This is a genomic window from Clostridium sp. C2-6-12 (genome assembly GCF_009928485.1).
Lineage (GTDB): Bacteria > Bacillota > Clostridia > Clostridiales > Clostridiaceae > Clostridium.
In genome coordinates this window covers 1-43,705 of record NZ_JAABNP010000044.1, presented here as the reverse complement: position 1 = coordinate 43,705, position 43,705 = coordinate 1, and the positions used below count along the sequence as shown (strand labels likewise).

The following is a 43,705-nucleotide window of genomic DNA, read 5'->3' as shown; positions in this document are numbered from 1 at the left end:
CACTATTTATACAGTTTTTATTACTGCCTTTGCCTACTAAAATTATACTCTAACTTATTTCTACTCTAATTTAAGAAGTGATTCATTAAATATTTCTCTCGTTTCTGTTTTTTCATATTTAATATGATCTATCTCAGTTAGAGACATAGCCCTCATTAAACTATTGGTTAAAATCACTTCATCAGATTTTTTTAATTCTTCAAAAGTGATACTTTTTTGCTGAACCATAAAACTTTCAATAAGCTTTCTTCTTATTATTCCATCTAATAGTCCATCTTCAATTCTAGGTGTAAAAATCTCATTATTTTTAACTATAAATATATTAGCACAGCTTGTTTCCGTAACATATCCATTTTCATTTAAGAATATAACATCATCAAAGCCTTTTTTCTTCCCTTCTTCTTTTTCAATTAAATTTTCTATATAGCAGGTAGATTTAATATAACAAAGTCTTGAAGTGCTATTTCTCCTTACTTTTGAAACCGTTAATTTCATACCTTTATTATAATCTTCCTCTTTGTAAGGAAGATTTCTTTGAGTAATTATAATATTCAATGGTGTAACAGTTATTTTAACTGCTTTGTTATTTATGTTTAACTTATCTAAATATAATCTAAGTTCCACTTCTTCTAAAGGAAACATTCCTATTGCTTCTAAAGCTCCATTAAGTCTTTTTAAATGCTCATCTAAAAATATAGGTTTATCTTTCCATAAGATTGTTTCAAAAACGCCTTTTCCAAAAAACACCCCTTCATCAATAGTAACTTTATTTTCACCATAAATTATCTTCCTCATTATAATACCCCCATTAATGCTTTTCCCTTATCTATTGTCTCAAACCATTCTTCTTCTTCAATAGATTCCCAAGTTATTCCGCCTCCAACTCCAAAATATGCTTTATCCTCTTTCTTTACTATAGTCCTAATCACTATATTAAAGTCACTATTCCCTCTTAAATCAAAATATCCTATAGAACCTGTATAAATATTTCTTTTTAATTTTTCAAGTTCCTCTATTATTTCCATTGCCCTTATTTTAGGAGCACCTGTAATTGATCCTCCTGGAAAGCATTCCTTTATACATTTTACTGAAGATATTCCATCTCTTAAAACACCTTCTATTGTAGCTACAAGATGAAAGACTGTTTCATATTTTTCTAATTTAAATAATTCAGTAACCTTTACTGAATTTGGTTTACATACTTTACTTAAATCATTTCTTTCTAAATCCACAATCATTAAGAGTTCTGATTTATCCTTTTCTGAATTAATTAATTCATTTTTATTAGCTTTATCTTCTTCAAGGTTTTTTCCTCTTGGCCTAGTTCCTTTTATTGGTCTAGTTTGAACCAATCCATCTGTAATTGAAATAAATCTTTCTGGTGAAGAGCTTATAACTTGAAAATCTTTAAAGTTCATATATGCTGAAAATGGTGCTTTATTAATTGCTCTTAATTTTTCATATATTTTAAAAGGCTCTTCAGTGCTATTACAACATATTCTTCTGGTCATATTAGCTATATATACATCACCATTTTTAATGTAATCTCTAAGACTTGATATTGCTTCTTCATATTCTAACTTATTAAAATTTGAAAAGAAATTATTTTTTGAAGGCTCTACTTTTATTTCTGAATCCTCTTTATAATTTTCTAAATATTTTTCTATTTCTGCTATACTTCCGAGTGCTTCTTGAATTTGTCCCACAGCTGTTATATAAGTTTTCTTATTTTGTATATCAAAAATAATTAAATTGTCAAAGAAAATAAATATGCTGTCTGGAATACTAAAATCCTCCTCTGAAATATCTGGCAATATCTCTAATATCCTTCCTATATCATAGGAAAAATAGCCAATAGCACCACTTAAAAATGGCATATGACTTTTAAAATCAATTTTATATTCTTCAAGAAGTTCCTCCAATTTTTCAAAAGGATCAACGCCTTCATGTATTTCATTATCAATTACTACACTTCTTCCTTTTGAAATAAATTTTTTATAAGGTTTTAAGCCAATAAAGGAATATTTAGATAAAAGTTTATCTTCTTTTGAACTGTCTAAAAAAATAGTATCTAATTCATTTTTAAAAAGCTTATATGTATGAAATGGATCATAATATGTATTTAACTCTTTTATTTGAAAATTAATCATTTTTAAACCTCTTGCATTCTGCTATAAAATTTTCTAAAAGTTTCTGTCCTTCTTCCGTTAGCTCTGCTTCTGGATGAAATTGAACCCCATGTATAGGCATTACCTTATGCTTAATTCCCATAATCACCTTATCTGAGGTTTCTGCTGTAACCTCTAACTCTTCGGGTAAATTCTCTCTATCTACAACTAATGAATGATATCTAGTTACCTTTAATGGATTTTTCACATTATAGAATAGTTCATTGTTATTATGAATTATTTCACTTATTTTCCCATGCATTGGTTTTTCACCTTTTACAACTTTACCACCAAAATAATGTCCTATACATTGATGCCCTAAGCATATTCCTAGTATTGGAAGTCTTCCTTTAAATTTATCAATTATATCTAAGCATAAGCCTGCCTCAATAGGATTTTTAGGCCCTGGGGATATGATTATGCCCAAATAGTTTTTTTCATCTACCATATTTATATTTATTTTATCATTTCTGACTACTTCTACTTCTTCTCCTATTTCCTCAAAATATCTTACAAGGTTATATACAAACGAATCATAGTTATCTATCATTAATAACATTTAATCATCCCTTCTTATCTCGGATAAATATTCCCTCCAAATTATATATCATCAATTTACTTTTGTATAATAAAAAAACAACACAGTATTGTAATATTATTTTTATTCTGTTAAAATATTTTTAACGTTAAAATAATTTTAACGTTATTTTTTAAACAGGAGGTCCGTAATGAATTTTAATTTATTAAAAAACAAAAATTTTTCTTTATTGATGTTAAGCAAAGCTTTATCTCTCACAGGGACTCAAATGCAAGAATTTGCACTATCATTATATGTTTTAAAAATAAGTAATTCTGCAACTTTGTTTTCCACAGTATTAATTGTTGCAATAATTCCTCAATTGCTTTTCAGCCCTGTAGCTGGAGTTCTATCAGATTGGATGGACAGAAAAGGACTTACAATCTCATTGGACATTGTAAGTGGTATATTAGTACTTATTTTTGCCATAGCTTATAAGAGCTTTGGTGGACTTTCTATTTCAGGAATTTATATTTTAGTTATATTTCTATCATTAATCTCTTCTTTATATCAACCTGCTATTGGCACAATAATCCCTACTGTAGTTAAAAAAGATGATTTAGTAGATGCTAATGGTCTAAGCTCCTTAATCCTTACTATAGGAAATTTAATTGCTCCTTTTATAGCTGGTATTTTGTTTGGATCTTATGGACTTGTTATTATTTTATTAATTAATTCTTCAAGCTTTTTCTTTTCCTCTTTCGCTATATTCTTTATTAAAATGAAAAAATCAAATCATATGCCGAAGGAAATAAACCTTAAAGCTTTTAATTCAGATTTTAAAGAAGGTCTTAAGTTCATTAAAGAAAATTCCATAATATTAAATATTATTATTTTAGCTTCTTCTTTAAACTTTGTCTTCAGTCCTTTATTTTCTACTGGTATAACCTTTATCAGTAAAAAACTATTTGAAATATCAGATTTCCAATATGGTTTTATGCAAATGATCTTATTCTCTTCTATGCTTATATCACCATTTATAACTGGTAAATTAACTCAAAAATTTTCCTTAGGTAGTTTATTATTTTATAATTTCTTTATTTGCTCAATTCTTATTGGAATTATGTCAATTATTCCTTCACCTATATTTTTAAGCTTATTCAATAGCAACTTAATTCCATATATAAGCATTACAGTAATGTGCTTTTTTATAATTCTTCTTATAACTATTGCTAATATTGCAATAAGTTCTATGGTTCAAAATTTAGTTCCTTTAGCTATGCTGGGAAGAGTATCTACTGTTATGAATACCTGCTGTACCTCAATTATGCCTTTAGGACTTATTTTATTTGGGATTCTATTTGACTCAATAAGCGCTTGGATTTGTGTCCTAATTTGTTTTTTTATCTTACTTTCAACTATATTGATATTAAAGAAATCACTTTTAAAGCCTAATAATTCTAATTCTATTAAAATTTCTGAAGAATTTAATACAATTTAAATACAACTTTTAATCACCTCAATAGCAAAATAATTTATAATACGCTATAATAAACTTGGAGGTGATAAAATGAAAGATAGTATTACGCTTACTAGTGTAGAAGAAATTAAAGCCTTCTCTGATCCATATAGATATAAAATCTTAATGTGTTTTTATAATATGAAAAGACCTTGTACTGTAAAAGAAATAGCTGTTGCTTTAGATGAAGTTCCAGCAAATGTACATTATCATGTTAAAAAATTAGAAAAAGTTAATATATTGAAACTTGTTCATACTAAAGAAATCAATGGCATTATAGCGAAATATTATGAGCCTACAGCAAAAAGTTTTAACATAAATTCTCTTGATCAAATGGTTGAACCGGTAAAAAAACTTATTTTATCGGAAAGCAAGCAAGCTATTTCTCAGATCTATGATGACAGTAAAAATATTTTTCTTAATCATATGGAAAATTCACCAGACTCTAAACACACAAAAAATAGTACCTTGAGCATGGAGAATTTATACTTAACTGAAAATCAAGCAAAAGAATTCGCTGAATATATAAAGAATTTTATGGAGAATCACTGCAATGATTCAAATAATGATGAAGAATTAAAACATTATCATTGTTTTTTCACCATTGTTGGCTTAAATAATTAATAAAATCCCAATACAGGTCTTAGCTTGTATTGGGATTTTATATTCTACTTAAAGTCTTTATCATTATATATTTATTGCAACATATATATAGTTTTATTGATATAATTATGAATAAGCCTTTTTACTATATACTTCTAATTTTTCTTTATATTTTCCTGATAAATAATATCCCATACTACAAAGCATAGAAAATATGCAGGTAGCTAAAATTGCATACCATATTCCTTTAATTCCAAGGTTTGTTTGAGACATGAAATCAGATAATGGTATTCTTAAGCCTAATAGAGATACTGCTGATATTATCATGGTTACCATTGTTTTTCCTGAACCATTAATTATTCCATTACTCACAAAGCTTATACTAAACATTAAATAACCAATTGCATTAATCCTTAAATATGAGGAACCTATATCTAAAATTCCTGTATCCCTTGCAAATACCATAAGAATTTCTTTGGGGAAAATTTCAATTAATAAAGCTACAACTGCAATTGTACTAAAAAGTATCATTACTCCCCATTTAAATACTTCTTCTACTCTTTCTAATTTATTAGCACCAATATTTTGTCCTGTTATAACAGCAGCTGCAGTTCCAATAGCCATTGAAGGCATTAAAGCTAAATAATCAACTTTACTTGCAGCACCATAAGCAGCAATAGAGTCACCTCCAAATCTGCTTACAAAAGAAGTTATAAATATAAGACTTATTGGCATTAAACATTGTTGAATAGTTGAAGGCATTCCTATTTTTAAAATATCTAATATTATATTCTTATCTAAGGCAAATCTTTTAGGAATAAGATTTATATCAAACTTTTTCCTCTTCAAATATATAACTGCACAAATTATTGCACATGTTCCAGAGATAAATGATGCAAAGGCTGCACCATCTAATTGAAATTTCATTATAAGAAATGGATCTAATATAGCATTTATAATTGTTGATAAAACTAAGAACACTACTGAAGTTTTAGTATCCCCCATTCCAGATAAAATTGAATTAATTACATAATATATATAATTTACAAAGGTAGATAAAAGTAAAATACTTAAATAACTCGATGCCATATTAAATATATTTTCCGGTGCTCCCATTAAAGTTAAAAGTTCATTTCTAAAAAAAAGTACTAAAGCTACAAGTACAGCTGCTACCATTGAAAATAGTGAAAAGGAAGTTTCTATTATCTTATTTATCATTCCAAAATTTTTAGCACCATAATTTCGAGATATTAATATGGATACTGCCGAAGTTGAGCCTGCTGCTATTGCAATTAATATAAAGGTAATTGGAAAACTTACAGAGGATGCTGCCATTGCATCCTTCCCCAATAAATTCCCAATCCAGATAGTATTAATTATTGTATAACCCATAGTCAAAAAAAGCCCTATAACCATTGGTATTGCAAATTTTAATATATGCTTTTTAATACTCCCTGTAGTAAAATCATTTCCTGTTGTTTTTTTCATTTTTCATATCCTCCTAAAATAAAACTAGATATTTTATATAATTTCTGAAATCTAATTAGGTTTTCTAGTGACTTTCTCTGTTCAAAAAATTTAAATATCTGTTATAGATACATTTTACTAATTTAAGAGGATATTTTAATCACCCATATTAAATTGATTAAACTGGGTGATTTTTCAACCACCCAGTTTAATCAATTTAATATGTTATTATTACTTTCAAATAATTATTTCTTACTCAATAAATACAATATATATTCTAATTAAATTCCAAGTTCATTAGCTTTTGCTAATGCTTCTGTTCTGCTATGAACTTCAAGCTTCGTATATATATTTAAAAGATGGGTTTTTACAGTATTAACTGATACAAATAGAGAATTAGCAATTTCTGTATTGTTTAACCCTTCTTTTAGATACTTCAAAACTTCCATTTCTCTTATGCTTAAAATTTCATTTGTATCCGCATCTTTTTCTTCTTTATTACCAAAAGCTCTAATTATATTATTTAGAAATATAGCTTGGTCTTTATCTAAACTTGTTATAAGCTTTTCTTTTTCTCTGAGTATTATATTAATTAAATACTCACCTTCATCTAAAAATATTCTAAGATAATTTTCCTTATAAGAAATATTCACAGCTTTAATGATATCTTCTAGCATCTCTTCAATATTGCTTTTTTTCTCACTAATAATGCTTTTTAAAATCAATACTTCCGCAAGTACCCTATAAATTTTCATACTTTCAAAACTTACATAAAGCTTATTGGCTAATTCCTCAGCTTCTTCCATATGATTGCTTAAGATAAAATATCTCAATTTAGTAATGCAATAATGAGCATAACCTATATTGCTTACATCTATCTTGTAAAGCTCATCATTTTTTATCCATTTTTCAGCTTCATAAATCTTTCCACTTCTTAACAAAATATTTTCACTTATTACAAGAAGCTCCGTTCCTAAATCAAATAATTTAGTATTAGTGATAATCTTCTTAGCAGATTTTATTAAATCAATAGCTTCTGTAACCTTTGAATTTGCGAAATTTATTTTAGCTAAAAGCATGTAACTTCTACAAAGCACCCAGATTACTTCACCTTTTTTAGCAAATTCGAGAGCCTTAATTGCGTTTTCCTTTGCCTTAGGTAAGTCATTCCATTCATAATATACCTCAGCTAAATCATTATATACCTCACCTGCTATAGGTATATTTTCAGCATGCCGTATTTGAAAATATTTCAATATGTTTATGCATTGCTTTTCAGCCTCACAAAGATTGCCTCTTAGTATTTTTGATATGATTATGCTTCTATTTGACATAACCGTTAAATAATAATTATTTATGTTTTGGCTGATTTTAAGACTTTCCTCATAAAATTCCAAAGCCTTAAGTACCTCTCCATCATAAATACAAGCAGCTCCGCTTAAAAGTGCTGTTGCTGCATGAAGGATATTTTGATTATGTTCATTACTATAATTCCTAGCTTTTTCCAAATACTTATTGATTTTACTGCTGTCCTTCTCCAAGGTTGCAAGCATTGCTCTAATAATCATTACTTCTGTATCATAATATTTATTTTCTTCATTATCTTTATGTCTTTTTAAATAATCTTCTATATGATTTAAATGTTTTTCAGTTTCTTCATAATTACCATTAGTACATGTAAACCATGCAGCATTCATACATAATCTAATACTTTCATAAAATTTTTCTTTTGGAATCGCCATATACCAATCATAAACTTTTTTCATTTCACCACTAAACATTAAATTTTCATCTATTTTTTCTATTATTAATATTGCTTCCTCATAATTTTCTGCCTTTAAATAAAAGTTTACGCTTTGAGATATAAAACCATTATTTCTATACCATTCTGCTGCTGCACTATATAGCTCAGAAGATATATCTTCCATTCTAATGTCTCTTCTATTTTTTAAGAACTCTCTAAATAAATGATGATATCTATACCATTCTTTATTTTCATCTAAGGGTATCATAAACAAATTTTCATTATCCAATTTTTCTAAAAACTCTTGGCTATTGTCTATTTGAGCAACCTTATTACATAACTCAAAATTCATTTCATCTAATATGGAAGTTTTCATAAGAAACTCTTGTGTTTTTTCATCAAGCATAATAAATACTTCTTCCATTAAATAATCTAAAATATATCTGTGATCTCCATTAAAGCTTTTTACTACATTTTCTTCACTATTATTTCTCTTTAAAAAAAGTGCTGCCATTTGAAGTCCAGCTGCCCAGCCTTCAGTTCGCTTTTCTAAAACTCTCAAGCTGTTAATAGATATATGGACCTTCATTACTTCTCTAAAAAAGAATTCCATTTCTTCTTTTGTAAAACTTAAATCCTCCTGAGATAATTGAAGTAAACTATCAGTTCCTCTAAGCTTAGGTATTCCAATATCAGGTATCACCCTAGTTAATATTATAAAATGCACATTTGATGGCATATTTCTTATAAAAAATTTTAATTGTTCATATATATTATTATTACTAATTAAATATAAATCATCTAAAATAATAAATATATCTTTTTCTAAATTATATAATTCATTAATAAGTACAGCTAAAATTTCTGTTTCAAAGCCATCTTGAAGTTCTACAGACTTTAATGAATCAAAAGATTCTTTTACGATTCCATCTTGTATTTTATCAATAGAGTACATAATATACTTCCAAAAAATTAATGGTTCACTATCTCTTTCATCTAAAGATATCCATGCTGTATAATATCTATCCCTTATATTAGTAAGCCATGAAGATACCAAAGTGCTCTTTCCAAATCCTGCTGGAGCTGTTATTAATGCAACCTTATAATTAATAGCCTCATTTAATTTATTAAATAAATCTGCTCTATTTACTAATTTTTCTTTTACTTTAGGTATATTTATTTTACTTTTAATAAACCCCTTTTCCATTGCTTTTATCATCCTTTAAATTCATAGTTACTAACATTTTACTACTATATCGATATTTTCACCATAAAAATAAATGAGATAGCCAAGAACTTGCTTTAAGCAATTTTCCTGACTATCTCATCATATCTTATTCAGTTTTATTATTTAAAATTCTTCTACTAATTAATCTATCTTATCTAACTTATTCAATTAAAATTTTATTACTTTCAGTAATAGTTGGTGTTAATTTAGGTAAAACTATATGCAATTCTCCATTTTCAAATTTTGCAGAAACTTTTTCTTTATCAACATTTTCTACATGAAAACTTCTTGCAATTTGCCCATAAGTTCTTTCTCTTCTAATGTAATTATCTTTTTCTTCATTGATTTCTTCATGTCTAGTTGCTGAAATTATTAATGTATTGTCTTTATATTCTAGATTGATGTCTTCCTTTTTCACTCCTGGCAATTCTGCTGATACTAAGTATTCATTTTCAGTTTCTTTTATATCAGCATTGAATTTTTGGTTGTTTCCAAAAACATTAGTCATTGGTGAAAAGAAATCATCATTGAAAAATCCATTGAAGAAATCGTCAATTTTGCCTCCCTTCCTATCTACTCCATTAGTTCTAAAAGGTATCAATCCAAACATAACAAGACCTCCTTCTTTAATTATTATTTTTTTCTTTGTTTTAGTATTTTTATTTCCTTTTACAATTAAATTATATCCCGAAGGTCAGGGAAGGTCAAAATCAATAAAATTATTTTTATTTGCTTTTTCTTACTTAAATATTGATTATATAAAATTATCTTTATATTTCTAATTATTTCTTTAAATTTCTTAAATTTTTAACGCAATATAAATATAGCCTTCAATCTCATTTTGATTGAAGGCTAATACTTTAATAAACTCTCACAAATACAACCTTTAAGTAGTTCCCTTCTGGAAATTTTTCTGTCACTGCAAAATCTTCCGGAAGGCTATGTTCTTCTAAAATATCATAATTTTTATGCAATTCTTTAAAAGCATCATCTATAAATTTTTTAAATTTAACCATATTAAAGGTAGCGCAATTAGTTGAAGCTACAATTACGCCCTCATCTTCTGTTATCTCAATTGCTGATTTCATCAAGTCTTTATAATCCTTTGCTGCACTAAATCTATTATCCTTAGAGGTTGCAAAGCTTGGTGGGTCAAGAATAACCACATCAAATTTTAATTCTTCTTTCTTAGCACGTTTAAAATAACGAAAAACATCTTCAACAATTATCTCATGATTTGCAGCGTTAATATTATTTATAGTGAAATTTTCAGTTGTTTTTTCTAAACTTCTACTTGCTAAGTCAACACTTGTAGTAATAGCTCCACCTTTTGCTGCCGCCATTGAAAAAGCACCTGTATAAGAAAAAGTATTTAACACCCTTTTTCCTCTAGAATATTTATCTCTAATAGATTTTCTTACATCCTTTTGGTCTAAAAATACTCCAACCATTGCTCCATCATTTAAATAAATTGCAAAGTTGACCCCATTTTCTTTAACTATAAGAGGTTCTGGTGCTTTTCTTCCACATAAATAACTATCTTCATCAACCACCATTCCATTTTCTTCAAATCTCTTCTTTTCATATATTCCATCAAAAGAAACTAAAGCTTTTATAGCCTTTATTATATTATCCTTAAATACATACATTCCTTTGCTGTACCAAGTGATAAGATAATATTCGTCAAAATAATCAATAGTAAGGCCACCAATCCCATCGCCTTCACCATTAAAAACTCTAAAAGCAGTTGTATCCTTTGAATGATAAAATCTCATTCTTTTGGAAAATGCATTTCTAAGCTTATCATAGAAAAACTTATAATCAAGATTGCTGTTTTTGCTATTACTTAAAATCCAGCCACAGCCTTTGTTTTGCTTTCCATAATATCCCTTACCCAAAATAGCTTTCTTTTCATCTACAAGGGTTATTATTTGCCCTTCTTCTTTAAGAACCTTTGGATTTTCTAAAGCCTCTTCTAAAATTAATGGATATCCTTTTTTATATTTATTAATAAATTCCTTTTTTACTCCAATTATTGTTTCTTTCATATATATGTACCTTCCTAAACAGCTTAATGTATTAAATTCTAAATAATTATATCATATTTGAAAGCTGGTTAATTAATAATTTGTAGATTTTTATATGAACCGAAAAAATCGCATTATACTAAGTTGGATTATTTTCAACTTAGTATAATGCGACAATAGTGCAAAATATAAAATCTATTTAAATTACTGCTCTTAAATTATCTATTATATATTCTTTTTGCTCACTACTTAACTCAGGGAAAATTGGAATAGCAAATGTTCTATGTGACAAATACTCAGCTACAGGCATATCTCCTTCTTTATATTCAAGTTCTGTATATGCCTTTTGTAAATGAATAGGAACTGGATAATAAACTCCTGTGCTAATACCTTTGTCTTTAAGTTTATTAATTATTTCCTCTCTATTTTCAGCTTGAACTACATACATATTATATACTGACTTACTTTCTGGTATTGAAACAGGAAGTGTTAAGTCTGTATCTTTTAATTTTTCATCATATTCCTTTGCATTTTCTCTTCTTTTTTCATTCCATTCATCTATTTTAGGAAGTTTAACTCTTAAAATTGCTGCTTGAACTGCATCTAATCTAGTATTAAATCCAATTAAATAGTTATAATACTTTAATGGATTATAAACTGTATCATCATGGCCTTCTGAAGTTTTAATTTCTTCTGTTATATTATTCAATAAATTATATGCTTTTTGACCATTTTCTCCACTTCCATGAGTTCTAAGTGCTCTTAAAATTGTTGCTATATTATCATCTGAAGTTGTAATAATACCACCATCTCCAGCACATCCAAGGTTTTTAGTTGGGAAGAAAGAAAAACATCCTACATCTCCAATTGAACCAACTTTTTCTCCTTTATACTCAGAACCAACTGCCTGCGCAGCATCTTCTATGACTTTCAAATTATGCTTTTTAGCAATTGCCATTATTTGATCCATTTTAGCTGCTTGTCCAAAAATATGTACAGGCATAATTGCTTTTGTCTTTTCAGTAATTTTCTCTTCTATTTTTAATGGATCTATATTATAAGTTTCCTTTTCAACATCAACAAAAACAGGGATTGCGCCTACAGATGAAATGCTTTCTGCTGTAGAAAAGAAGGTAAATGGTGTAGTTATAACCTCATCGCCTTTCCCAACACCAGCTGCCATAAGTGCTAAAACTAATGCATCTGTTCCATTTCCAACAGATATAGCATGTTTAGCACCTATATATTCAGCAAATTCCTTTTCAAATTCTAATACTTCTTTCCCCATTATATAGTTAGCAGATGAAAGAACCTCCATAACAGCCTTTCCTGCTTTTTCTTCGACTAATTTATATTGTGCTTTTAAATCCACCAATGGTATATTCATTTATCTATATCTCCTTTTCTATATTTCATATAACTTTCTCTATACATTTAGAATTATATTTTTAAACACACATAATTATATATTTCACATTTTTTACATTGAACCTAAGGCTAAAAATATTCCTATCCCCAAAGTTAATAATATTCCTAAACTTATTGCTCACATAGCTAAAAATTTTTTATTTCTCTTAATACTGCCATTAACTAGTCCAATTATTGAAACTATCATAAATATAATTATGAGATTAAATGTCATTAAAAATCCTCCCAATTTGTTAGTCTTCAGAGTATTTTCTCTTTTGTCTCTTATTTCATTGCCTTAAACATGCATGTTTTTGTTGTTATTGATATGTAACCATTTTTTGAAATATACTCTTCTAAATACTTTTTGAATGCCTTTTTCTTTTCTCCAACAAGTATTGAACTGCCTTGTATTGTTGAAGCTTTATATGAAACTACTGGCTCTGGATCATCAACTATAATTTTTCCTTCTAATATTTCTACATCAACATTACTGAAATACTTTTTAATAATAGGTTCTCCATTTTCCAATTCAAATCTAGCGGAATATCCATTATTATCAATACCAAGACTAGAATCAAATTTTTCAGCAAGCTCATTTAATTCTGCCATAGCTTCACATGAATTAACTGTAATATAAGCTATACCGCCTGGAACTAGAACTCTTTTAATTTCAGCTAATGCTTTTTCTATATTAGGTGAAAAATAAATCATATGTTTTGCAATTACAATATCAAAACTTTCATCTTCATAAGGTATGTTTTCTACATTTATTTCTTCATATTTAAAATTATGCTTTAGCTCTTTTAATTTCTCTTTTGTACTCTTTAGCATCCCTTTTGAAAAATCAGATAATGTAATATCTAAATTTTCATTTATACTTTCTTTATTCTTGTACCACAACTTACCAGTTCCACAACCTACCTCTAATACCCTTGCATTTTGTGGAAAGTAAATTTGATTAAAGCACCACTTATCAAAATCTATTTTATTTGTATTATAGCTATGAAGATTATTTCTAATATTAAGATTTTTATCGCTTTTATATTGCTCCCTAACTACACTTTCAATATTAGTTATTTTTATAAGTTCAATAAGATTGTTAGCATCTAAGAAGCCATTTTTCTTTGCTGTATTTTTAGCTTTGTTAAAAACCTCTATAACAGCATCAATATGTTTTTTCTTTTCCTCTAGAGCCTTCTTTTGAATACTTATCATATTCTCAAGATTTTCTCCACTTTCATATAAAATATGACTTATTTCATTTAATGGTAATCCAATAAATTTTAAGGTTGTAATTTGTTGAAGCTTTAAAAAGTCCTCTTCACAGTAAATCCTATATCCTGCTTCAGTTTTCTCTGATGGCTTAAGAAGTCCGATTTTATCGTAGTGAAGTAATGTTTTTACAGTTACACCTGATCTTTTAGCAAATTCACCAATCTTCAATATTATCCCTCCCATTAAATCAATTGTAATCTCCTACCTGAGGTTAGAGTCAATATTTATTTATAAAATAACTACTAAAATAATTTAAATTCAAAATAATACCCACAGCTTATTACATTACCTTTTAATAAACTGTAGGTATTTTTTATTCTTATAGTAATTCTTTAATTACTTTTACTGTTTCTTCTGCTATATACGCTGCATCTTCTAATGATAATGTTGTATATACTGGAAGTGTTATTTCATTTTCATATTGTGCATAAGCATTTGGATAATCCTTTATATCATATCCAAGGTTCTTATAAAGAGTTAACATAGGAAGTGGTTTATAGTGAACATTAGTTGCTATTCCTATTTCAGCTAACTTTTGAATAGCAGCATTTCTCTTTTCTTCATTAAAGCCTTTTACTCTATAAAGATATAAATGGTATGATGTTTCAGTTCCATTATCATCTTTTGTAAATGGAATTATTGAGAAATCTTCTTTTGATAATATATCAGTATATGTTTTGAAAATTTGTCTTCTTTTTTCTAACATTCCTTCATATCTCTTAAGCTGAACATTTCCAATAGCTGCTCCTATATCTGTTAAGTTACATTTTAATCCATCATTTATAATATCATACTCCCAAGCTCCAGCCTTAAGCTTACTTAAAGCATCTTTTGATTGACCATGCATAGCAGTAAATCTCATATATTGAAGTAAGTCTTCCTGACCTCTGAAGTTATTATCATTAAAGGTAACTGCCCCACCTTCTCCTGTAGTTAAATTCTTAACTGCATGGAAAGAAAATGAATGAAAATCACATTGAGATCCAACAGGTTCTCCCTTATATTTTGCACCAAAAGAGTGCGCTGAATCACAGCTTATCATAATATCTTCTCTGTTTAAATCTTTTAATAATTTCTTTAATGCATCATAATCAAAAGGTACTCCTGCAATATCTACAGGCATAATTACTTTTGTTTTATCTGTAATCTTTTCAGCAATTTTATCTATATCCATTTCAAAAGTGTCTTTTTTAACATCAACATATACTGGCTTAGCACCTCTATGTATTCCTACACTTGAAGTTGCTGTATATGTGTAAGGTGTTGTTATTATTTCATCACCTTCTTTAATATCAAATACTTTTAGCACTAATTCCATTGCAGCAGTTGCGCTATTTAATGCTAATGCTTTATTAACTTTTAAATAATCTTGTATTCCTTCTTCAAATTTAGCAAGCTGTGGCCCTGAAGTAATCCATCCTGATCTTAACACCTCCGCTACTGCTTCTATCTCTTCTTCTGTTATATCAGGTGGTGAAAATGGTATCTTTTTCATATAATTCTTCCTCTCCTCCATAGGCATATGCCTAATATAAAATTAAAATTTATGTTTCCTTTAATCTTATTATAAACTCCCCCCTAAGGTTAGAGTCAAGAAAAATATTATACTTCAACAATTACTGGCAATATCATTGGTTTTTTCTTCATTTTATCATATATAAAATTATCTAATTCTCTTCTTATTCCATTTTTAATTTCTCCCCACTGAGTTATATCATTTTCTAAACATTTTTCTACAGCCTTCTCAGCAATACTTCTAACTTCATCTATTAGTTCTTCTGAATTTCTTACATATACAAAACCTCTTGAAACTATATCTGGTCCTGAGGTTATAATCTTATTTTTCCTGTCTATCGCCACTACTATTGTAATAATACCATTTTCGGCTAAATTCTTTCTATCCCTTAAAACCATGTTTCCTACATCGCCAACCCCCATTCCATCAACAAGAACTCTTCCAAATGGTGCTTTACCTGTTATTTCTCCTTTATTTTTTGATACTTCAAGTATATCTCCCAGTCCTAATATAAATATACTCTTTTCATCAATCCCCATACTTTGAGCAATTTTAGCATGGGTAAATAAATGTTTATACTCTCCGTGTATAGGTACAAAAAATTTAGGATTTAATAAACTAATAATAAGTCTAAGCTCTTGCTCACATGCATGCCCTGATACATGAATATCTTCTATTGCTTTATAAATTACATTTGCACCTTTAACTATTAAATCATTTATTACATTTGAAACTGCTTTTTCATTTCCTGGTATTGGAGTTGCAGATATAATAACAGTATCACCTTTTTCTATTTGTATATGCCGATGAGTTGCTGCTGCTATTCTTGTAAGCCCTGCCATAGATTCTCCCTGGCTTCCAGTTGTAACAATAGTAATTTTATCACTTGGATAATTTTTCATTTCATCTAAACTAATCATCATGTCCTCTGGGATAAACAAATATCCTAACTCTCTTGCTACTTCTGAGATATTTTCCATGCTTCTTCCACTAAAAGCTATTTTTCTATTATATTTTATGGAACAATCACTTATCTGCTGGAGCCTATGCACGTTGGATGCAAAGGTAGATACTATTATCCGACCTGTAGCTTTACTAAAAAGGCTATCTAATTTTTCACCCACTGATTTTTCTGACATAGTATAACCTTTATGAAGGGCATTAGTACTTTCAGATAATAATAATAAAACTCCCTTTTTTCCTAACTGAGCATATCTTTGCAAATCCATTACTTTTTCATCAATTGGTGTGAAATCCACCTTAAAATCACCAGTATGAACTATGACACCTATTGGTGTATGTATTGCTATTGAACAACTGTCTGGTATGCTGTGGTTATTTCTGATATACTCTATTTTTATTTGATTCAACTCTACTGTATCACCAGGCTGAACTATATTTAAAGTACAATCATTAACCATTTTATGTTCTTTTAATTTAATTTCTATCAATCCTAGTGCAAGCTTAGTAGCATATACAGGTACATTGATTTGCTTTAATATATAAGGCAAAGAACCTATATGATCCTCATGGCCATGTGTAATAAAGAATCCTTTAACCTTATCTTTGTTTTTAATTAAATATGTTACATCAGGAATTACAACATCGATTCCATAAAGATCTTCATCAGGAAATGCCAAACCACAATCTATTACTATTATTTCGTCCTTATATTCAAATGCAGTCATATTTTTCCCAATTTCCTCTATTCCGCCTAGTGGAATTATTTTTAATGGACTTGTTTTAGCCTTTGTTTTTTTATTTCCTTTAACTTTTTCAATTTCATTATTATCCATATTATCACCCCTTGTATTAATATAATTTAATTGTTTACAAATAACTTCAAATATATGAGTATTATTTGCAAATTTATTCAAAAAAACACTGTCACAAAATAGAAATTAACTTTTAATTTAATACTTGTTATTATTACATTTTGAAATTCCTTATATAATACAAATGAATAAAAAGGGATTTGAAAATAAATATAGAATTATAACAAATATTATTAATTTTATTATTTAAATACAATTTGGAGGTGCAATTTATGAACATTTTAGAATTTGCTATTAATATGGAACTTGAAGGTGAAAAATATTATAAAATGCAAGCAGAAAAAAGTAATGATAATAGCTTAAAGAATATTTTTTTAATACTGGCAAGAGATGAAAATGATCATGCTAAAATCTTGCAAAACAAGTCTAATAATCTACCATATGAATTAAATAATAATGAAACACTATCTGAAGCTAAAAATTTGTTTAAAGGAATCAAAGATTTTGAAAATGAAATCAAACAAACTCCTGATCAGTTAGATTTATATAGAGCAGCTCTTGAAAAAGAAACCGAAAGTATACAGCTTTATGAAAAATTGTTATCAGAAGCTAATGATGATGAATCTATAGATTTATTTAAATTCCTAATAAATCAAGAAAAAGATCATTATACAACACTTGATGAATTAGTTTCCCAATTAAATAAAAGTAACGATTGGGTTGAATCAGCTGAATTTGGTGTAAGACCAGAGGATTAAAATTTAATCAGGCTTAATACTCGTTTTGGGTTCAATATAAAGAATCTCTAAATAATTGATATTTATCAATCATTTAGAGATTCTTGTATTTTAGTATCTACCGATTATATTAAATTAATCAACCTTATTGAAAATACATTATTTTCAATTTTTCTGCTATTTCTTCTTCACAGCTTGATATCTGTTTTATGCCATATCCAAGAAGCAATGGTGAACTGCTGAATCTAGGCATTACCTTACAAATAATCCTTCCTTTTATATGATAAAAGAATATGTTAAAGCTGTCACACTTTACAAAATAATTGTTTAATAAATAATGAACAACTTTTCTTAAATTAAATGCAAGTTCATTTAATCCATATAAATCATCATCAATTATTATATTGAACTCAGTAAATCCATTAAAGGGTCTATGTGATAAATTAACTAGACAATGATCACTTTTATGAATTTCTATTCCTTCAAAATATTCATCTTTTATTTTTTCTTTATAATCAATGTCATCAATTCCCACAATCTGCATATGCGGGTGCTTTAAGCTTCCTCCAGAATGAGGTCCATGGTTTTTATAAAAGATAACAGATTTAAATTCTCCACTTTCCTCAATCTTCAACCAATGCTTAACACCAAATCTTACTAATTCCTGCATATGTTCTACTGAATAATCTCCCATATCAATATCACAATTATAAGTTTCTATAAGAACTAATTGATATGTATCTTTTATGGTTGGATACTTATTTTTAAGTAATATAAATGGGCCCTTTTCATCAATAATATCTGTTAATTTATCTCTATTGCAAAATGGGCATTCTTTCATATTCACTTTTTTAAACTCATTAGGTTTATCTTTATTAATATCATTTAAAAATATTAAATATTTTTCTTTTTCCATTTGTATCACCAAAAGCCTTCCTGTCTAAATCATTTTTTAATCAAAACATGTGCACTCTTTGAAGCGACAGTTATACTGTTGCCCGCTATAGGGTAAATTTCATCTACACCTGCTCTTTCCTTATTTACAAGAACACTCCAGCCGCATTCTTTTAAATCTATAAAAGCTTCTTCATCATTTGGATTAAATATTACAACTATAGTATTACATAAATTTTTTCCACTTTTATCTTCTATTTTATACACAACAACATTTTCTTTATAAAAACTCTCTCCACGCTCTAAAAAGGTTAAATTTTTCTTTATTTCTTCACTTGAATTCATTCTAAAAGCTTTATATTTCTTTCTTAATTTTATTAATCCCTTATAATATTCTACAACATCATTATAATCGTTCACTCTGCTCCAGTCTAAACTATTTACACTGTCTGGAGCATTATAGCTGTCATGATTAAAGCTGCCATCTTGATTTTTCTTAGTCCTTAAAAATTCTTCACCTGCTTGAAAAAATGGTATTCCTTGAGATGTTAATACTATAGCAGCTGCTAATTTATTCATATTCTTGCGCTTTTCTAATGATGAATCTTCGTTTGCCATAAATAATTTGTCCCACAATGTATAGTTATCATGCGCTGAAATATAATTTATGCACTGATAAGGTTCATTAGCCCATGCCCATCTTGAATAAATTACCCTGTCATAATTAATTCCTTCTTTTACAGTTGCACCAACTATACAGAATTTAATACTTTCCTCAAGACCTGTTCTTCCATTTACATATCCACGTTCATTAATATTAAATACGTGACCTTTAACTGCATCTCTTGTATCATCACTAAAAGCAGCAATCTGCATTTTCTCAAATTTTACAATATTATGTTTCGCTGCCGAATCATCCCCCTGAAGAGGAGTCCAGCCACCAGTCCAACCTTCTCCATATATTAGTATAGATGAGTCAATTTTATTAAGTTCTGTTCTAATTTGCTTCATGGTCTCCACATCATGAAGTCCCATTAAATCAAATCTGAACCCATCAATATGATATTCCTTCGCCCAATATACTACAGAATCAACAATAAGCTTTCTAACCATAAACCTTTCAGATGCCAATTCATTACCGCAACCTGATCCATTAGAAAAATTCCCATTAGAATCATGACGATAATAATATCCAGGTACCGCCAAGTTCAAATTAGAATCATGGCTTCTATAAGTATGGTTATAAACCATATCCATTACAACTCTTATGCCTGCTTTATGGAGACTTTTAACCATTTCTTTAAATTCAATTATCCTTCTTTCTCCACAAAAAGGATCTGTGGAATAGGAACCTTCTGGGGCAAAATAATTCTTTGGATCATATCCCCAATTATATTGAGCCGCATAAGGATTGCTTTCGTCAACAGTTTCATAATCAAATACAGGTAAAAGATGAACATGTGTTACACCTAAGTCTTTTAAGTAATCAATTCCTGTTTTAACATACTTCCCAGCTAAAGTAGTTCCTTGCTCACAAAAAGCAACAAATTTACCTTTTCTATCTGGTCTTATTCCTGAATTTTCATTTATTGAAAAATCCCTTACATGAACTTCATATAATACTGAACCAGTAGCACTGCTTACTTCTGGTCTTTCATCTTTGTCAAAATCTTTTGGATTGGTTGCTTTTAAATCAACAACCATTCCTCTATTACCATTAACGCCCAAAGCTTTAGCATAAGGATCTGTTACTTCTCTTTCATTTCCACTATTAGTGACCAAATAATTATAAAACTCACCCTTTAAATCTTCCTTAACTTCTATACTCCAAGTACCTTGTACTCCTCTATTCATATCTAAGATTCTTTCAGGGGCATTCGTATATACTTTACCATCCTTTCCAAACAAAGCCAATCTAACATTGTTTGCATTTGGTGCCCACAAAACAAACTTAGTACTTTCTTTTGAATATTCCATTCCTAGCTTGCCAGTATAATTATTATAATCATTATCTAATAAATTCATTATATTACTACCCCTTTGTTATTTTTTATTAAACATTCATACCTTATTCAATAAAATTCAAAATTCTACCATAAAAAATTTCAAAACTTTATAAACTATTTATGCTTTTTCAGCTTTTAATTGACTTACTATTTTTGCTGAAAATGCTGGTACTTCCAGATTTACCTTACCACCTTTAATTATAGCCCTATTTTCATCTAATAAATCAGTTCCCTTTTCAAAAGATATATTAAATTCTAAATTACTTGGCTTATCTGATAAATTTAAAATCACATAGACCTTGTCATTTTTACTTGTTCTTGAAAAAATAAGCTGCTCATTTTTCACAACAACCTGCTCATAATTTCCATATTTTAAAGCCTCACTACTAGAACGTATCTTTCCTAACTTTTTAATAAGTTCAAACAATTTTTTATTTTCCATATTAATTTTTCCTAATTCTAGTTCAGGTCTTAATGGTAGATCTGTGCCTTTTCCCTTAACCCCTTCAATACCATACTCACTTCCATAATAAATGCTAGGAATTCCAGGCATTGAATATAACAAAGTATAGGCATTATATATATATTCCGGATTTTTCAAATTGCTTGCTAATCTATTTACATCATGATTATCAACAAAATTATATAAGTATAAATCTTTATAAATTCCACCTGCTCCAAACAATCTGTTCAAAGAATATGCAATTTCAAAATAATTTTTATCATTATGACTTGAATAATTACCTTTATAACATTCATAGTTTGTTACAGAATCTAAGCTTTCAGGATTGGCCCATCTAGTATAATCTCCATGAATAACTTCTCCCATAAGCCAAAAATCTTTCTTTTTAGCTTCTGTGTATTTTTTTAATACTTTAAAAAATTCAAAATCGATACTATCAGCAGCATCTAGTCTTAATCCATCTATATCAAACTCATCTATCCATGCTCCGACTGCACATAATAGATGATCTAAAACTTCTTGATTTTTTAAGTTTAACTTAACTAAATCATAACAGCCATTCCAGCTTTGATAATTAAATTCATCTCCCATTGGACTTCTACTGTCAAAATTTAAATTTACAAACCAACTACAATACCTAGAATTTCTTCCATTCTCCTGAACATCTTTAAAAGCCCAAAACTCTCTTCCAACGTGATTAAATACTCCATCTAATACTACTTTCATATTATTTTCATGAAGCTTTTGACACAATTCTTTAAAGTCCTTATTGGTGCCAAGCCTTTTATCTATTTTATAATAATCTTTAGTATCATAACCATGATAACTTGATTCAAATACTGGTGCAAAATAAATTGCATTTACACTCATTTCCTTTAAATGAGGTATCCATTTCTCAAGCTTAACTAATCTATTTTTTTCTTCATAAATTCTACCTGGCTCTAGAACCCCGCAAAAACCAAGTGTATAAAATTGATAAAATATGCTCTCTCTAATCCATGAATTCATAATTTCATCCCCTTCTGACATATACATTATACCACTTCCATTGTAAATTTTACCATTCAATATAATTTTTATCCATACTAAATTATAGACACTTTCTCTAATTATATAAAAGTTTTTAATAATTAGAAATACATATTACCAATTTCCACTGTAAATTTAACCAAAAAAATAATACATTTCTTATTTTCATAATAATTCTGATATATAAATTAAAAAAATTAATATTTTTTCATTTTTGTTACATAATATCTAGTGAGATAATTTATAACTGGAGGCATCAAGATGAATAAAAAAGCTATAAAAATTATTATTAGTAGTTTTATTTTCATTAATCTACTATCAACGTTCCATCAAACAACGATTGCTGATGACAGTCAAAATTCTTCTGATAATAGTATAGAGACTTCAATTGAAAACATTGATAATCTTAAAGATGATAAAAAAGAAAACTTGAAGGGCTTTAGCTTGTTTGATGAAGAAAACTATAGATACCTTTCCTCAGAACAAAAGAAAGATTTATTAAATTTAAGAAAATGTAAAGAAAATGGTGAAAAGCTATCCACAGAACAAGAGCAAACTTTAAAATCAATAATAGATTGCATAATAAAAGGCAAACTTGGCAATACCGATTATAAAGAATACAAAACCTTAATTGAAAAGAAAAAAGCTAAAACTCAATTAACAGAAAAAGAAGAACTCCTATTAAAAGAATATAATGATATAATCAATGGTTACAAACTTTCTACAAAAGAAATTCTCAACCAATTTTTAAGGCAATAATTGCATCATTAATGAATAAAAATCATGTATTTTTAGCTACTCTTAAAATAACCTTAACATAAGGCACATTTTAAAGTATCTCTAATACATGATTTTTTTATAAAATTATTTTAAGTTAGTCTCATAAAATAAAAATATTTTGTTATAAACATTAAATGCGATTTCATCTTTTTCAAAATATGATTCATGTTTCGAACCCTTTATTTTAACTAACTGACAGTTTACAGCATATCTTGCAAATTTATTTTGTGCTTCTGGCTTTACATAGGTATCATACTCAGTTTGGAGTAATAGAACTGGTATTTTTACCTTTGAAGCATTTTCTTTTTTAACTAGATTTTTAGTTGCTTTTGAACTCTCTAAATACCACAAAACTGAAGACCCACCACTTTGATATGATTTATTATTTTTTATCTTTTCATATAAATATTCATATCTTCCCCTGCTGCTTGTTGCACTACTGCCAAAATCATTTTTCTCAACATAAGGTGTTTGTCCTGGAACATATCTTTTTTTCATTCCTAAATACTTCATTGATTGAGAAATCACACAAGCTAAGGTCTTTGAAATCTTTCCTGTATTTATTTCATGCATTGGAGAACTTAATACAGCTGCCTTAAAATATTCTGTATATTTTTCTAAAAATGCAGTCCCTATTCCACCTCCCATAGAATGAGCAAAAAGAAGTAATTCTTTATTATTTCCATTAGGAATAACAATTTCATCTATAAATTTTTTAAAATCCTCAACATAATAACTAAATTTTTCAACATTTATTTGTGATTCATCTATTCCAAGCCTTTGAGACTTGCCATGTCCCCTATGTTGAATAATAAAAACCGAATATCCTTCTAACATAAAATAATAAATTAGCTCATAATATTTTTCAGTACACTCTCCAAATCCGTGACAAATTACAATATTTGCTTTTGGATTTGGAGCAATAAATTTTTCATAATAAAGTTTTAAATTATTTTTTCCTAATAAATATCCATATTCTAATCTTTCTTGTAAATATGGCTCAACTTTTTGTCTCATTTCTTCTTTATAATTTTTTTCATAAATATATGATCTATTACGGCTTGAATCTGAAAATAACTCTACACCCATATTTCCTAAATCCATTAATCGGCTCCTCCAAAAACTATATTTTTAATTTTATCTTAAAATATTTTCTTTAATCAGTATAAACTTTTAATAAATCTTACTATATTTAAAATACTATTTTTAAAGTAATATGTCATCTTTTTCAACGAAAAAGAATTATCTTACAATAATTTTTCTAAGATAATTCTCCAAAATGGCTATATTAACTTAATACTAGTTCTTTTATAAATATCTCTTTATTCCTGCTTAAATCAATAAAGTTTCCATCTTTTAATATTAATGGCTTAGCTAAATCATTTGTGTTTATTTGCAATATTTTAGCTTTTTCTCCTGTATTCAATATAACATCTTCTCCCATATAATAATTTGAAATATGTTCTAAGAAGATTTTTGTATACTCATAATCTAACTTATTTAAGCTTTTCTCTTTTATTATTTCTAATATTCCAAATGGTCCTCTTTCATTTTTATATTGATCATTAGAATTTAACACATCTAATTCATCAGCAATAGCAATAATTTTAGCAAAACCATGTATTTTTTCACCTGTTATCCCAAGTGGATATCCTGACCCATCTTCCCTTTCATGATGCATAAGGACACCATAGCTTACGGACTTATCTAAATATGGAATCTCATCTACATACTTATAACCAATTTTAGCATGCTGCTTAACTATTTTATATCTATCTTCTAATAAAACATCTGATTTTTCTGGTACTTTTTGCTCTAATTTTGTCATTCCAAAATCATGCAATAAAGCTGAATATATAAGTAAATTTATTTTTGATTGCTCTAAACCAATCCATTTTCCTAAAAGAGCACTAAGTGCTGCAACATTAACTCCATGTCTATATATAGGATCTTCGCTACTTCCTTTAAATAAAACTGTACTAATTATAATTTCAGTTGAATTAAGTTCCTTTTGAATTTTTTCTGAAAAAACCCTAAGTTCATTAACTCTACTTTCTTTTGTCTTTCCAAGTTTTGAAAACATTTCTTTTAGTCCTGTACTTATTTCTTTAAATGTCTCTTCCACTTTTTGCAATTCGGCTTCCTTAGTATTTTTAGCAATTACTTCTGGTGAAATATTAACTTCAATTTTTTCTAAAAAGTATGCCTTATTCAATCTTGAAATTAATTCATCATTTACTATTGCACCTTCTCTTATTAAAAGATTACCATTCTTTATAATATCTTTAGTAATGACCATTCCTGGTTTTAATTCTTGAACACTTAAAAACTCATTATTCTCACTCATAATTTTTCTCCCTTTTATTAGCAAAAATATGCTCTATATTAATAATTCCTTAATATATAAATCCCTTTCTTTATTCAAGTCTACAAATTCACCATTCTTAATAACCAAAGGTCTTTCTAAATTATTTACATTCATTTGTATTATCTTACATCTCTCATTTGTATTTAATAAAACTTCTTCTCCCGTATAGTAATCCATTACATGTTCTATAAATATTTTTGCATATTCATAATTTAACTTTCCTAGGCTTTCATTTTTTACTATTTGAAGAGCTTCAAATGGTGGTTTCTTTTTCTTATATCCCCTATCTGAATTAATTGCATCAAAGACATCTGCTATTGCTATTATTTTAGCAAAAGGATGTATTGCTTCTGCTTTAAGACCTAGTGGATATCCTGATCCATCTTCTCTTTCATGATGCATCAAAACACCATAACTAACTGATTTATCTAGAAATTGAATTTGCTTAATGATTTGGTAACCTGCATTTGAATGAGTTTTTATATGACCAAATTCATTTTTAGATAATGGTACCTCTTTCTTTAATATCTCTCTATCAATTTTAGTTTTTCCAAAATCATGTAATATAGCTGAATAAACAAGCAAATTTAATTGTGATTTTTCCAATCCAGCCCAGCTTCCTAAAAGTCCACTTAATGCAGCAACATTAACTGCATGTCTATAAATTGAATCTGTTCCACTTCCATAAAGAACTATGTTTTTTAACACTACACTACTTGGTTTTAATTCATTTTGAATTTTTTTAGAAAATTCTCTAATTTCATTCATAGCTATACTATCTTCAGATACTATTTGCCTAAATGTTTTTTGTAGTTTGTACGATATTTCTTTAAATTCTTCTTCAATTTTTATGTATTCTTGCTCTTTTTTTATGTCTGCTTCTGTTTTCTTTTTTTCTGCCTTTTTGGTATATACTTCAACAACTCCTATAAAATACAGATTTTTTAATTTATCTATCATTTGGTTTGTTATAGGGTTGTCTTTTTTTAAGAGAATTTTTCCATTTTGCTCTACATTTTGGGCTACGATCATTCCTTCTTCTAATTGATTGAAGTTTAATCTTTTAGTTATTTTTTCCATATAATTCACACCACCACACCATAATTTCTATGTGCTAAAAATACATTATGCTAATAATTATATACTTTTAATTTTTCTCAATACTCTCAAAATAATCACATTTATAAACCAAATAGGAATAAATTAATATGATAAATAAACTGGATTTTAAAATTAAAGTTTACAAAGAAAAACAATATAAATTAATAATATATTTAATTTATTTATATTATTCTATATTTTTTATCTTTTGTCAAAACAAGTTTATATGCTACAGATTTTTTATTGCAAAAAACGTCTTTATATAATAAAAAGGGATTTTTTATGTAATACTTTTCCTAATGCGAGAAATTAGCTTAAGATGATTTATCTTAAAAGTAAAGAGGAGGACTCATTTTCCTCTTTACTTTCAAGTAATTTATTCAATTGGAGATGCTTTTGTCTTTCCTACTTTTGCCTTTCCTTGTATTTCTATAGGCACATTCTTAACATCATTTTTCTTATAATGTGTTTTATGATTGCTTTCTGTTCCATGAGGTTCACTTGGATCAGGTCTTCTCATTCCTGCTTTTGCCATTATACTCACCCTTTCCTATTAAAAATCCTTATTAAATATACTTATTTCTACATTATATATAGTTAAAATATATTCAACATTAGTATTCTGAAAAAATGAATATAGTATACATAGCTTCAACAAAACTCTCTATCCTTATTATTTGTCCTCTAGCCATTTATTCCAAACATCTATTTTATATCCAACAGTTGCTTCCTTACCATTTCTCACTACAGGCGTATTAATAACCTTTTGATTTTTTAACAAAAGTTCAGCTTTTATTTCTGCACTTCTAATATTATTAAAGTTCAATTTCGTATATTCTTTAGACTTACTATTTATGAGTTCATTAATCCCTACCGAATTTAATACGCTATTAAACTCTCCTTTACTCATAGACTTTTCATTTAAATCTATGAATTGGAATTGTATTTTTCTTTCTTTAAAATAGCGTTCTGCTTTTTTAGTATCAAAACATTTCTTTGTGCCAAATATTTGTATATTCATAAACTTATTCTTCTCCTAATTTTCTTCTTTGAATTTATAGCATAATATATTTTAAATATATAAATTCCTATTATATTTTAAGCATTTATTAATTCTTTATAAATGCCACCCAGTTCTTTTATGCCTTCTGCTACTAATCCAGCCATTACTACTGCACCTTCATATTTTAAATGTGTATTGTCTTCTAATCCTTCTATGTGAGACTGGAATTCTCCCTTTTTTAAATGCATATACCACTTCTTTGAATTTTTATCACCAGTCTTTTCCAATAACTCTTTGCTTTTTTGGCATAAGTCGATAACCGGAACATTTAATTTTTCTCCTAATTGTTTCATAGCATCTGGATATTCAAAGTGAACTTCTTCTTTAATATGTCCATCTTCTGAAAATAATCTTCTATATAATGATGTAATAAGAACTGGATGTGCTCCACAATTCTTTGCCACATCAATATAAATGTTTAAATTCTCCTGATATGTAGAAAAAGGTTTGGTGCTTCTTTCCTCATCTGGCTTTTGATCATTATGTCCAAACTGTATAAAAAGAAAGTCATCTTCTTTTAACTCTTCCTTTATTTTATCTAAAATTCCTTCATTTATAAAGCTTTTTGTACTTCTTCCATTCTTTGCAAAATTATAAATCACAACATCTTCTTTTAAATATAGAGACATAACCTGACCTATGCCTGTTTGTGGATATGAATTTATTGTGTTTTGAGCTACAGTTGAATCACCTGCCCAAAAAATTCTTTTTCTCATCGATTATCCCCCCGATTATTCAGTTAACAGTTTATTTTAATTTTTTCCATTTATATTATACTTAAATATATGGTGACAGTCACCTTATAAGCTAATTTATAGCCATTATGTTTATTTATCAGCATGCCCTACAGCTATTCCATCATAATTATTAAGAATTCCTTCAACATATTTTTTTGACGATATAGTTACAAATTCATTGTTGAAACCAATATTGACTCTTATGCTTCCTAATAATTCTCCTATTAAATTTATTTGAAAACATAATATATTTTCTGATTTCCAAGCAGCTGAAATAAGCATAGAGATTTTTAAAGTCTCCTGTTCAAATTTCTTTATCTTTCCTAATGTAAATGGAATCTTAAATTTTCCTTTAACATTTTTATACTCAATAAATCCTTCTTTATTTTCAAATGTAATTTTAAAATATTTTAATTCCATCAAATTACTTTCTAATATATACTTTTTTCCATTAATTTTGCTTATATATTGAGACTTTACTTCACCTTCTATTGGTTTAATATAAAGATTATCAATTTTTTCTTTCAATTTTATAAAGCTCTCTTCATTTTTATCTAGCATTTTATATTCTCTATTAATATAAGGAAATACTTGCTGCCAAAATGCATCGTATATATTTTGAAGACCAGTTGGATTTCCCTGAGTATCAGCTATTGTTGTAAATATCACTTTATATTGTGGCAGGCAAATAGATAACTGCCCACCCATTCCATATAATGTAAAACCACCATAACGTGATTTCCAAAATTGATATCCATATCCCTGTTGTTCATCAATGACTGATTGAATAAAAGTATCCACTTGCTTTTTTGTAGCTTCTTGAATATAAAATTTTGGTATCAGTTGCTTATCTTTATATACACCATTCTCCATGCATATATATGTTAACTTAGCTAAATCTCTCATGGTGCAAATCAAACCAGAACCACCTTGTGAAATTCCCATGGGATCTTTTAAAAACTTAGCCTCCTCAGAAAAATTTATATAATTCAATACCTTTTCTCTTAAATACTCCATAAGTGACTTTCCACTAAGTCTTTCTACAAGTGCAGACAACACATGAGTAGCTGAAGTATCATAAGAAAAAATAGTTCCCGGGTGATGCGATGGCTTTATCTTAAAAAAGGATTCCACCCAATCATTATTCTCTTCTACCTTGTACGTGGTCTTATTATGAGCAGTCCTCATTGTTAGCATATCTTCAATTGTAATTTTCTTTATATACTCATAAGCACCATCTTTAGGGAGCTTATCCTTAAAATAATCACATATATGATCAGTTATTTTTAATTTTCCTTCCTCCTGCAGTAACCCAATTGCAATTGAAGTAAAACTCTTACCTGCCGAATACATTCTATGTTGAAAATCTTTATTAAATGGCTTCCAATAACCTTCTGCAAACACTTTATCTTCTCGTATCATAAGAAAACCATGCATATTTACTTGATTATCTTCAAGCTGCTTTATAAAATTTAAAATTACTTGTGAAGGAATACCAACTTCTTCTGGTATAACTTCTTTAAATATATCATCCATACTTTACTCCTGTCTTATCCCCGCATATAGCTGAGGAATTTTAACTAACCTACCTATTTCAGATAAGCTTATAACGCTTTTCATCCTAAACTCTATACTTTTAATTAATTTAACTTTGTTGTTTTCTCAAATTATAAAATTCTTTTTTTAGTTCCATAAGTTCTTCATAACTTCCAATTTCAACACATTTTCCATCTTTTATAACTGCAATTCTATCTGCTTCTTTAATTGTTGATAATCTATGTGCAACTATAAAAGTAGTCCTTCCTTTCTTTAAATTATTAAGTGCACTTTGTATCTTTTTCTCAGAAATACTGTCAAGTGCTGAAGTTGCCTCATCTAAGACAATTACCTTTGGATTTCTTATAATAGCTCTTGCAATAGCTATTCTTTGACGTTGTCCTCCAGATAATTTCCCTCCATTTTCACCAATCCATGTATCTAAGCCTTCTGGAAGTTCCTTTATCAACTTAGAAAGATTCGCTGCTTCCACTATACTTTCTAACATTTCTTCTGAAATATCTGACATTCCATAAGTAATATTATCCCTTATTGTTCCTGAAAAAAGTATTGTATTTTGCGGTACTACTGCTAAATGCTTTCTATATGATCTTAAATCAATTTCAGTTATATCATTTCCATCTAAAAAAACTTTGCCTTTAGAGGGAAGTATAAATCCAATAATAATATTTAATATAGTAGATTTTCCTGCACCTGATTCACCAACAAAAGCTATTGTTTCTCCTTTAGCTACTTTAAGATTTAACCCATTTAATATATTTGCTTTACCATTTGGATACATATATTCAACATTTTCAAATATAAATTCTCCATCTACAGAACTTATTTTCTTCTTCTTAGAATTACGTTCAATATCATGGGCTAAAAGAATTTCTCCTACTGAATTTACAGATTCTAAGCCTTTAGATATAGTTGGTATAAGCATTATTATTGAGGATACTTGATTAACAACAGTTGTGAAATAAGTTTGATATAGCACAACATCTCCAACAGTAATTTTCCCATAATAAGCCAAGCTCCCTGTAAAGACCAAGCAGATAAGTTGAAATATTTGAAAAACTGCCCAGCTTGTTGCCCCAAATAAAGATTGTATAATATCTAAACTTAATCCTTTCTTTGATACTTTAGCCAACTGCTTATCCATTTTCCTTATTTCCTGATTTTCAAGCCCATGTGCTCTAGTTACAGGAAGCATTTCAACCATTTCCATAACCTTTGCTGAAGTTTCTTCCATTTCTATTCTAAAATCTCTATTTTTCTTTTTTATTTTCCCTCTGAAAATTACAGTTACAAAAACTGCAATAGGTACTGTCATTAAGAAAAACATAAATACAGTTTTGCTCTTATACAAAGTAACTCCTAAAGCTACTGCTAAGTTAATTATTATATTTAATGAACTTACAAATAACTGAGCAGATAAAGTTTCCACTGCCTCCACATCTCTCATGATTTTAGATTGAAGTCTGCCTGACTGCATTTCTTTATGATAAAGAATAGATAACTGTTGAAGTTTTTTTACTAAAGCACTTCTAAGCTCTGCTTCTACTTTGCGAATTGCAAGACTATGAAATTTTGTATGATAATAATTCGATAAAATATTCTGCAATACAAGCACAACCATAATGGCAACATTAATATAAATCTCATATATACTATGTTCAGCTGGGTTTGTAGCAATATTAATTATATTTGCTGTAACAATAGGTAATACCCATGCTGGAGTATGCTTGATTGCAAAACATACTGTGGATAGCATTAATTTGATATACGTTCCTTTATATAATGAAATGAGAATTTTAAAGGGACGCTTTTGATTTTCTTCATAACACTTAATTACATCCAATATTGTTCTCCTTAATTAATTAAATAATATTTTTAATATATATTCACGTGTTGTACTGGTAAAATTTAATAATATTAAAAAAATAAATAAATTCTTCGTTAGAAATAAGTTCCGTATTGTGGCATAGCCACTCCTTATATAGGTGTATATTCTCAATTGATTACTCTATTAATAACCGACAATTATTTCTTAATATTAAAGTATTCAAATTTTCCCCATAGCTCAGACTTGTTTCCTGCATAAGCATACATACCTATCATAGCTCCAGTAAATCTTTTTCCTTTTTTAAGCCCTTCATCACATAAATAGTAAACATTCGAAAGCTTTGCTACTTTAATCCATTCTTTATTTCCTGTTCTATAATAAAAAATTCTTTCCAAGTATTTTGTTTCTATTTTTAATTCTATTTCTTCTAAATTTGATATTGAAATTTTGTTTTGCTTATAATATTTATCATCAATCCACTCTTCAACATTTATTGAATATCCATTTTCTTCTCTGAAAACGCCAAATTTTAAGTAAGTATTTTCGTCATAATAACAAGTCATCCCCAAATTTTGTCCTTCAGACATATTGTTAAAATAGATTTTGCATTCTGCTGTAAAAGAAAAATCCTTTTGACGCCTTAAAACTATACTTCTACATTCTGTGTCATTCATATCTAAAACATCGCCCTTTAAATATAAGCAACTATCTTCAATATAATAAGAATTTTCTTTAGGGGCACGAGGAAACATCCAATCTAAACCTAATCTATCTTCATTAAAATCATCTATTGCTGTATTATCCCAAATATGTTCTTGAAGATTTGGTTTCTTTTGAAGAGGACTAGGTCCATTTAGATTATTTATTATTGGCCAATTATCTGCTGTCCAAGTAATTGGATCCATAGCAGTTTCTCTTCCTAGAATACTATACTTACCCTCTACCATTCTTCCACACAAATAAACAATATACCATTCTCCATTTTGTGTTTGTACAGGCTTACCATGACCAGCTCTTTGAATTGCTGCTTCTTCATCTAATTGACGTAAAATTGGATTATAAGGACAAGATTCATATGGTCCCATTAAAGTTTTAGAACGAGCTACTGAAATTCTATGTCCAATACCTGTTCCACCTTCTGCTACAAATAAATAATAATATCCATCTTTTTTTAATAAATGAGAACCTTCTGGTGCACGTTTATTATCTCCATACCACAACAACTGTGGCTTAGATATAATATTTTTAGCATCCTTATCAAGTTCAAAAATTCTAGCCCCACGATTTAAAATCATATATCGTCTTCCATCATCATCTGTAAATAAAGAGGGGTCTATTCCGTCCTCATCTAAAAATATTGGTTCACAGTATGGTCCCTCTGGTTTATCCGAGGATGTTATCATTTGTTTTCTATAAACAGTACCATTATCATTTAAACGATATGTGGCTGTAATATAAAATCTTCCTTCATAATATGAAATATCTGGAGCCCAATATCCTCTTCCCCCTTCCAACTCATCAAGGTGAGCATATTCTGGTTTTGTAATAGCATGTCCAACAATATGCCAATTAACTAAATCCTTAGAATGAGAAATAGGAATGCAAGGAAAGAAAATGAAAGAGGAATTTACCATATAATAATCCTCTCCAACTCTTAAAATAGATGGATCTGGATGTGTTCCTGTAATTATTGGGTTTTTATACATACCTGATAATTTTGCACCACAGACACTTTCAAAATATTTTTCCACATCTCCAGCTCCATATAAATTGGCTTCTTCATATGGGGTAATTCTATTTTTATCTCCATGTAATATAGACATTCCAACTCTTTCTACAAGATAACGCGCTAATTCTACGTTATTGCTACGCACTGCATAATGTAAAATTGTTCTATTCTCTTTGTCTACTACATTCATACTAGCTCGTGTATACTCAACAATATATTTTACTATTTCAAGATTTCCTGTTTGTGCTGCTATAAATGGTGCCCATACGCCTTCTTCATCTTTTTCCTCTATGGCATTAGGATTTTCCATATTAATCTTTTTAACTTCATCAATATTTCTAAGCTTAATTGCTTCAATAATGTTCATATATATTTCCTACTTTCATTTCAACAAATTAATTTATATTTTTCGTTATTTATCTATTTTACTAACCTTAAAATAAGAAAAATTAACATAACCATTTTTCTGTTCCATTCCATCTGCAACAGCAAAAATCCCTATTTTGGCTCCAACCCAAGTTCCCTTTTGGGGTAAAAAATCCTTCTCTGCCTTGTTCCAGTTATCTCCGTCTATACTATAATAGAATGTACATTTTCTATCACTATTAAATTCCATTCTAAAATAAATTTCACTGTTATTTACGCAAGGTATTCTCTCAATTATATTTTCAAATTGCTTTTTATCTTCTCCAACTGATTCAAGGCATATTATATTTATTTCTTGTTGTGTACGTTCTACACACATACTCGCATATTCTCCCCCAACAATCACCATTCCAGCCCTTGCGTCAACTGATAAATTGGAAAAATCCATTTTTGTTTCCGCAACAAATTCAGGGCATACCACCTTTTGAGTCAATACATTAGCACTATTCCAAATAACAGCTTTTTCCTCACCTGTAGTATTTAAATTATATAAACGTAAATTTCCTGGCTTATCATTTAATGAATAAAATTCATGTTGTGAATTTGCCATCCACTGCCATTGAAGCTTCAAAGATTCACTTGTAAAATCATCACTAGTGTCAGGTTCACATGGTTCAACTATAGAACATCCATCAGGCTTTTTGAAGATTGTAACAGGTTCGCCTATGCCATCTCCATTATTATCTATTCCAATGATAGGCCATCCACTTTCCCATTTTACTGGTTGCAAGTGACAAATTCTTCCGTATACACGTTTATCTTGAAAATGAATAAACCATTCTTCTCCAGACAACGTATCTACTAAACCACCTTGATGTGGTCCATTTATCTCCGTATCCCCTTGATGCATAACAATTTTTTCTTCATATGGCCCGTAAATATTTTTACTTCTTAATGCAGTCTGCCATCCTACAGCAACACCACCAGCTGGAGCAAGAATGTAGTACATTCCATTTCTCTTATAAATCTTAGGACCTTCTATAGTTGGCTGTGTTTCAGTTCCATCAAATATAAACTTATCTTTACTAATAGCTTTTTTTCCATCAGGACTCATTTCAAAAACTCCAAGCTTACTTTTAAAACCTATTCTGCTTTTAGCATATGCATGAACTATATATGCTCTTCCATCTTCATCCCATAAAGGACATGGATCTATAAATCCTTTGCCTTCCCATATGCAAGTTAATGGCGACCATTCTCCCAACGGATCTTCTGCATTTGTCATAAATATCCCTTCATCAGGCATTCCTACAAATATCCAAAATTTATTATCATGATATCTTATACTAGGTGCCCATATACCTCTTCCATGAGCTGGTCTTTTATAATCGTCATAAGGTATTTCTTTTACTGCATAATTTACAAGAGACCAATTTACTAAATCCTTTGAAGTTAAAATTGGCAGACCAGGAATATAATTAAAGCTTGATGCAGTCATATAAAAGGTATCATTAACTCTTATAACATCTGGATCAGAATAATCTGTATGTAATATTGGATTTTTATACATTCCATTTCCTAAATCAGCTTTCCATAAAATATCTTTATTCATATTTCCTCCTAAAATGTAACATCTAAAGATCTATGATGCTTTTTATTATTGTAATTATAGATTTGTTATTTTTCAGTGGAGCATTGAAAGTTAATAATTAAGAGCAAAAGTAAATTTTCATATCTTAACTATCAATTCTATGCAACTACAATAGGGAAATACGATAAGCACACATCTATACTTATCGCTTTCCCTTTTCTATGGATGCTTACTACTTGCTTCCATTCATTTCTTTAATTACTTCATCGATTCCTAAATTTTTTGCCTCACTTTCATAAGCTTTTAAGCCTTCGTCCACACTTGTTTTTCCCATAACAATTGAAGCTATACTCTTTGCTTTTAATTTTGTTAAATCTCCATTAATTTTTGCTAATTTCTTAGATACTGGTCTAGTTAATGATTGAACTCCATATTTTGCCAATATTTCATTGGCTGCAGTAACTCTTTTATCTACTATTATATTCTTAGTTTTCTCTTTTAAAGGAGTTATAGCTCCATATGGTGCATAAAATGATTTTTGAAGTACTTCCTTTGGATTTTCAGGATTTGCAAGCATAGTTACATGATCTCCATCTTGTTTCCAATGAACACCTTCTGCTCCATATTGGAATAACATTTGCCCTTCTCCTCCATCATGCATATATTGCACAAAGTATTTGAATACACCTTCAACATTCTTACATTCCTTTGAAATACAAGTAACTGCAGGAACTCTAAGTAAATAATTTTTTGATTCTTTTATTGGTGGAATTGCTACTATTTCCGCTGTTGGAACATTAGTTTTTACTCTATCATCAAGTTGAGGTGCCCAATTTGCTCCCCAATAATTAAATGCTCCAACACTACCTGAGAACCATTTATCACGGCAAGTAGACGTAGTGTTAGTTACAACTTCTTGATCAAGCAAACCTTCACTATATGCATCTTGTAATCTTTTTAATGCAGCTTTCATATTTGGTTGTGATAAACCATCTACCCATTTCCCATCTACCTTAGTGAATTCTGGAGTTGCATCTTGATAAAAGTCTTTTAAATATGTTACAGCCATATCTTCATATAACTTAGCTCCAGTTACAGGAATTTTACATTCTGGAAGTGTTTTAAATGCTTTTAGCATATTAATATATTCATCGTATGTTGTTGGAATTTTTAAGCCAAGCTTGTCTAACCAGTCTTTACGTACATACGTAACAGTACCTTGATTTAATTCAAATGGTACACCATATATCTTTCCATCTATAGTAACACTATCCCAAGCCGCTTTATTTTCATCAGTAATTAATCCTGAATTCTTTACTAAATCAGTTAAATCTGCTAGTGCTCCTTGCGATGCATAACGTGGAAGTTCATCTTCTCCAGCTAAATTAAATACATCTGGTGCCTTTTTACTTGCAAAAGCAAGTTCAAGATTCTGTTTATAATCATTATTATTCATTGGCGTAAAATCTAGTTCAATACCTGTTTTCTTAGTAAAATCAGCCTTCCACTCCTCATATTTCTGCTGAGCACTAAGACCAACATTAATATACCACATGATCTTGTCAGGTTTTTTTACCTCTTTGCTGCTTTGTGCTGCTGAACTTCCTGAACTCTTTGCTGCACATCCTGCAAGCGCTGACATTGACATTACTGTTGCTACTCCCAAAGCAACAAGGATTTTAACTCTTTTTTTCATAAATATCCTCCCTTTTGTGCTATTCACAATATATTATATTTATTTGATAGTTAATTACAAATTAAGTTTTAATTTGTATAATTAATTTTAACAATTATAATGCTAAATCTTTGCTAATACTAATTCATTTATCCTTGTTTTAATTTTATTTGCTTTGGTAACCTTAATAGTAAAAACTAAGCTTCGTATAAGATCACAAAACACGTGTATCGTTTTCATATTCTGTAAAAAAATATCCCTAAAATTTAATTTAAAAAATCATTTTGCTTTACAATAATTATATTTTACTAATAGCTAGTCCATTAGGTATATATTGTATAAACACCTAACAGACCAACTTATATAGATCTTAATATTTTAATTACACTTGATTATTGTTACTTAGCCTCATTCATTTCTTTTAGTACTTCATCAATACCTAAATTCTTAGATTCACTTGCGTAAGTCTTTAATCCTTCATCAATAGATGTTTTCCCCATAACAATTGCAGCTATAGTTTTTGCTTTTAATTTTGTTAAGTCACCATTAATTTTAGTTAATTTCTTAGATGTAGGTTGAGGAATTTGTTGCTCACCATATTTTTTTAATAACTCTAAACTCTTAGTTACTCTTTCATCATACACTACACTCTTAGTCTTATCTTTCATTGGTGTTAAACGAGCATATGCTGGATTAAATGCACCTGGAAGTGCTTCTTTTGGATTTTGTGGATTTGGAAGCATTGTTGCATGATCTCCATCTTGTTTCCAGTGAACACCTTCAACTCCATTTTCAAATAACACTTGTCCTTCTCCACCATCATGCATATATTGTATGAAGTATTTAAATACGCCCGGAATATTTTTACAATCCTTTGAAATACAAGTAACAGCTGGGACACGAATATTATATTTAAGTTCTTTTATAGCAGGAAGTGCTACTACTTGCGCAGTAGGAACATTAGCTTTTAATCTATCTTCTAGAGATTGATTCCATGTACCTGCCCAATAATTGAATACTCCAACTCCTCCTGCATACCATTTATCACGAGCAGCTGATGTAGTATTTGTGATAATTTCTTGATCAATTAATCCATCTGCATATGCATCCTTCATTCTTTGAAGTGCAGCTTTAGTATTATCTTGAGCTAGACCATCTACCCACTTGTCTCCTACCTTAGTGAATTCTGGAGTAGCATCTTGGTAAAAGTCTTTTAAATAAGTAACAGCTCCATCTTCAAATAATTTAGCTCCAGTGAAAGGCACTTTACATTCTGGAAGTGTTTTAAATGCTTTTAACATCTTAATATACTCATCATAATTAGTTGGTACCTTTAAACCAAGCTTATCCAACCAATCTTTACGTACATATGTTACAGTACCTGTATTGGCTTCCCATGGTACCCCATATATCTTTCCATTAATCGTTACTCCATCCCAAACCGCTTTATTTTCATCAGTAATTAATCCTGATGCTTTTACTAACTCTGTTAAATCAGCTAATGCACCTTGAGATGCATAACGTGGAAGATCATCTGCACCAGCTAAGTTAAGTACGTCTGGTGCTTTTTTACTTGCAAAGGCAAGTTCAAGATTTTGTTTATAATCATTATTATTCATTGGAGTATAATCCAATTCAATACCTGTTTTCTTTTTGTATTCATCTTTCCATTCTTCATATTTTTGTTCTGAGTTAAGACCTACATTAATATACCATGAAATCTTATCTGGTTTAGCAGCATCTTTTGCACTCACTGCAGTGGAACCACCTTTATTGCCACATCCAACTAATGTTGTCATTGTCATTACAGTAGCTAACCCCAAAGCCACTAATACTCCTGCTCTTTTTTTCATTAATATCCTCCTCTTGTGCATTGCACTATCTAGTCTTTTTGTAATATTTAAATTCAAATTTGTAATTATTTATGTTTTTATTTGAATTTATTCAGCAATTTAAAATTAAATTAATATTCTTTATTACAATATATCAATGAGTAAAATCAATATATTATTCTTTTACTCCTCCAAGTGTTACTCCCTTTTGGAAATACTTTTGAATGAATGGATATACTGCTAAAAATGGAGCCATTACAACAATAATAACAGCACTCTTAAGCATGTCACCTGAAACTAGAGATTGAGATGTTCCTACCGCTTGATCCATTAATACCAATTGTCTTACTTTTAATTGAAAGTTTTGCAACATAGGATCTTGAATATATAATTGGAAATGCATAAAATCATTCCACATTGCAACTGCAATAAATAATCCAATAGATGCTAAAGCTGGTTTTGATAAAGGAAGTACTATTCTCCAAAAGATTCCTATTGGCGTACATCCATCTAATTCTGCTGCTTCATAAAGTGCTTGAGGAATTGTTTGGAAGAAACTCTTCATTAAAATGATATTATATGCTGTTAATGTTACTGGTATAATTACCGCTATAAAGTTATTCATTAATCCTAAATAAGATACTGTTAAATATGTTGGAATTAATCCTCCATTAAATAACATTGTAAATAATATCATATTTACAAAGAATCTATTTCCAGGCATATTTTTTTGAATAATAACATATGCTGCTAAGGTTGTTAATAATAAACCTACTGCTGTCCCTATAATTGTTGTAACTAATGATATAATAAATGGTTTAAAAAGATCTTGTCTGCTTAATATTTGTTCATATGCACCAAAATCGAATTGTTTAGGCCATATACGCATTTGAGCTGACGCAGATGGATCAACAGAATCTACAAATACTTTTAATACAGGAATGATCATAGCAAGCATAAAAATCACTAAGAATGTATATGCAAAAATTAAAAATATTGCTCTTGATCTATGACCCTTTTTAAAAGAAAACTTTTCATTCATTATATAATTCCCTCCCCTGTTACCTTCTTGCTTACTTTATTAGTAATTAAAACTAATACTACTGAAATAACAGACTTAAATAAACCTGCTGCTGTAGATAATCCATAGTCTGAATTTTCAACACCTATACGATATACATATGTTTGTATTACATCAGCTTTATCTAAAACCATTGCATTTTGTAATACCCAAACTGATTCAAATAAATTAAGTACTTTTGCTAATTCTAATATAAATACAACTAATATTGTATTTCTGATTGCTGGTAAGGTAATATGCAATACTCTTTGAAATCTAGTAGCACCATCGATAGTTGCTGCTTCATGCATAGATGGGTCCACACCTGATAATGCTGCAATAAAGATTATTGTTCCCCATCCAGTACCTTTCCAACGTTCAATAAATAAGAATACTGGTGTCCACCAGTGCTCGTCTGCTAAAAAGTAAATTGAATCAACACCAAATAAACCAAGAAATGCATTAACAATACCATCTTGTGGTGATAAAATTAATGAAAATACTGATGCTATTACTACCCATGAAAGAAAGTGTGGAATATAAATTATAGTTTGTGTTAATTTTTTAAAATGCTTTCCTCTCACTTCATCAATAAGTAAAGCTAGTCCTACAGAACATATCATACCTAACACTAAGTTTAATAAACTAATGTATAACGTATTTCCAAATGCCCTTATAAATGCTGTACTTTGAAATAATGTTTTAAAATTATCAAATCCGACAAACTCATTAACTCCAAATAATCCCCAATCAAAGAAAGCTATTAAAATACCAACCATTGGAATATAATTAAATACTAAGAATGCTATAAATACCGGAAGAAACATAAGATAAAAATACCTATACTGGTATATTCTTGTTTTCAATGAAGTTTTATTTCTTTCTATACTTTTCGCTGCCATTTCATTTTTTGTAGCTTGAACCATTATTTTACCTCCTACTTATACTAATATTTATTTTATTTTCCTTCATGTCTTATGTAGTTTAATTAAATCTAATCATCCTCTCTAAGTTATAATATCTTAATTTTAATAAAGAACTTATGTATATTTTTGTTAACGTGAACAGAACCAATTGAAACGCTTTTCACATGCTTATATTAACATTCCAAATTTTAAAATAAAAGATACAATCCTTTACATTTGAAATTTTGTTCCTTTTGGTGTTTTTAATTTATATATCTCCCATTAAATCCAACTCTTGATATATATTGCACATAACAAGGTACAATTTATAATCTAGGATTAATATTACAACCTATACATTAAAATAGAGCCATATATAAGTTTATCTTATATATAGCTCTATTTTTAATTTATTCTTATACTACTTATTAATATTTCTTAATTCTTTTGGACTAATTCCTTTGACTTTCTTAAATGCTCTCCTGAAAGATTGTACACTATTGTACCCAACTTTTTCAGATATAGCATTTATTGTATCATTTGAATTTTCTAAAAGCTTACACGCACTGTCTATTCTTACCTTCTCTACATAGTCAGCAAAATTAATCCCCATACTTCCTTTAAAAATTGTTGATACATATCCCTCTGAAATATTAAATTTCGAAGCAATCAAAGCAAGTCCTAGATTTGAATTCATATATTGTTCATCTATATAACTAACGATTTTTTGAATCAGCTTATTTTGGGTAACTGTCTTTTTTTTCTGCATTTCCTTACATAAATGATGGAATATGAACTTCAATTGTGTAAAATATGTATCTTTTTTAATATTTTGTTCCTTAATTATTTCATTTATTTTATTAATCTCATCTTCTAGTACATCTGGCAAAATAAAATTAGAAGAAATTGTTGACATGATTCGGTTATGAAGCTCTAACATCATATTACCACTAATATTTCTCCTACTAAAATTCTCATTTTCAAGTATATCTATTAAAGAATCAATATTATTCATATCAGCTGCTCGTACACTATTAATAATTTTTTCTTGAAATAATTCTGGATAATAAATTTCATCTTTTTCATCTAATTCTTTGCTATATTTTGTAACTCTTTGCTTTTCATAATTTAAACTTGCCACCTTAGCTTCTTCACATGCACGCCATATATCTAAAATATTTTTACATATACAGCTTATTCCCCATGCTGAATCCACAGAATATTCCTTTAGCATTAATTCATGTATTTCCTCCACTAACCTTTTAACATTATCTGCTTGAGTATCTTCATTAATATGGAATATTGCTAAAGTAGTTAAATAATCCCGTTCATAGAACCATACTGTGTCTTTTGCTCTTTCCATAATATGCTTTTGTATCAAATGGAATAACACTTGCACTTCTGATAATGTTTGAGAATCTACATCATAAAGGTCATTGTTTAAAAATAAACGAAATGATACCACTCTAAATTTTGTACAATTGATTTCAATTCCAACTTTTTTTGCTAGAATATTTACTTCCTTATCATTTACAAAATCACCTTTTACTAGTTTAGTCAAAAATTCATGTTTTAACATTGGTTTGTCAAGTTCAATTTCTTCTAAAAGTTCTCTATTATTCTGAACAATTTTAGATACTATCCCTCCAAGATTTTTAAAATTTCTAGGGATATTATCTTCCAAATATATGTTAAACATTTCATTAATTGGCTTTCCCTTTATAATAGACATATATAAAGCTAATCCAATACCTAGCGCTAATGCAAAAAATATTATTACACCTACTAAAAGTGTTAATTTATTTAATTTTTCCATAGCAATTTTTTCTGGAATTACTACTATAAATGACAAGTCAGTTACATTTGATTTAGATGTAATTATATATAATCCATTATCGTTAATAAGTCCTTCTTTAGGCAAATCAAAAGTATCTATTTCCCCTTTATATTTACCAAAATCTTCTGACCAAATCAATTCTTTGTTATTATTATAAATAAAAACTGAACGTTCATTGGATTTGCCATGAAAATTAAGGACCTTTTTCAGTTCAGCTTCATTTATATTAAATACAATTGCACCTACTATATCTCCATTTATTTCAGTTGAAAAAGGCTTAATATATTGAAGATTTCCATTAATATTAGTATAGTATGGTATATGTACCTTATTATTAGTACAAATCTCCTTCAAATCATTTAAAGAAATATTATTTCTATTTTTTATGCTATTTTCAAAATCATCTGATTTATACAAAGCATTTTGATATATAACATAGTTGGAATTGTTCATATAAACATATGAATCTTCTACAATATTAACTCCTTGATAGCGCATTAAATTATAATATTCATCAATTGCTAATGATGCATCTTCCATAAAGGAGCTATCTACCTTCTTTTTTTCTGCCAAATCACATATTCTACCATCTTGTGAAATTTGCAAAGCTTTCGACTCCATAGCTTTACATTGAATGTCAAGCAAGCTCTTACTATGGCTAAGCATTGTAGTATTAGATTCACTAATATCTTGTTCCGTCACATCAAAAGCAGCTTTAAATCCACAAAGGAGTATTATAAGGGGCAGAATCAACACGACTGTATACGATAACAAAAATTGAACAATCAAATTATTTAAATAAATATTTTTTAGCTTATTCATATTTCTCCCCCCCAAAAAATATACGATCTGTTAAGTTATATGAACATTGCGCTTCTCAACCTTAGGAAATACAATA

The 43,705-nt window shown here is 28.7% G+C and carries 33 protein-coding genes; 4 read left to right on the top strand and 29 right to left on the bottom strand.

The window, feature by feature from the left end; all coding sequences use genetic code 11:
• Positions 1-60: 60 nt before the first annotated feature.
• The 3 genes from GXK56_RS24375 to GXK56_RS24365 are packed head-to-tail and all read right to left on the bottom strand — an operon-like array spanning position 61 to position 2,727.
• A complete protein-coding gene (locus tag GXK56_RS24375) occupies positions 61-795 on the bottom strand; it encodes an aminotransferase class IV (RefSeq protein WP_160692376.1) in 735 nt (244 codons plus the stop codon).
• The gene (gene pabB, locus GXK56_RS24370) at positions 795-2,150 is read right to left on the bottom strand and encodes an aminodeoxychorismate synthase component I (protein WP_160692374.1); all 1,356 of its coding nucleotides are present in this window, start codon (positions 2,148-2,150) and stop codon (positions 795-797) included. Before pabB ends, GXK56_RS24375 begins: the two co-directional genes overlap by 1 nt.
• Positions 2,143-2,727, bottom strand: coding sequence for an aminodeoxychorismate/anthranilate synthase component II (locus tag GXK56_RS24365; protein ID WP_160692372.1), 585 nt, complete (start codon positions 2,725-2,727; stop codon positions 2,143-2,145). Before GXK56_RS24365 ends, pabB begins: the two co-directional genes overlap by 8 nt.
• A 169-nt stretch (positions 2,728-2,896) precedes the next feature.
• On the opposite strand from GXK56_RS24365, the gene GXK56_RS24360 reads away from it, so the two are divergent.
• Together GXK56_RS24360 and GXK56_RS24355 are read left to right on the top strand one after the other, a co-directional pair.
• Positions 2,897-4,186: an MFS transporter gene (locus GXK56_RS24360; RefSeq protein WP_160692370.1), complete on the top strand. Its 1,290-nt coding sequence runs from the start codon at positions 2,897-2,899 to the stop codon at positions 4,184-4,186.
• Positions 4,187-4,255: 69 nt separating this feature from the next.
• On the top strand, positions 4,256-4,828 hold the full coding sequence (locus GXK56_RS24355) for a winged helix-turn-helix domain-containing protein (protein WP_160692368.1): 573 nt from the start codon (positions 4,256-4,258) through the stop codon (positions 4,826-4,828).
• A gap of 105 nt (positions 4,829-4,933) precedes the next feature.
• On the opposite strand, the gene GXK56_RS24350 is transcribed toward GXK56_RS24355, so the two are convergent.
• The 8 genes from GXK56_RS24350 to GXK56_RS24315 form a co-directional block, all read right to left on the bottom strand.
• Positions 4,934-6,295 carry an MATE family efflux transporter gene (locus GXK56_RS24350; protein ID WP_160692366.1) on the bottom strand — a complete coding sequence of 454 codons (1,362 nt, stop codon included), beginning with the start codon at positions 6,293-6,295 and terminating at the stop codon, positions 4,934-4,936.
• A 260-nt stretch (positions 6,296-6,555) separates the two neighbouring features.
• Complete coding sequence (locus GXK56_RS28655; RefSeq protein ID WP_160692364.1) at positions 6,556-9,225, bottom strand: LuxR C-terminal-related transcriptional regulator; 2,670 nt, start codon at positions 9,223-9,225, stop codon at positions 6,556-6,558.
• A 181-nt stretch (positions 9,226-9,406) separates the two neighbouring features.
• Complete coding sequence (locus GXK56_RS24340) at positions 9,407-9,856, bottom strand: Hsp20/alpha crystallin family protein (protein WP_160692362.1); 450 nt, start codon at positions 9,854-9,856, stop codon at positions 9,407-9,409.
• A gap of 250 nt (positions 9,857-10,106) precedes the next feature.
• The gene (locus tag GXK56_RS24335) at positions 10,107-11,294 is read right to left on the bottom strand and encodes a class I SAM-dependent rRNA methyltransferase (protein ID WP_160692360.1); all 1,188 of its coding nucleotides are present in this window, start codon (positions 11,292-11,294) and stop codon (positions 10,107-10,109) included.
• Positions 11,295-11,472: 178 nt separating this feature from the next.
• Positions 11,473-12,660, bottom strand: coding sequence for a DegT/DnrJ/EryC1/StrS family aminotransferase (locus tag GXK56_RS24330; protein WP_160692358.1), 1,188 nt, complete (start codon positions 12,658-12,660; stop codon positions 11,473-11,475).
• A gap of 305 nt (positions 12,661-12,965) precedes the next feature.
• Positions 12,966-14,126, bottom strand: a complete 1,161-nt coding sequence (locus GXK56_RS24325) for a methyltransferase domain-containing protein (protein WP_202127937.1) — start codon at positions 14,124-14,126, stop codon at positions 12,966-12,968.
• 151 nt (positions 14,127-14,277) lie between these two features.
• Positions 14,278-15,453, bottom strand: coding sequence for a DegT/DnrJ/EryC1/StrS family aminotransferase (locus GXK56_RS24320; RefSeq protein WP_160692354.1), 1,176 nt, complete (start codon positions 15,451-15,453; stop codon positions 14,278-14,280).
• A 107-nt stretch (positions 15,454-15,560) separates the two neighbouring features.
• Complete coding sequence (locus GXK56_RS24315; RefSeq protein WP_160692352.1) at positions 15,561-17,270, bottom strand: ribonuclease J; 1,710 nt, start codon at positions 17,268-17,270, stop codon at positions 15,561-15,563.
• A 251-nt stretch (positions 17,271-17,521) separates the two neighbouring features.
• Between GXK56_RS24315 and GXK56_RS24310 the strand changes: the two genes are divergently transcribed.
• Positions 17,522-18,007: a ferritin family protein gene (locus tag GXK56_RS24310; protein ID WP_160692350.1), complete on the top strand. Its 486-nt coding sequence runs from the start codon at positions 17,522-17,524 to the stop codon at positions 18,005-18,007.
• A gap of 124 nt (positions 18,008-18,131) precedes the next feature.
• Here GXK56_RS24310 and GXK56_RS24305 read toward each other — a convergent pair whose 3' ends face one another.
• The 3 genes from GXK56_RS24305 to GXK56_RS24295 all read right to left on the bottom strand — a co-directional run bounded on the left by GXK56_RS24305 (position 18,132) and on the right by GXK56_RS24295 (position 22,357).
• On the bottom strand, positions 18,132-18,902 hold the full coding sequence (locus GXK56_RS24305) for a DUF4931 domain-containing protein (protein WP_160692348.1): 771 nt from the start codon (positions 18,900-18,902) through the stop codon (positions 18,132-18,134).
• Between the two features lie 29 nt (positions 18,903-18,931).
• Positions 18,932-20,905: a type I pullulanase gene (gene pulA, locus GXK56_RS24300; RefSeq protein WP_160692346.1), complete on the bottom strand. Its 1,974-nt coding sequence runs from the start codon at positions 20,903-20,905 to the stop codon at positions 18,932-18,934.
• Positions 20,906-21,004: 99 nt separating this feature from the next.
• Positions 21,005-22,357, bottom strand: a complete 1,353-nt coding sequence (locus GXK56_RS24295) for an alpha-amylase family glycosyl hydrolase (RefSeq protein ID WP_160692382.1) — start codon at positions 22,355-22,357, stop codon at positions 21,005-21,007.
• Between the two features lie 282 nt (positions 22,358-22,639).
• Here GXK56_RS24295 and GXK56_RS24290 point away from each other — a divergent pair, with 282 nt between their 5' ends.
• Positions 22,640-23,137 (top strand): hypothetical protein, encoded by a 498-nt coding sequence (locus GXK56_RS24290; protein WP_160692344.1) that lies wholly within the window; start codon positions 22,640-22,642, stop codon positions 23,135-23,137.
• A gap of 105 nt (positions 23,138-23,242) precedes the next feature.
• Here GXK56_RS24290 and GXK56_RS24285 read toward each other — a convergent pair whose 3' ends face one another.
• From GXK56_RS24285 to GXK56_RS24220, 15 genes are all read right to left on the bottom strand, one after another.
• Positions 23,243-24,262: an alpha/beta hydrolase gene (locus tag GXK56_RS24285; RefSeq protein ID WP_160692342.1), complete on the bottom strand. Its 1,020-nt coding sequence runs from the start codon at positions 24,260-24,262 to the stop codon at positions 23,243-23,245.
• A 184-nt stretch (positions 24,263-24,446) separates the two neighbouring features.
• Entirely contained in the window at positions 24,447-25,505 is a 1,059-nt protein-coding gene (locus GXK56_RS24280; protein WP_160692340.1) for an HD domain-containing phosphohydrolase, read from the bottom strand.
• A 33-nt stretch (positions 25,506-25,538) separates the two neighbouring features.
• Positions 25,539-26,606 (bottom strand): HD-GYP domain-containing protein, encoded by a 1,068-nt coding sequence (locus GXK56_RS24275; RefSeq protein WP_160692338.1) that lies wholly within the window; start codon positions 26,604-26,606, stop codon positions 25,539-25,541.
• Between the two features lie 397 nt (positions 26,607-27,003).
• Positions 27,004-27,162, bottom strand: a complete 159-nt coding sequence (locus tag GXK56_RS27890; RefSeq protein WP_202127936.1) for a hypothetical protein — start codon at positions 27,160-27,162, stop codon at positions 27,004-27,006.
• 138 nt (positions 27,163-27,300) lie between these two features.
• Positions 27,301-27,648, bottom strand: a complete 348-nt coding sequence (locus GXK56_RS24270) for an arsenate reductase family protein (RefSeq protein ID WP_160692336.1) — start codon at positions 27,646-27,648, stop codon at positions 27,301-27,303.
• 77 nt (positions 27,649-27,725) lie between these two features.
• The gene (locus tag GXK56_RS24265) at positions 27,726-28,406 is read right to left on the bottom strand and encodes a rhamnogalacturonan acetylesterase (protein ID WP_160692334.1); all 681 of its coding nucleotides are present in this window, start codon (positions 28,404-28,406) and stop codon (positions 27,726-27,728) included.
• A gap of 111 nt (positions 28,407-28,517) precedes the next feature.
• Complete coding sequence (locus GXK56_RS24260; protein WP_160692332.1) at positions 28,518-29,963, bottom strand: serine hydrolase domain-containing protein; 1,446 nt, start codon at positions 29,961-29,963, stop codon at positions 28,518-28,520.
• Between the two features lie 109 nt (positions 29,964-30,072).
• Positions 30,073-31,827 (bottom strand): ABC transporter ATP-binding protein, encoded by a 1,755-nt coding sequence (locus tag GXK56_RS24255; RefSeq protein ID WP_243156245.1) that lies wholly within the window; start codon positions 31,825-31,827, stop codon positions 30,073-30,075.
• Positions 31,828-32,009: 182 nt separating this feature from the next.
• Complete coding sequence (locus GXK56_RS24250; protein WP_160692330.1) at positions 32,010-33,908, bottom strand: family 43 glycosylhydrolase; 1,899 nt, start codon at positions 33,906-33,908, stop codon at positions 32,010-32,012.
• Between the two features lie 45 nt (positions 33,909-33,953).
• The gene (locus GXK56_RS24245; protein WP_160692328.1) at positions 33,954-35,519 is read right to left on the bottom strand and encodes a glycoside hydrolase 43 family protein; all 1,566 of its coding nucleotides are present in this window, start codon (positions 35,517-35,519) and stop codon (positions 33,954-33,956) included.
• 211 nt (positions 35,520-35,730) lie between these two features.
• Complete coding sequence (locus GXK56_RS24240) at positions 35,731-37,194, bottom strand: extracellular solute-binding protein (protein WP_160692326.1); 1,464 nt, start codon at positions 37,192-37,194, stop codon at positions 35,731-35,733.
• A 377-nt stretch (positions 37,195-37,571) separates the two neighbouring features.
• Positions 37,572-39,026 carry an extracellular solute-binding protein gene (locus tag GXK56_RS24235; RefSeq protein WP_160692324.1) on the bottom strand — a complete coding sequence of 485 codons (1,455 nt, stop codon included), beginning with the start codon at positions 39,024-39,026 and terminating at the stop codon, positions 37,572-37,574.
• Positions 39,027-39,180: 154 nt separating this feature from the next.
• Positions 39,181-40,047 (bottom strand): carbohydrate ABC transporter permease, encoded by an 867-nt coding sequence (locus GXK56_RS24230; protein ID WP_160692322.1) that lies wholly within the window; start codon positions 40,045-40,047, stop codon positions 39,181-39,183.
• Entirely contained in the window at positions 40,047-40,991 is a 945-nt protein-coding gene (locus tag GXK56_RS24225) for an ABC transporter permease subunit (protein WP_243156242.1), read from the bottom strand. Before GXK56_RS24225 ends, GXK56_RS24230 begins: the two co-directional genes overlap by 1 nt.
• A gap of 400 nt (positions 40,992-41,391) precedes the next feature.
• Positions 41,392-43,629 (bottom strand): helix-turn-helix domain-containing protein, encoded by a 2,238-nt coding sequence (locus tag GXK56_RS24220; RefSeq protein WP_160692320.1) that lies wholly within the window; start codon positions 43,627-43,629, stop codon positions 41,392-41,394.
• Positions 43,630-43,705 lie beyond the last annotated feature (76 nt).

Coding starts and splice junctions, on each gene's coding strand:
- GXK56_RS24350 (WP_160692366.1), bottom strand. CDS start 6,295: ATGAAAAAAACAACAGGAAATGATTTTACTACAGGGAGTATTAAAAAG.
- GXK56_RS24365 (WP_160692372.1), bottom strand. CDS start 2,727: ATGTTATTAATGATAGATAACTATGATTCGTTTGTATATAACCTTGTA.
- GXK56_RS24240 (WP_160692326.1), bottom strand. CDS start 37,194: ATGAAAAAAAGAGTTAAAATCCTTGTTGCTTTGGGAGTAGCAACAGTA.
- GXK56_RS28655 (WP_160692364.1), bottom strand. CDS start 9,225: ATGGAAAAGGGGTTTATTAAAAGTAAAATAAATATACCTAAAGTAAAA.
- GXK56_RS24280 (WP_160692340.1), bottom strand. CDS start 25,505: ATGAGTGAGAATAATGAGTTTTTAAGTGTTCAAGAATTAAAACCAGGA.
- GXK56_RS27890 (WP_202127936.1), bottom strand. CDS start 27,162: ATGGCAAAAGCAGGAATGAGAAGACCTGATCCAAGTGAACCTCATGGA.
- GXK56_RS24225 (WP_243156242.1), bottom strand. CDS start 40,991: ATGGTTCAAGCTACAAAAAATGAAATGGCAGCGAAAAGTATAGAAAGA.
- GXK56_RS24310 (WP_160692350.1), top strand. CDS start 17,522: ATGAACATTTTAGAATTTGCTATTAATATGGAACTTGAAGGTGAAAAA.
- GXK56_RS24275 (WP_160692338.1), bottom strand. CDS start 26,606: ATGGAAAAAATAACTAAAAGATTAAACTTCAATCAATTAGAAGAAGGA.
- pabB (WP_160692374.1), bottom strand. CDS start 2,150: ATGATTAATTTTCAAATAAAAGAGTTAAATACATATTATGATCCATTT.
- GXK56_RS24330 (WP_160692358.1), bottom strand. CDS start 12,660: ATGAATATACCATTGGTGGATTTAAAAGCACAATATAAATTAGTCGAA.
- GXK56_RS24360 (WP_160692370.1), top strand. CDS start 2,897: ATGAATTTTAATTTATTAAAAAACAAAAATTTTTCTTTATTGATGTTA.
- pulA (WP_160692346.1), bottom strand. CDS start 20,905: ATGAATTTATTAGATAATGATTATAATAATTATACTGGCAAGCTAGGA.
- GXK56_RS24335 (WP_160692360.1), bottom strand. CDS start 11,294: ATGAAAGAAACAATAATTGGAGTAAAAAAGGAATTTATTAATAAATAT.
- GXK56_RS24375 (WP_160692376.1), bottom strand. CDS start 795: ATGAGGAAGATAATTTATGGTGAAAATAAAGTTACTATTGATGAAGGG.
- GXK56_RS24235 (WP_160692324.1), bottom strand. CDS start 39,026: ATGAAAAAAAGAGCAGGAGTATTAGTGGCTTTGGGGTTAGCTACTGTA.
- GXK56_RS24315 (WP_160692352.1), bottom strand. CDS start 17,270: ATGGATAATAATGAAATTGAAAAAGTTAAAGGAAATAAAAAAACAAAG.
- GXK56_RS24295 (WP_160692382.1), bottom strand. CDS start 22,357: ATGAATTCATGGATTAGAGAGAGCATATTTTATCAATTTTATACACTT.
- GXK56_RS24270 (WP_160692336.1), bottom strand. CDS start 27,648: ATGAATATACAAATATTTGGCACAAAGAAATGTTTTGATACTAAAAAA.
- GXK56_RS24290 (WP_160692344.1), top strand. CDS start 22,640: ATGAATAAAAAAGCTATAAAAATTATTATTAGTAGTTTTATTTTCATT.
- GXK56_RS24230 (WP_160692322.1), bottom strand. CDS start 40,047: ATGAATGAAAAGTTTTCTTTTAAAAAGGGTCATAGATCAAGAGCAATA.
- GXK56_RS24220 (WP_160692320.1), bottom strand. CDS start 43,629: ATGAATAAGCTAAAAAATATTTATTTAAATAATTTGATTGTTCAATTT.
- GXK56_RS24355 (WP_160692368.1), top strand. CDS start 4,256: ATGAAAGATAGTATTACGCTTACTAGTGTAGAAGAAATTAAAGCCTTC.
- GXK56_RS24305 (WP_160692348.1), bottom strand. CDS start 18,902: ATGGAAAAAGAAAAATATTTAATATTTTTAAATGATATTAATAAAGAT.
- GXK56_RS24320 (WP_160692354.1), bottom strand. CDS start 15,453: ATGAAAAAGATACCATTTTCACCACCTGATATAACAGAAGAAGAGATA.
- GXK56_RS24250 (WP_160692330.1), bottom strand. CDS start 33,908: ATGAACATTATTGAAGCAATTAAGCTTAGAAATATTGATGAAGTTAAA.
- GXK56_RS24285 (WP_160692342.1), bottom strand. CDS start 24,262: ATGGATTTAGGAAATATGGGTGTAGAGTTATTTTCAGATTCAAGCCGT.
- GXK56_RS24265 (WP_160692334.1), bottom strand. CDS start 28,406: ATGAGAAAAAGAATTTTTTGGGCAGGTGATTCAACTGTAGCTCAAAAC.
- GXK56_RS24245 (WP_160692328.1), bottom strand. CDS start 35,519: ATGAATAAAGATATTTTATGGAAAGCTGATTTAGGAAATGGAATGTAT.
- GXK56_RS24340 (WP_160692362.1), bottom strand. CDS start 9,856: ATGTTTGGATTGATACCTTTTAGAACTAATGGAGTAGATAGGAAGGGA.
- GXK56_RS24260 (WP_160692332.1), bottom strand. CDS start 29,963: ATGGATGATATATTTAAAGAAGTTATACCAGAAGAAGTTGGTATTCCT.